The 56,086-nt window shown below is 65.2% G+C and carries 54 protein-coding genes (1 of these 54 cut by a window edge); 36 read left to right on the top strand and 18 right to left on the bottom strand.

All coding sequences use genetic code 11. From position 1 onward, the window contains the following. Together HY852_RS05285 and HY852_RS05280 are read left to right on the top strand one after the other, a co-directional pair. On the top strand, positions 1-711 hold the 3' portion of the coding sequence (locus tag HY852_RS05285) for a response regulator transcription factor (RefSeq protein WP_291603145.1). 18 nt of this gene lie to the left of the window's left edge; only the last 711 of its 729 coding nucleotides appear in the window; its start codon lies off the left edge, out of view; its stop codon occupies positions 709-711. A 21-nt stretch (positions 712-732) separates the two neighbouring features. Then, positions 733-2,121 (top strand): ATP-binding protein, encoded by a 1,389-nt coding sequence (locus HY852_RS05280; protein ID WP_291603144.1) that lies wholly within the window; start codon positions 733-735, stop codon positions 2,119-2,121. A 27-nt stretch (positions 2,122-2,148) separates the two neighbouring features. Here HY852_RS05280 and HY852_RS05275 read toward each other — a convergent pair whose 3' ends face one another. Together HY852_RS05275 and HY852_RS05270 are read right to left on the bottom strand one after the other, a co-directional pair. Next, on the bottom strand, positions 2,149-2,679 hold the full coding sequence (locus tag HY852_RS05275) for a DUF3617 family protein (protein WP_291603143.1): 531 nt from the start codon (positions 2,677-2,679) through the stop codon (positions 2,149-2,151). A gap of 40 nt (positions 2,680-2,719) precedes the next feature. Then, complete coding sequence (locus HY852_RS05270) at positions 2,720-3,022, bottom strand: hypothetical protein (RefSeq protein WP_291603142.1); 303 nt, start codon at positions 3,020-3,022, stop codon at positions 2,720-2,722. 175 nt (positions 3,023-3,197) lie between these two features. On the opposite strand from HY852_RS05270, the gene HY852_RS05265 reads away from it, so the two are divergent. From HY852_RS05265 to HY852_RS05250, 4 genes are all read left to right on the top strand, one after another. After that, positions 3,198-3,668 (top strand): hypothetical protein, encoded by a 471-nt coding sequence (locus HY852_RS05265; protein WP_291603140.1) that lies wholly within the window; start codon positions 3,198-3,200, stop codon positions 3,666-3,668. A gap of 103 nt (positions 3,669-3,771) precedes the next feature. Continuing rightward, a complete protein-coding gene (locus HY852_RS05260) occupies positions 3,772-4,470 on the top strand; it encodes a ribonuclease T2 (protein WP_291603139.1) in 699 nt (232 codons plus the stop codon). 163 nt (positions 4,471-4,633) lie between these two features. Next, the gene (locus tag HY852_RS05255; RefSeq protein WP_291603138.1) at positions 4,634-5,494 is read left to right on the top strand and encodes a 23S rRNA (adenine(2030)-N(6))-methyltransferase RlmJ; all 861 of its coding nucleotides are present in this window, start codon (positions 4,634-4,636) and stop codon (positions 5,492-5,494) included. Positions 5,495-5,740: 246 nt separating this feature from the next. Then, positions 5,741-5,956 (top strand): cold-shock protein, encoded by a 216-nt coding sequence (locus HY852_RS05250; RefSeq protein WP_291603136.1) that lies wholly within the window; start codon positions 5,741-5,743, stop codon positions 5,954-5,956. A 71-nt stretch (positions 5,957-6,027) separates the two neighbouring features. Here HY852_RS05250 and HY852_RS05245 read toward each other — a convergent pair whose 3' ends face one another. Then, complete coding sequence (locus HY852_RS05245) at positions 6,028-6,648, bottom strand: outer membrane protein (protein WP_291603133.1); 621 nt, start codon at positions 6,646-6,648, stop codon at positions 6,028-6,030. Positions 6,649-6,926: 278 nt separating this feature from the next. Here HY852_RS05245 and uvrC point away from each other — a divergent pair, with 278 nt between their 5' ends. The 9 genes from uvrC (at position 6,927) to HY852_RS05200 (ending at position 16,141) form a co-directional block, all read left to right on the top strand. Then, positions 6,927-9,029, top strand: a complete 2,103-nt coding sequence (gene uvrC, locus HY852_RS05240) for an excinuclease ABC subunit UvrC (RefSeq protein WP_291603130.1) — start codon at positions 6,927-6,929, stop codon at positions 9,027-9,029. 105 nt (positions 9,030-9,134) lie between these two features. Then, on the top strand, positions 9,135-9,752 hold the full coding sequence (gene pgsA / locus HY852_RS05235) for a CDP-diacylglycerol--glycerol-3-phosphate 3-phosphatidyltransferase (RefSeq protein ID WP_291603128.1): 618 nt from the start codon (positions 9,135-9,137) through the stop codon (positions 9,750-9,752). Continuing rightward, positions 9,749-10,000 carry a molybdopterin converting factor subunit 1 gene (moaD, locus tag HY852_RS05230; protein WP_291603125.1) on the top strand — a complete coding sequence of 84 codons (252 nt, stop codon included), beginning with the start codon at positions 9,749-9,751 and terminating at the stop codon, positions 9,998-10,000. Before pgsA ends, moaD begins: the two co-directional genes overlap by 4 nt. Positions 10,001-10,038: 38 nt before the next feature. After that, a complete protein-coding gene (locus HY852_RS05225) occupies positions 10,039-10,506 on the top strand; it encodes a molybdenum cofactor biosynthesis protein MoaE (RefSeq protein ID WP_291603122.1) in 468 nt (155 codons plus the stop codon). Next, on the top strand, positions 10,506-11,465 hold the full coding sequence (gene prmB, locus HY852_RS05220) for a 50S ribosomal protein L3 N(5)-glutamine methyltransferase (protein WP_291603119.1): 960 nt from the start codon (positions 10,506-10,508) through the stop codon (positions 11,463-11,465). The genes HY852_RS05225 and prmB overlap by 1 nt, the downstream gene beginning before the upstream one ends. Before the next feature lie 133 nt (positions 11,466-11,598). Continuing rightward, positions 11,599-12,945 (top strand): aspartate aminotransferase family protein, encoded by a 1,347-nt coding sequence (locus tag HY852_RS05215; RefSeq protein ID WP_291603116.1) that lies wholly within the window; start codon positions 11,599-11,601, stop codon positions 12,943-12,945. A gap of 106 nt (positions 12,946-13,051) precedes the next feature. After that, positions 13,052-13,654, top strand: coding sequence for a phage holin family protein (locus HY852_RS05210; protein ID WP_291603113.1), 603 nt, complete (start codon positions 13,052-13,054; stop codon positions 13,652-13,654). A gap of 138 nt (positions 13,655-13,792) precedes the next feature. Then, positions 13,793-15,271: an EAL domain-containing protein gene (locus HY852_RS05205; RefSeq protein WP_291603112.1), complete on the top strand. Its 1,479-nt coding sequence runs from the start codon at positions 13,793-13,795 to the stop codon at positions 15,269-15,271. Between the two features lie 15 nt (positions 15,272-15,286). After that, complete coding sequence (locus tag HY852_RS05200; protein WP_291603110.1) at positions 15,287-16,141, top strand: TIGR01459 family HAD-type hydrolase; 855 nt, start codon at positions 15,287-15,289, stop codon at positions 16,139-16,141. Positions 16,142-16,238: 97 nt separating this feature from the next. On the opposite strand, the gene HY852_RS05195 is transcribed toward HY852_RS05200, so the two are convergent. Further along, positions 16,239-16,637 carry a response regulator gene (locus tag HY852_RS05195; RefSeq protein WP_291603108.1) on the bottom strand — a complete coding sequence of 133 codons (399 nt, stop codon included), beginning with the start codon at positions 16,635-16,637 and terminating at the stop codon, positions 16,239-16,241. 233 nt (positions 16,638-16,870) lie between these two features. Here HY852_RS05195 and HY852_RS05190 point away from each other — a divergent pair, with 233 nt between their 5' ends. From HY852_RS05190 to mutL, 8 genes are all read left to right on the top strand, one after another. Then, positions 16,871-17,842 (top strand): bifunctional riboflavin kinase/FAD synthetase, encoded by a 972-nt coding sequence (locus tag HY852_RS05190; RefSeq protein WP_291603106.1) that lies wholly within the window; start codon positions 16,871-16,873, stop codon positions 17,840-17,842. Between the two features lie 189 nt (positions 17,843-18,031). Then, positions 18,032-21,031 carry an isoleucine--tRNA ligase gene (gene ileS, locus HY852_RS05185; RefSeq protein WP_291603104.1) on the top strand — a complete coding sequence of 1,000 codons (3,000 nt, stop codon included), beginning with the start codon at positions 18,032-18,034 and terminating at the stop codon, positions 21,029-21,031. A gap of 199 nt (positions 21,032-21,230) precedes the next feature. After that, positions 21,231-21,728, top strand: a complete 498-nt coding sequence (lspA, locus tag HY852_RS05180; protein ID WP_291603102.1) for a signal peptidase II — start codon at positions 21,231-21,233, stop codon at positions 21,726-21,728. Between the two features lie 99 nt (positions 21,729-21,827). Beyond that, positions 21,828-22,550, top strand: a complete 723-nt coding sequence (locus HY852_RS05175) for a hypothetical protein (RefSeq protein ID WP_291603100.1) — start codon at positions 21,828-21,830, stop codon at positions 22,548-22,550. 178 nt (positions 22,551-22,728) lie between these two features. Next, positions 22,729-24,120 (top strand): pitrilysin family protein, encoded by a 1,392-nt coding sequence (locus tag HY852_RS05170; protein WP_291603098.1) that lies wholly within the window; start codon positions 22,729-22,731, stop codon positions 24,118-24,120. Next, the gene (locus tag HY852_RS05165) at positions 24,039-25,490 is read left to right on the top strand and encodes a pitrilysin family protein (RefSeq protein ID WP_291603096.1); all 1,452 of its coding nucleotides are present in this window, start codon (positions 24,039-24,041) and stop codon (positions 25,488-25,490) included. Before HY852_RS05170 ends, HY852_RS05165 begins: the two co-directional genes overlap by 82 nt. A gap of 113 nt (positions 25,491-25,603) precedes the next feature. Then, positions 25,604-26,023 carry an alternative ribosome rescue aminoacyl-tRNA hydrolase ArfB gene (gene arfB, locus HY852_RS05160; RefSeq protein ID WP_291603095.1) on the top strand — a complete coding sequence of 140 codons (420 nt, stop codon included), beginning with the start codon at positions 25,604-25,606 and terminating at the stop codon, positions 26,021-26,023. 121 nt (positions 26,024-26,144) lie between these two features. Further along, positions 26,145-27,956, top strand: a complete 1,812-nt coding sequence (mutL, locus tag HY852_RS05155) for a DNA mismatch repair endonuclease MutL (RefSeq protein WP_291603093.1) — start codon at positions 26,145-26,147, stop codon at positions 27,954-27,956. A gap of 7 nt (positions 27,957-27,963) precedes the next feature. Here mutL and rsmD read toward each other — a convergent pair whose 3' ends face one another. Both rsmD and HY852_RS05145 read right to left on the bottom strand, forming a co-directional pair. Further along, positions 27,964-28,524, bottom strand: a complete 561-nt coding sequence (rsmD, locus tag HY852_RS05150) for a 16S rRNA (guanine(966)-N(2))-methyltransferase RsmD (protein ID WP_291603090.1) — start codon at positions 28,522-28,524, stop codon at positions 27,964-27,966. 9 nt (positions 28,525-28,533) lie between these two features. Then, entirely contained in the window at positions 28,534-30,654 is a 2,121-nt protein-coding gene (locus tag HY852_RS05145) for a pseudouridine synthase (RefSeq protein ID WP_291603088.1), read from the bottom strand. A 125-nt stretch (positions 30,655-30,779) separates the two neighbouring features. Here HY852_RS05145 and HY852_RS05140 point away from each other — a divergent pair, with 125 nt between their 5' ends. Then, positions 30,780-31,238, top strand: a complete 459-nt coding sequence (locus HY852_RS05140; RefSeq protein WP_291603086.1) for a nucleoside deaminase — start codon at positions 30,780-30,782, stop codon at positions 31,236-31,238. Positions 31,239-31,332: 94 nt separating this feature from the next. Here the strand turns inward: HY852_RS05140 and HY852_RS05135 are convergent, their stop codons facing one another. Both HY852_RS05135 and purD read right to left on the bottom strand, forming a co-directional pair. Continuing rightward, a complete protein-coding gene (locus HY852_RS05135) occupies positions 31,333-32,238 on the bottom strand; it encodes an alpha/beta hydrolase (protein ID WP_291603084.1) in 906 nt (301 codons plus the stop codon). 143 nt (positions 32,239-32,381) lie between these two features. Continuing rightward, positions 32,382-33,665 (bottom strand): phosphoribosylamine--glycine ligase, encoded by a 1,284-nt coding sequence (purD, locus tag HY852_RS05130; protein ID WP_291603082.1) that lies wholly within the window; start codon positions 33,663-33,665, stop codon positions 32,382-32,384. 156 nt (positions 33,666-33,821) lie between these two features. Between purD and xseA the strand changes: the two genes are divergently transcribed. After that, positions 33,822-35,486, top strand: coding sequence for an exodeoxyribonuclease VII large subunit (gene xseA, locus HY852_RS05125; RefSeq protein WP_291603080.1), 1,665 nt, complete (start codon positions 33,822-33,824; stop codon positions 35,484-35,486). Positions 35,487-36,470: 984 nt separating this feature from the next. After that, complete coding sequence (locus HY852_RS05120; protein WP_291603078.1) at positions 36,471-36,698, top strand: DUF2093 domain-containing protein; 228 nt, start codon at positions 36,471-36,473, stop codon at positions 36,696-36,698. A gap of 55 nt (positions 36,699-36,753) precedes the next feature. Here the strand turns inward: HY852_RS05120 and lpxK are convergent, their stop codons facing one another. The 6 genes from lpxK to HY852_RS05090 form a co-directional block, all read right to left on the bottom strand. Next, complete coding sequence (gene lpxK, locus HY852_RS05115) at positions 36,754-37,779, bottom strand: tetraacyldisaccharide 4'-kinase (RefSeq protein ID WP_291603076.1); 1,026 nt, start codon at positions 37,777-37,779, stop codon at positions 36,754-36,756. After that, on the bottom strand, positions 37,772-39,076 hold the full coding sequence (locus HY852_RS05110) for a 3-deoxy-D-manno-octulosonic acid transferase (protein WP_291603075.1): 1,305 nt from the start codon (positions 39,074-39,076) through the stop codon (positions 37,772-37,774). Before HY852_RS05110 ends, lpxK begins: the two co-directional genes overlap by 8 nt. Continuing rightward, entirely contained in the window at positions 39,069-39,806 is a 738-nt protein-coding gene (locus tag HY852_RS05105) for a lysophospholipid acyltransferase family protein (protein WP_291603074.1), read from the bottom strand. Before HY852_RS05105 ends, HY852_RS05110 begins: the two co-directional genes overlap by 8 nt. Then, the gene (locus HY852_RS05100) at positions 39,803-40,054 is read right to left on the bottom strand and encodes a DUF4170 domain-containing protein (protein WP_291603073.1); all 252 of its coding nucleotides are present in this window, start codon (positions 40,052-40,054) and stop codon (positions 39,803-39,805) included. The genes HY852_RS05105 and HY852_RS05100 overlap by 4 nt, the downstream gene beginning before the upstream one ends. Before the next feature lie 62 nt (positions 40,055-40,116). Continuing rightward, positions 40,117-40,935: a 3'(2'),5'-bisphosphate nucleotidase CysQ gene (locus tag HY852_RS05095; RefSeq protein WP_291603072.1), complete on the bottom strand. Its 819-nt coding sequence runs from the start codon at positions 40,933-40,935 to the stop codon at positions 40,117-40,119. Next, positions 40,922-42,322 (bottom strand): TldD/PmbA family protein, encoded by a 1,401-nt coding sequence (locus HY852_RS05090; RefSeq protein ID WP_291603071.1) that lies wholly within the window; start codon positions 42,320-42,322, stop codon positions 40,922-40,924. The genes HY852_RS05095 and HY852_RS05090 overlap by 14 nt, the downstream gene beginning before the upstream one ends. Positions 42,323-42,597: 275 nt before the next feature. On the opposite strand from HY852_RS05090, the gene HY852_RS05085 reads away from it, so the two are divergent. Beyond that, on the top strand, positions 42,598-43,122 hold the full coding sequence (locus HY852_RS05085) for a DUF6101 family protein (RefSeq protein ID WP_291603070.1): 525 nt from the start codon (positions 42,598-42,600) through the stop codon (positions 43,120-43,122). 12 nt (positions 43,123-43,134) lie between these two features. Here HY852_RS05085 and ubiA read toward each other — a convergent pair whose 3' ends face one another. Both ubiA and HY852_RS05075 read right to left on the bottom strand, forming a co-directional pair. Continuing rightward, on the bottom strand, positions 43,135-44,076 hold the full coding sequence (gene ubiA / locus HY852_RS05080; RefSeq protein ID WP_291603069.1) for a 4-hydroxybenzoate octaprenyltransferase: 942 nt from the start codon (positions 44,074-44,076) through the stop codon (positions 43,135-43,137). Beyond that, on the bottom strand, positions 44,073-44,732 hold the full coding sequence (locus tag HY852_RS05075; protein ID WP_291603170.1) for a hypothetical protein: 660 nt from the start codon (positions 44,730-44,732) through the stop codon (positions 44,073-44,075). Before HY852_RS05075 ends, ubiA begins: the two co-directional genes overlap by 4 nt. Before the next feature lie 203 nt (positions 44,733-44,935). Here HY852_RS05075 and HY852_RS05070 point away from each other — a divergent pair, with 203 nt between their 5' ends. From HY852_RS05070 to HY852_RS05045, 6 genes are all read left to right on the top strand, one after another. Then, entirely contained in the window at positions 44,936-45,703 is a 768-nt protein-coding gene (locus HY852_RS05070) for a 16S rRNA (uracil(1498)-N(3))-methyltransferase (RefSeq protein WP_291603068.1), read from the top strand. Between the two features lie 99 nt (positions 45,704-45,802). After that, positions 45,803-46,957: an ATP phosphoribosyltransferase regulatory subunit gene (locus HY852_RS05065; RefSeq protein ID WP_291603067.1), complete on the top strand. Its 1,155-nt coding sequence runs from the start codon at positions 45,803-45,805 to the stop codon at positions 46,955-46,957. Then, complete coding sequence (gene hisG, locus HY852_RS05060) at positions 46,954-47,931, top strand: ATP phosphoribosyltransferase (RefSeq protein ID WP_291603066.1); 978 nt, start codon at positions 46,954-46,956, stop codon at positions 47,929-47,931. Before HY852_RS05065 ends, hisG begins: the two co-directional genes overlap by 4 nt. 69 nt (positions 47,932-48,000) lie before the next feature. After that, positions 48,001-49,092, top strand: coding sequence for a glycosyltransferase family 2 protein (locus tag HY852_RS05055; protein WP_291603065.1), 1,092 nt, complete (start codon positions 48,001-48,003; stop codon positions 49,090-49,092). Next, positions 49,089-49,934 carry a ChbG/HpnK family deacetylase gene (locus tag HY852_RS05050; RefSeq protein WP_291603063.1) on the top strand — a complete coding sequence of 282 codons (846 nt, stop codon included), beginning with the start codon at positions 49,089-49,091 and terminating at the stop codon, positions 49,932-49,934. Before HY852_RS05055 ends, HY852_RS05050 begins: the two co-directional genes overlap by 4 nt. 144 nt (positions 49,935-50,078) lie before the next feature. After that, positions 50,079-50,876 (top strand): DUF2076 domain-containing protein, encoded by a 798-nt coding sequence (locus tag HY852_RS05045; protein ID WP_291603062.1) that lies wholly within the window; start codon positions 50,079-50,081, stop codon positions 50,874-50,876. 71 nt (positions 50,877-50,947) lie between these two features. On the opposite strand, the gene HY852_RS05040 is transcribed toward HY852_RS05045, so the two are convergent. Then, on the bottom strand, positions 50,948-51,796 hold the full coding sequence (locus tag HY852_RS05040; RefSeq protein WP_291603061.1) for a L,D-transpeptidase: 849 nt from the start codon (positions 51,794-51,796) through the stop codon (positions 50,948-50,950). A 314-nt stretch (positions 51,797-52,110) separates the two neighbouring features. Between HY852_RS05040 and HY852_RS05035 the strand changes: the two genes are divergently transcribed. Further along, positions 52,111-52,881 carry a protein phosphatase CheZ gene (locus tag HY852_RS05035; RefSeq protein ID WP_291603060.1) on the top strand — a complete coding sequence of 257 codons (771 nt, stop codon included), beginning with the start codon at positions 52,111-52,113 and terminating at the stop codon, positions 52,879-52,881. A 157-nt stretch (positions 52,882-53,038) separates the two neighbouring features. Here HY852_RS05035 and HY852_RS05030 read toward each other — a convergent pair whose 3' ends face one another. Continuing rightward, a complete protein-coding gene (locus tag HY852_RS05030) occupies positions 53,039-53,560 on the bottom strand; it encodes a hypothetical protein (RefSeq protein ID WP_291603059.1) in 522 nt (173 codons plus the stop codon). A gap of 328 nt (positions 53,561-53,888) precedes the next feature. Between HY852_RS05030 and groES the strand changes: the two genes are divergently transcribed. Beyond that, positions 53,889-54,185 carry a co-chaperone GroES gene (gene groES, locus HY852_RS05025; protein ID WP_291603058.1) on the top strand — a complete coding sequence of 99 codons (297 nt, stop codon included), beginning with the start codon at positions 53,889-53,891 and terminating at the stop codon, positions 54,183-54,185. A 120-nt stretch (positions 54,186-54,305) separates the two neighbouring features. Next, entirely contained in the window at positions 54,306-55,934 is a 1,629-nt protein-coding gene (gene groL / locus HY852_RS05020; RefSeq protein WP_291603057.1) for a chaperonin GroEL, read from the top strand. The last annotated feature ends 152 nt before the right edge of the window (positions 55,935-56,086 follow it).

The raw sequence follows: 56,086 nt of genomic DNA, 5'->3' as shown, positions 1-56,086 counted from the left end.
GCTACCCTCACGCGCACACCGACCCGCCCGGCTGACGACGCCCCGCACCTTCTGCTGGTCGACGACGATCGCCGCATCCGAGATCTGTTGTCGCGCTTTCTCTGCAGCGAAGGCTACCGCGTCACCACGGCGGCGAGCGCGAGCGACGCGCGCGCCAAGCTGCAAGGCCTGCACTTCGACCTGCTGATCCTCGACGTGATGATGCCGGGCGAGAGCGGCTTCGATCTCGCCCGCGCCATCCGCCAGTCTTCCACGGTGCCGATCGTAATGCTGACGGCCCGCCACGAGGCGGAGGCCAGAATCGAAGGCCTGCAGATAGGCGCCGACGACTATGTGGCCAAGCCGTTCGAGCCGCGCGAGCTTGCGCTGCGCATCGGCAACATCCTGAAACGCACTGCGCCGCAACAGGCGGAGGTGCTCGAGAAGGTCGCGTTCGGCCCCTATGTGTTCCACATCGACCGCGGTGAATTGCGCCAGGGTGAGGAGGTCGTTCATCTCACCGACCGCGAACGCGAGATGCTGCGCATTCTGGCGCTGGCGCCCGGCGAGACCGTGCCGCGCAGCGCGCTCACCGGCAACGGCAGCGTCAACGAGCGCGCAGTGGACGTGCAGATCAACCGGCTGCGGCGCAAGATCGAGCGCGATCCGGCCAATCCCCTTTTCCTGCAGGCGGTGCGGGGCATCGGCTACCGGCTGGTCGCCACACCTTAAGCCTGCGATGAAGCGTCCCTGATGAGCACCCTCGACACTGGTCTCACGCTGCTGCGAAGCGCCGCCGACCGCGTCTCCGCCGCCAACGGCTGGATGGGCAACGCGTTCAAGAGCTGGATGCCGACCGGGCTCTATGCCCGCGCACTCCTGATCATGATTGTGCCGATGGTGGTGCTGCAGTCGGTCGTCGCTTTCGTGTTCATGGAGCGGCACTGGAACACGGTGACGCGCCGCCTGTCGGCGGCCGTGGTCCAGGACGTCGCGGCGCTGATCGACGTCTACAAGGGCTATCCGCAGGACAAGGACCGCGACCAGATCAAGCGAATCGCCCAGCAGCGCCTCGGGCTGGTGGTGGATTTCCTGCCCGCCGGCGACATGCCCCCGCCCGGGCCGAAGCCGTTCTTCTCGCTGCTCGACCAGACGCTGTCGGTGCAGCTCGGCCGCCAGATCGGCAGGCCGTTCTGGATCGATACCGTCGGCCGCTCCAACCTGGTCGAGATCCGCATCCAGCTCGACGACACTATCATGCGCGTGTTCGCGCAGCGCAGCGCCGCCTATGCCTCGAACTCGGAGATCTTCCTGTTCTGGATGGTGGGCACCTCGTCGATCCTCCTGATCGTCGCGGTGCTGTTCCTGCGCAACCAGATCCGGCCGATCCTGCGGCTGGCCGATGCCGCCGAGAGCTTCGGCAAGGGGCGCGAGGCCCCGAACTTCCGCCCGCGCGGTGCCCGCGAAGTGCGGCGTGCCGCGATCGCCTTCCTGGAGATGAAGTCGCGCATCGAGCGCGCGATGGAGCAGCGCACCGCGATGCTCGCCGGCGTCTCGCACGATCTGCGTACCATTCTGACGCGATTCAAGCTCGAGCTCGCGCTGATCGGCGACAGTCCCGAGCTCGACGGCATGCGCAAGGACGTCGACGAGATGTCGATGATGCTCGAGGACTATCTCGCCTTCGCGCGCGGTGACACCGGCGAGCAGGCCCAGCCGACCGACATGGCGCAGGCGCTGGAGGAATTGCGCAGCGACGCCGAGCGCCACGGCCATGCTGCCACCGTCTCGTTCCACGGCCTGCCCGTGGTCACGGTCAAGCCGGCCTCGTTCAAGCGCTGCCTCGCCAACCTCGTCTCCAACGCGGCGAAACACGGCAAGACGATCGCGATAACAGGCAATCGCGATCACCGCTATCTGACCGTCACCGTCGACGACGACGGGCCGGGCATTCCGACGCACATGCGCGAGGAAGTGTTCAAGCCGTTCCTGCGGCTGGACAATGCCCGCAACCAGGACGAGGGCGGCACCGGACTTGGGCTCGCGATCGCCCGCGACATTGCCCGTTCGCATGGCGGCGACATCATGCTGGCCGACAGCCCGACGGGCGGCCTGCGCGCGATCGTGCGCATCCCCGTGTGAGCGAGCGCCGCGCCGGCTGCCGTTACTTCATTTCGGCAGCAGGCCTTTCAGCTTGTCGGCGTCCCGGACGTTCATCTTGAAGCCGCCGGGCATCACGATATCGCCGGGCTTCTGGTCGGCCTTGCAGGCGCCGAGCCACTTCGCCTCGATGGTCATGGCGCCATCATGCCCGGGGCCGGCGATGCCACCCGCGGCGTGCGAAGTGGTCTTGATGGTGTAGGCCGAATTGAAGTCGCCGGTAATCTCGGCATGGGAGGTCGTGGTCACGCCGGCGACGCTGCAGACCGAGTCGTTGACATAACCGGTCGCGGTCTTCTGGATGTCCTGCTTGGAGCAGACCTGCCTGGCGAGCGGCGAGACGCTGTCGTTCATGTCCCTGTCGACGTTCTCGTCGGTGCAGTGCTGCATAGTCATTTCCGGCATCGGCGAGCCGGCCCTGACCATCTTCATTTCCCACAGCCCCGCCTTGCGCACCGGCAGTTCGACCGCTTGCGCGCCCGACGACAGGACGAGCCCAAGAACGCTGCAGCATCCGAGCAAAGCAAGAGACTGTCGCATCACACGCCAAACACCCGGAAAGACGGCGTCGCCCTTACCCTCAGTACAGCGTGCGCAACGGCCGTTCGCTGGCACCATAGGGCACCCAGCGGCAGGCAAAGGAGAGATAGCCGCCATCATATGGCTGCACCGCCAGGAACTTCACCACCTTGCCGTAGGCAGCGCAGTGATCGACCGCGAGCTGCCGGGCATCGACCTGGCGCGCCAGTGAATAGGCGATGATCCCGCCGGTATCGTTGCCTTTGAAGGGCGGCACCCAGTCGGCGCGCGCCGGCAACGCGGCCAATAATCCCAAAGCGACAAGGGTAGAGGCGGCCAGGCCCGCGGCCCCACTGATTCGCATCGCATCACTCCATTTGGCTCGCGGCATCTTAAGGTGCATTGCAGCCCCTGAAAAGAACGCCGACCGGCAGGATGGGAGGTCCCGGCCAAGTGGTGCGCGAGTGTTGCCGCCCTGCACTTGACCTGTTGCTGCCTTCGCGGCACCGTCCGACGATCGACCACCCAGCGGTGCTGCCATGCGCAACCTTTCCACTCCTCTGAAAAGACTTCGCTTTGCGACCGTGCTCGGCGCCCTTCTTGGCGGGGCAATGGCCCTTGGCGAGGCAAAGGCCGCCAATCCGCTGGAGCTGAATTTCTGGCTGAGCGGCCCGCGCTATGACGGGCGCGTCGCGCCGTGCGAACACGCCCTGCCGACGATCGCGACGCAGTTCTGGGAGAAAGAAAGCACTTTCTGGAATTCGGCGCTGAAAATCGAGGGCTTTTCGGCCGTTCGTGAGACCGCATTCCGGCCCTGGCAGTCCGACAACATCCCGCGCCGCTATTGCAGCGGGCATGCCCTGATGAACGACGGCAAGGTGCGCACGGTGCATTTCTCGATCATCGAAGACGGCGGCTATGCCAGCTTCGGCCAGGGCGTCGAGTGGTGCGTCGTCGGCCTCGACCGCAACTGGGCCTACAACCCTGCCTGCAAGGCGGCCCGGCCCTGAGAAGCCGTGATTCGGGCTGGCTCAGGCACAACGCCAGATTTTGTTCTTGAAATGTTCTCGCTCACTGCTAGGCTGGCTGCACAGCCTAGTTGAGGACGTTGCCATGCTTGCTTCCCGATTGTCTTCCCTGCCCCGTTTCCTGGCCCATCTCGCGCTGGCGGCCCTCGCCGGCGCACTCGGCCTTCCCGACATCGCCGTCGCACAGGACAAGCGACAGAACGCGCCCGGCGAATTCGACTTTTACGTGCTGTCGCTGTCGTGGTCGCCCTCGTTCTGCGAGGAGGCGGCGGAGCGCGGCGGCCGCTCCCAAATCCAGTGCGGCGGCCGACCCTACTCCTTCGTGGTGCATGGGCTGTGGCCGCAATACGAGAGCGGCTTTCCAGAGTATTGCCAGCGGCCGGCCCCGCGGCTCAACCGCAACATCGTTTCCTCGATGCTCGACCTGATGCCGGCGCCGGGATTGATCTTCAACGAATGGGACAAGCACGGCACCTGCTCCGGCATGTCGGAACGCACCTACTTCGAGACCATTCGCAAGGCGCGCGCCGCCGTGAAGATTCCGGCCGAGTATCTCGAGATGTCGCAGGCCAGGACCCTCGCCCCTTCCGAGGTCGAAGAGTCCTTCATCAAGGCTAATCCGGGCTTGAGCGATTCGGCGATCTCGGTGTCCTGCAGCCGGACGCGGCTCAGCGAGGTGCGCATCTGCATGAACAAGGACCTGCAGTTCCGCGCCTGCGAGGACATGGATCGCCGCGCCTGCCGCCGCGACCAGGTAACGATGCCGCCGATCAGGGGCGGCTAGACATTTGTCCTGCGTATCGGGCTCGTCACTCCGACTGGTGCGCAAGCACAGGCCCGGAATCTCGCGATTCCCCGCAGCGCAGTTTGCCCGCCGTGGTTCGACGCTTTCGCGTCGGCCTGCAATGACCCGTTACTTTGATGGCGTGATGTCGTAACTGTCACCCATGAACTACCGTCACGCCTTTCACGCCGGCGGATTTGCCGATGTGATCAAGCACATCGTGCTGGTCCGCATCCTGCTCTATCTGCAGGAGAAGCCGGCCGCGTTTCGCGTCATCGACACCCATGCCGGGGCCGGTCTCTATGACCTCGAAAGCGAGGAGGCGCGCCGCGGCGGCGAGTGGCTGACCGGCATCGCGCGCATCCTGCAGGCGCGGTTTTCGGAAACGGCGGCATCGCTGATCAAGCCCTATCTCGACCTCGTCAGGGCCTTCAATTCCGGCCCCGGGCTCAAAACCTATCCGGGATCGCCGCTGATCGCGCGCGGCCTGCTGCGGCCGCAGGATCGCCTGGTTGCCTGTGAAGTGGAGCCGAGTGCGCGCAAGGCGCTGATCGACACGCTCCGTCGCGACGCCCAGGCGCGCGTGGTCGATCTCGACGGCTGGGTCGCACTGCCGGCGTTCGTTCCGCCGAAAGAGCGGCGCGGCCTCGTGCTGATCGACCCGCCCTTCGAATCCAAGGACGAATTCGACCGGCTGCGCGACTGTTTCTCAAGCGCATTCGCGAAATGGCCGACCGGCATTTACCTGTTGTGGTATCCGGCCAAGAGCCGTCGCGCCACCGATGCGCTCGCACGGGCGGTGGCGGCGACCGCTCAAGCGGCAACGCCGCCCGGAAAATGCCTGCGCCTGGAGTTCAGCGTTGCCCCCCAGGAGGCCGGAGGCCAGCTGGCCTCGACCGGCCTGTTGATCGTCAACCCGCCATGGCCGCTGCACGGTGAGCTCAAGACCATTCTGCCGGAGCTCGAAAAGCCGCTCGGCCAAGGTGGCGCCGGCCGATTCCGGCTCGAGGCTCCCACGGCCTGAGTAACCCGGCCAGCTTGGAAAAATGTGCAAGAATGGTGGTCAATTTGCAGGGAACCGTATTATGCTGAGCGCGTGACTGGCTTTACGTTCCGCTTCCGCGAATGGTTGCGGCGGAGTGAAGGCCTAAGAAAGATCCAGGCGGGTCGGGTGCCCGCCCAAGGTGGCCAAGCTCCCGGACAGTAAACGTCCGGTCCTGTGCCGGACGCGATGGGCGTCACGGCGGAGCAATGCGGGGGAGGAGTCCCGATGGCCATGACGGGGACGGTCAAGTTCTTCAACGGCGAGCGCGGCTACGGCTTCATCAAGCCGGACGATGGCGGTCGCGATGTTTTCGTGCACATCACCGCGGTCGAGCGGGCCGGTTTGAAGGACCTGAGCGAAGGACAGCGTATCACTTTCGAAGTCGAGCCGGACAAGAAGGGAAAAGGACCGAAGGCAGTCAATCTCGTGATCATTACCTGAAGAGCGCCCCGCAAAAAAATCCCGGCCGCCAGAAGCGGCCGGGGAGAGGCTATGGGTCCGGTATTTTCTTATCAGAAGCGATAGTTCACGCCGGCTCGCACGACGTTCGCGCTGTAGCCATTCGACACGCCCGTGATGGCGAACGGACTCGTTGACAGGTCGAAGTAGAGATACTCGACCTTGGCGCTCCAGTTCGGAGTGAAGCCAAGTTCCACGCCGGCGCCGGCGGTCCAGCCCGCGGTGGTGTGAGATTCGGAGAACCCAAAGGTTGCGCCGCGCAACTCGCCGAAGGCCAGCCCCGCGGTGCCGTAGAACAGGATGTTGTTGAAGGCATAACCGGCCCGGCCGCGGATCGTGCCGAACCAGGGATTGGAGAACTTCCACGGCGCGAACGTATCGTCCGCGCCGGTGGCCTGGATGTCGCCTTCGGCTCCGAACACCCACGGACCATTCTGGAAGTTGTAGCCCGCCTGCACGCCCCCGAGAAAGCCGGACGGCTTGGTCAGGTTGTTGTCGACCGATCCCCATTCATAACCGATATTGGCGCCGAGATAGGGGCCGGCCCAGCTGTAGGCGTTGAGTGGCTGGTTGACGGTGTAGGGCGCGCGCGGTGCATAGTTGAGATCGGCGGCATAAGCCGATGCCGTCCAGCCCGCAGCGATCGCCACTGCGCTCAAAACGAACGTTCTCATCGCACTCTCCACGCAACTGCCGCGACCAGTGGTTCGCAGAGCGCATGGCGCGTGCGAGCCGCATGGTTACGGAACTCACTCTTTTTCGCGTAGGATTTATCGCGAGTTTTAAGTTAAAGGCTTGTTAAGGTCCGTTTACCGACCGCTCAGCATTCCTAACAAAGCGTTACGCGCCCGCGCGGCCGTTAACCGGCGTGCAACGCGGCGGCGGTTGGGGCTGAATGGCGGGCGACGACAGGAACTTCAAATCGCCGATCCCAGCGCCTAGATTTCTGCCCATGGACCACGATTCCACCGACAATCCGAAGACCCCTCGCGCACCCAAGGCGCGGCGCGGTTCCGCGGCCGAGGCAGACCCTCAGGAGCTGAGTCCGCAGGAAATGGCGCCGCCGGACATCGACCCTGCCAGCGCAGGCGGCGAGGAAGAGGACGAGGCAAGAGAAGACCAGACAAGCCTGCCCGAGGTCCTGGAAGAGAGTGGAGCGGTCGCCGAAGGTCCGCTGGCGACAGGTCATGCCGCGATCGATCGCGCGGTGCGGCTCGCCCCCACTTCGCCCGGCGTGTACCGCATGCTCAACGCCAGCAACGATGTGCTCTACGTCGGCAAGGCCAAAAACGTCCGCAAACGTCTGTCCTCCTATGCCAGGGTGGGCGCGCCGCAGCCGGCGCGCATCCTGCGCATGATCGCCGCCACCGTTGCCCTCGAGATCGTCTCCACCTCGACGGAAACCGAGGCGCTGCTGCTGGAGGCCAACCTCATCAAGCAGCTGCGCCCGCGCTTCAACGTGCAGCTCCGCGACGACAAGTCGTTCCCCTATATCCTGATCACCGGCGACCACTGGGCGCCGCAGATCCTCAAGCATCGCGGCGCGCAGACGCGGCCGGGCCGGTACTTCGGCCCCTTCGCCTCGGCGGGCGCGGTCAACCGCACCATCACGGCGCTGCAGCGCGCGTTTCTGGTCCGCTCCTGCACCGATTCCTTCTTCGAGAGCCGCACCCGCCCGTGCCTGCTCTATCAGATCCGCCGCTGCGCAGGTCCCTGCACCCGCGAAATCGATTTCCAGGGCTATTCGACGCTTGTTCGCGAAGCGACCGATTTCCTGTCCGGCCGCAGCCATCTGGTGAAACAGGAGCTGGCGCGCGAGATGGAAAAGGCCTCGAGCGAGCTCGAATTCGAGACTGCGGCGCTGTACCGCGACCGGCTTGCCGCGTTGTCGGCGATCCAGTCGCAGCAGGGCATCAATCCGCGCACGGTCGAGGAGGCCGACGTCTTCGCCATTCATCAGGAAGGCGGCTTCTCCTGCGTCGAGGTGTTCTTCTTCCGCACCGGGCAGAACTGGGGCAACCGCGCCTACTTCCCGCGAGCCGAAAAGACCTTCACGCCGGAGGAAGTGCTGTCCTCGTTCCTCGCGCAGTTCTACGACGACAAGCCGCCGCCGAAGCTCGTCCTGCTCTCGCACGAGATCGAGGAAGGCGAGCTCCTGGCCAATGCGCTGTCGATCAAGGCCGGCCACAAGGTCGAGGTCTCGGTGCCCAAGCGCGGCGAGAAGAAGGAACTGGTCGCGCACGCGCTGACGAATGCGCGCGAGGCGCTGGGCCGCAAGCTTGCCGACACCGCGACACAGGGCCGCCTGCTCGGGGCGCTGGCCGCCACGCTTGCCCTGCCGCATCCGCCGAGGCGGATCGAGGTGTACGACAACAGCCACATCCAGGGGAGCAACGCGGTCGGGGCAATGATCGTCGCGGGCCCGGACGGCTTCGTGAAGAACCAGTACCGCAAGTTCAACATCAAGTCCGAGGGGCTCACGCCCGGCGACGACTACGCCATGATGCGCGAAGTGTTGCAGCGCCGCTTCAAGCGACTGCTGGCCGCGCCAGATGGCGAAGCCAGGGCCAGGGAAAACGAGAAGCACGACGAATTCCCGCAACGGCCCGACCTCGTCATCATCGACGGCGGCCGCGGCCAGCTCAATGCGGCCAGAGAGATCGCCGAGAAGCTCGACCTGAAGGACGTCTTGCTGCTCGCGGTGGCCAAGGGGCCGGACCGCGACGCCGGCCGCGAGACGCTGTTCATGCCCGACCGCGAGGCGATCAAGCTGGAGCCGCGCGACCCCGTGCTCTATTTCATCCAGCGGCTGCGGGACGAGGCGCACCGGTTTGTCATCGGCTCACATCGCAAGCTGCGCAAGAAGGATCTCCGCGAAGCGGGGCTGCAGGAGATCCCGGGTATCGGCCCGTCACGCAAACGTGCCTTGCTGCTTCACTTCGGAACATTGAAGGAGATCGAACGGGCCTCCGTCGCCGATCTCGGCAAGGTTCCGGGGGTCAGTGCCGAAAGCGCCCGCAAGATTTTCGAGTATTTCCACACCCAAACGGGGTGACCCGGGGCTGGAAAGATAAGTTATCCGGTCATATGGACGTCGTTTCCGGCCAGTCATCTAGGCCTGACGGTTGACCTTCACGGCGCAGCGGTATTGGTAGGACTGATGAACATCGCAACCACACGAGGGACCGCCAAGGGCTCGATGTCCCTTCCGAACATCCTGACCTACGCCAGGATCGCCGCGATCCCGGTCGTGGTCGGCTGCATCTATGCGCAGTCCATCCTGAACGGCCCGCTGTGGCTGCGCTGGGTGGCGGTCGCCGTTTTCATCGCCGCGGGCGTCACCGACTACCTCGACGGCTATTATGCGCGCGCCTGGAACCAGCAATCGGCGTTTGGCCGGATGCTCGATCCGATCGCCGACAAGCTCCTGGTCGCCTCCTGTCTGCTGATGCTGGCGGCCGACGGTATCATCCACGGCTGGTCACTCTGGGCCGCCATCGTTATCCTGTGCCGGGAAATCCTGGTTTCAGGACTACGTGAGTACCTTGCTGCGCTGCGCGTCAGCGTGCCCGTGACCAAGCTCGCCAAATGGAAGACCACCATGCAGCTGGTCGCGATCGGCTTTTTGATCGCCGGCGAGGCCGGAGACATGGTGGTGCCGGTGGTGACCCAGATCGGCCTTCTGCTGCTGTGGGCGTCGGCCCTGTTCACGATCTACACCGGCTACGACTATTTTCGTGCCGGAATTCATCACCTCATCAAGGAGGATGAGGGATGAAGGTGAAATATTTCGCCTGGGTGCGCGAGCGCGTCGGCAAGGCAGAGGAGACGATCGAGCCGCCGGCCGGCGTGGGGACCGTCGACGAGCTGATCGCCTGGCTGTCCAAGCAGGGCGAGGGCTACGCCTATGCCTTCGAGAGGCCGCGCGTGATCCGCGCCGCCATCGACCACGCCCATGTCAAACCGGATGCGGCGATCGCGGGCGCGAAGGAAATCGCCTTCTTCCCACCAATGACCGGCGGCTAGACCGCCGCATCCCACAGACGAGGGCCACGATCAGGGCCATGACCAACGCCGTCACCATCCGTATTCAAAAGGCCGATTTCGATACGGCGCGGGAGATCGCCGCGCTTACCGCAGGCCGCACCGATATCGGCGCCGTCGTCAGCTTCTCCGGTATCTGCCGCGGTGACGAAGGCGGCGAGAAGATCGCGGCGCTGGCGCTCGAGCATTATCCGGGCATGGCGGAAGAGGAGATCGGACGGCACGTCGACGAGGCGATGTCGCGCTGGCCGTTGAGCGCTGTCACCGTCATCCACCGCGTCGGCACGATCACGCCGGGCGAGAACATCGTGCTGGTCGTAACGACATCGCAGCACCGGCAGGCGGCCTTCCAGGCGGCGGAGTTTCTGATGGACTATCTCAAGACCAGCGCCCCCTTCTGGAAGAAGGAGGAGAGCGCCAGCGGCGCGAGCTGGGTCGAGGCTCACGCCCGCGATGATGCGGCCGCCGCGCGCTGGACCAAATCCTGATGACCAAGCGCGCCAAAAAGGCAGCGCGCGGCCGCGCCGCGCCAAAGCCTGCGAAAGTCTCGGCGGGCGAGCTTGTCACGCTGCTCGATTTCGTCCGCTATGCCGTAAGCCGCTTCGTTGGAGCCAGGCTCGCCTTCGCGCACGGCACCAGTGATCCCGTGGCCGAAGCAGCATTCCTCGTCTGCGAGGCGCTACATCTGCACCCCGACCAGTTCGAGGCCTTCGCCACCGCGCGCGTCACCTTCGCCGAAGCCAGGACGATCCTCGCGCTGATCGAGCGGCGCATCGCCACGCGCAAACCGGCTGCCTATCTGGTCAACAAGATCTACATGCGCGGCCTGCCCTTCTACGTGGACGAACGCGTCATCGTGCCGCGCTCATTTGTCGGCGAACTCCTGGATTCCCATTTCAGCGGGGACGACGACACCGGCTCGCTGATCGACGATCCCGCCGAGATCGAGAGCGTGCTCGACCTCTGCACCGGTTCCGGCTGTCTTGCCATTCTTGCGGCGCGGCACTTCCCAAACGCGCAAATCGACGCGGTCGACGTTTGCATGGACGCGCTCGAAGTCGCCGCGCGCAACGTCTCCGACTACGGGCTTGAGGATCGGATCAGCCTCCACCGCGGTGACCTGTTCGAGCCGCTGGAGGACGCGCGTTATGACCTGATCGTCTCCAACCCGCCCTATGTCGACGCCGAGGGCATGGCTGCTCTGCCGCCGGAGTGCCGCGCCGAACCGAAACTCGCCTTCGACGGCGGTGGCGACGGCCTGGATGTCGTGCGTCGCATCCTCGCTGAGGCCCCACGGCACCTCAACCCCGGCGGCGGGCTTCTGTGCGAGATCGGACGCGGCCGCGAGCGGCTGGAAGAGGCCTTTCCGCAACTGCCTCTGCTGTGGCTCGACACCGAAGACTCCGAAGGCGAGGTCTTCTGGATCGGGGCATCGGATCTCGACTGATTTTTGTGCAGTGCCGCTCGAAATCTGCATGACAGGTGCGGCAATTATGAGTGCGGGAACGTTCCCGTAGCCCGTCGAAGCTGGTAGTTTGCCGACAGCCATCGATCCCCGACTTGCATTCAAAGAGGTCCTCATGCTGGACAAGAGCTCCCGCCCCTCAAGCGTCAACGTGCCAAATGATCTTGCGGCGCATTGGATGCCCTTCACCGCCAACCGGGCTTTCAAGAAGGCACCGCGGCTGCTCGCCGGCGCCAAGGACATGCATTACATCACCGTCGACGGCCGCAAGATCATCGACTCCGCCTCGGGCATGTGGTGCACCAACGCCGGGCACGGCCGCACCCAGATTTCGTCGGCGATCGCCAAGCAGGCCGAGGCGCTGGACTATGCGCCCCCGTTCCAGTTCGGCATCCCGCAGGCGTTCGAGCTTGCGAGCCGCATTGCGGAGCTCGCGCCGAAGGGCCTCGATCACGTCTTCTTCTGCAACTCCGGGTCGGAGGCTGCCGACACCGCGCTGAAGATCGCGCTCGCCTACCACCAGATCAATGGCCAGGGCAGCCGCACCCGCCTGATCGGCCGCGTGCGCGGCTATCACGGCGTCGGCTTCGGCGGCACCTCGGTCGGCGGCATCGTCAACAACCGCAAGCTGTTCGGTACGCTGCTCACCGGCGTCGACCACCTGCCTGCGACCTATGACCGCGAGAAGCAGGCCTTCAGCAAGGGCGAGCCGGAATACGGTGCGCATTTTGCCGACGAACTCGAGAATCTTGTCAACCTGCATGGCGCCAACACCATCGCCGCGGTCATCGTCGAGCCGATGGCCGGTTCGACCGGCGTGCTGCCGGCGCCGAAGGGCTATCTGAAGCGGCTGCGCGAGATCACCCAGAAGCATGGCATCCTGTTGATCTTCGACGAGGTGATCACGGGTTTCGGCCGTCTCGGCCATGCGTTTGCCGCCGAACGCTATGGCGTGCTGCCGGACCTTCTGACCTTCGCCAAGGGCGTCACCAACGGCGCCGCCCCGATGGGCGGCGTGATCGCGCGCGACACGATCCACGACGCGTTCATGAGCGGTCCGGAGCACATGGTCGAGTTCACCCATGGCTACACCTATTCGGCGCACCCGATCGCCTGTGCCGCAGGACTGGCCACCCTCGACGTCTACCGGGACGAAAAGCTGTTCGAGCGCGCCAACAAGCTCGAGCCGAAATTCGCCGACGCCGTGATGTCGCTGAAGGGCATGCCCAATGTCGTCGATATCCGCACCATCGGACTCACGGCGGGCATCGACCTTGCGCCGCGTCCGGACGCCGCCGGCAAGCGCGGCTACGACGCCATGTGCAGCGCCTTCCATGACCACGACCTGATGTTGCGCATCGCCGGCGACACGCTGGCACTGACCCCACCCCTGATCATCAGCGAAGACCAGATCGGCGAGATCATCGAAAAGGTCGGCAAAGTCATCCGCGCGGTGGTCTGACGCTCCCCTTCCCGCTTGGAACGGGAAGAGCTGCTCGGGAACAAGTCAAACTCCTCCACGTTCATCCACGACCGGGGCCCGCGCCTCGGTCCGGGGAGGATTTTGCATGCTCGCACCATCGGGTGATTTGCTGCGCGCCGGCCTCGGATTGAAGCTCAACCAGGTCAGGCGCGCCGCGCGGTCCTATCTGCGCGACCGCGCCGGTCAGGCGACCGGCACGGCGACGGCCTATGCGGTGGCTGCCGGCCTGTTTGCCGCGGCCGGCATCTTCGTGTTGGCGGCGTGCCTTGTCGGTCTGGCGGCGCTGTTCCGCTGGGTCGAGTTGAACTTCGGGACGTTCTGGGCGTTCGGCGCGGTCGGGGCGTTGCTGCTGATCGTTGCCGCAATATGCGCGGCTATCGGCCTGGCCAGGCTGCATCGCCCGGCAAAGGAAATTCCGTCACTCGCCAACCGCCTGCGCGTTGCGATCGCCTCGTACCCAATTCCACGAGGAACAGTGAAGGAGGCGGTAAAGGAAGTTGCGACCAGCATCCCGCTGGCACCCCTTGCTCCCGGGGAGAGAGGTCCTGGACGCGCCGGAATGGCCCCATCGCTGCGGGACTCCCGGATGCAGCTCGGCCTCATGCTGTTCGCGGGAACGCTGCTGGGCTGGGCTGTGACGCGCCGAAGGCGCCGCCCCGTACAACCCGGACGGCGAATGGATGCGTGACGTCGGTACGGTGCGACGGTACGCTTGGGCGTGCCGGCCGACACGATCGGCGCTTCCGTTGCAACTTCAAAGAACACTGGCCCAGCGAATCAACATTGATGGTAAGGTGATGTCGCTTGGGGGAGCAGCGTCCGCATCATGATCCGTATTTCCACGATCTTCATCGCCATCTGCATGGTGCTCGTCGCCGCCTCGCTCGGCCTGGTCCTCTATTCGATGGCGGGCATCAGTGGAACGGACTCGGCGATCGTCGCGCTCGCTGCCCTGACATTCCTGATCCTCTACAACGCGGTTTCGATGCGGCTGCGTGATCGCAGCGATGTCGGCACCCAGATCGCGGACCTGTCGCGCGGCACGGCCGATCTTGCCCGCCAGATGGCCGAATTCGGCCGCCGCCTTGCCGCCGTCGAGGCACGCATCGCCTCCTCCAACTCGACCCATGCCGAACACATCCAGTCGGTTGTCGGCGAGATCAACGAGCTCGGCAGCCTGGTCAAGCAGCTCGCGACAACGGTCGCCGCGCATGACGACCTGCTGGCGGCCGAGCCCGCCACCCTGGCGCCGGCGGCGATGCCGGAAAAGGATCCACCGAGCGAGCCGCCGGTGCCCGCCCCAGGAATGGGTGGCGCGGCACCGTCCTCCCCGCCGCCGACCTCCGCGGCGCCCCCCTCCGTCCCGCCGCCGATCGCGGAATCCGCAGCCCTGCGCAAACAGCAGATCGTTTCGACTCTTCGCAGCGCCATCGAGGAGAACAGGGTCGACATCTTCCTGCAACCGATCGTGACCCTGCCGCAGCGCAGGGTGCGCTTCTACGAGGCGGTCACACGGGTGCATGACGAGAAAAACCAGATCCTGTCGGCCGAGGAGTTCATCGATGCGGCGGAAACCTCCGGCCTGATCGGACGCATCGACCACATGGTCATGTTTCGCTGCGTGCAGGTGCTGCGGCGCCTGATGGTGCGCAACAAGGACGTCGGCGTATTCTGTAACGTCGCCGCCTCGACGCTCGGCAATTCGACGACGTTCTCGCAATGCCTCGACTTCCTCGAGGCCAACCGTGCGCTCGCGCCCGCCCTCGTGCTCGAATTCAAGCAGTCGACGTTCCGTCACCTTGGCCAGGCCGAGGCGGAAAACCTCGCCGCGCTTGCGCAGCGCGGCTACCGCTTCTCCATCGATCACGTCACCGATTTGCGCATCGAGCCGCGCGAACTCGCGGACCGCGGCGTGCGCTTCATCAAGGCACCCGCGGGGCTGCTCCTCGACCCGAAACTCGCCTCCACCTCCGACATTCACCCCTCCGACCTGTCGGACCTGCTCGGTCGCTTCGGCATCGACCTGATCGCTGAGCGCATCGAGGGAGAGCGCGCCGTGGTCGACCTGCTGGACTACGACGTGCGGTTCGGCCAGGGCTTCCTGTTCGCGCCGCCGCGCCCATTGCGGCCAGAGGGCGCATCTGCTACCGGCGGGTCTTCGCCGAGCAAGGCGCAAGAATCCGAAGGGTCCAACGGTTCATCCAATGGCTCGCGTAAATCCACCCCGGACGAGACCCTGGCGGCCTCGCCTCCGCGCGCAACCGGAAAGGCCGCGCTGGCGCGGCGCGCTGCCGGTCCGACCTGATCGATACTTCGCATCATGACGACGCTTCACTTTGTCGAGCGCCTGCGCGAGCTCGTTGATGGCGTCGATATCGTTCTCAGCGATATCTGGGGCGTGGTCCATAACGGGCTTGAATCCTTTCCCGAGGCCTGCGAGGCGCTGCACACCTTTCGGTCCCGCGGCGGAGTGGTCATCCTGATCACCAATGCGCCGCGCCCGGCGGATTCGGTACAGCGGCAGTTGCGCAAGCTCGGGGTCGCCGACGAAACCTACGACGCGATCGTCAGCTCGGGCGACCTGACGCGGCTATACGTTGCCGACCATCCGGGCCGAAAGGTGTTCTGGCTCGGACCGGAACGCGACAGCTCGATCTATCGCGGCCTGGACGCGGTGCTCTCCCCGCTCGAGGAAGCCGACTACATCGTCTGCACCGGGCTGCTGGACGACGAAACCGAGACGCCCGAAGACTATCGCGCCATGCTGCTGAAGGCGCGCGAGCGCAAGCTGACGCTGGTCTGCGCCAATCCCGATATCGTGGTCGAGCGCGGCGACCGGCTGATTTACTGCGCCGGCGCCATCGCCGAGCTCTATCGGGAGCTCGGGGGCGAGGTGATCTTTTACGGCAAGCCCTATCCGCCGATCTACGAGCGGGCGATGACGCTCGCCGCCGAGCGGCTGGCGCATCCGGTCGAACGGAGCCAGGTGCTGGCCATCGGCGACTCCGTGCGGACCGACCTTGCCGGCGCACACGGTTTCGGAATCGATCTCTTGTTCGTCACCCGCGGCATTCATTCCGAGGAGTTCGAGGGGGTCGATCAGCTCGACCCTGCTTCGGTCAAGGAATTGTTCGGGCACCCGCCGAAGGCGCTGATGCGCGAGCTGAGGTGGTAGGGCCGTTCCATCCAAAGGGCACCGGCTGAGACGAAAACGCCCGGGAGATCCCGGGCGGTTTGAATTCCTCAATGGGACGATCCAGGCGAAAGCCGCCTCAAGACGCGTTCGCCATATCCGGGAAGACCGCCTCGATCTTGGTCTTCAGCGTCGCCGCGTTGAACGGCTTGACGATGTAATTGTTCACGCCCGCCTTCTTGGCGGCGATCACGTTCTCGGTCTTGGATTCCGCCGTGACCATGATGAACGGCGTGGTCGCCAGGTTGGGATCGGCACGCACCTCGCGCAGCAGATCGTAGCCCGTCATCGGCTCCATGTTCCAGTCGGAAATGACCAGACCATACTTCTTGCTGCGCATCTTGTTGAGCGCAGCCGAACCATCATTGGCATCATCGATATTTGTAAAGCCAAGCTGCTTCAGCAGATTCCTGATGATACGGATCATGGTGCTGTAATCGTCCACCACCAGGACCGGCATCGATAAATCAACCGCCATCTCGACTCCCCCACGCGACCCAAAAACGCCGCAAAATCAACGAACGAACCGGCTGGGCCTCGCCCTCACGGTCCACCCCCAACGACTAACACCAGCCCTTAAACAGCGCGTTAACTGATAGCTATACCGACACCCGGAAATGCTCGGGCCCGCGCCGAAGGCACGGCGGCTTGACTTCCGCAGGCCCGCCAAGCCACGGTCCGGCCCCACCCCCCAGGTTCGAGAACCCCGAAATGGCGCCCAATTTTACCGTTATCCGCGACTCCACGCCGGCGTCGGAGATCCCGAAGGGGGTCGTGGTGGCGATGGGCAATTTCGACGGGGTTCATCTCGGCCACCGGGCGGTCATTGGGGCTGCCATGGACATGGGCCGCCTGCACGGCCATCCGGCTTTCGCCCTGACCTTCGAACCTCATCCGCGTCGGTTCTTCAGCCCCCATACCCCGCAGTTCAGGCTGACCGACGAAACGGCGAAACTGCGGCTGCTGGCCGGCACCGGGCTTGCCGGTGCGGTCGTCATGACCTTCGACAAGGTCCGCGCCGGGACCTCGGCGCAGGATTTCATTCACCATGACCTGATCGGGCGGCTCGGGGTCAGCGGCATTGCCGTCGGCTACGATTTTCATTTCGGCAAGGGCCGGGTCGGCTCGCCCAGCCTGCTGGTCAGGGAAGGACCCCGGCTCGGGATCGAGGTCGACGTGCAGGCCCATGTCGACATCGAGGAGCGGCCGGTTTCCTCGAGTGCCATCCGGATGGCGCTGGCGGAGGGTCAAATTGCCGAAGCGACCACCATGCTGGGCGGCCCCTGGTTCGTCACCGGCGAGGTCATTCACGGCGAAAAGCGCGGCCGCGACCTCGGCTATCCGACCGCCAATATCCGGCTCGACCCGGATTGCGGGCTCAGGCACGGCGTCTATGCGGTGCGGATCGGGCGCGGCGAGGGGCGGCTTGAGGGGGTGGCGAGCTTCGGCCGCCGTCCGACGTTCGACAACGGCGCCCCGCTCCTTGAAATCTTCCTGTTCGATTTCAACGGGAACCTCTACGGCGAGGTCCTGGATTGCGCTTTCATCGGCTTCATCCGCGAGGAATTGAAGTTCGACAGCATTCAGGCCCTGGTGCGACAGATGGATGAGGACTCGGCCAAAGCCCGCGCCCAGCTCGCCGCGGCTCCAAACGCATTCCCCAGGCTCGGCAGGATCGACTGACCGTCCGTCCCCGCCCGGGGCCCTTTGCGATTTCCCGGCGCGGCTGCTATGGAAGCAACATGTTTGCGCGGCGCACCATCGGCATTAGCAGCCCGGCTTTCGCCTGAGCTTAGGCTCGGCGCAAGACCGGGGTTTTTCCTAGTTCGCCCTTCCGCCGTTCCGCGCCCTTCCTGAGCCATTCCAGAGCCTATGTCCGAAAAGCCGCAAAAGCCCGACGCCAACGACTATTCGAAAACCCTGTTCCTGCCGCGGACCGACTTTCCGATGCGCGCGGGCCTGCCGCAGCGCGAGCCGGAAATCCTGGCGCGCTGGAACCAGATCGACCTCTACGCCAAGCTGCGCGAGACGGCGAAAGGCCGCCCCAAATTCGTGCTGCATGACGGGCCGCCCTACGCCAACGGCAACATCCATATCGGCCACGCGCTGAACAAGATCCTCAAGGACGTGGTGACGAAGAGCCAGCAGATGCTCGGTTTCGATTCCAACTACGTGCCGGGCTGGGATTGTCACGGCCTGCCCATCGAATGGAAGATCGAGGAAGAGAACTACCGTTCCAAGGGAAAGCAGAAGCCGGACTTTCGCGATTCCGCGGCCATGGTCGCGTTCCGCCGTGAGTGCCGCGCCTATGCGACGCATTGGCTCAACGTCCAGCGCGAGGAGTTCAAGCGGCTGGGTGTCATCGGCGACTGGGATCATCCCTACGCCACCATGGACTATTTTGCCGAAGCCCAGATCGCGCGCGAATTGATGAAGTTCGCCGCCAACGGTACGCTCTATCGCGGCTCCAAGCCCGTGATGTGGAGCGTGGTCGAGAAGACCGCGCTGGCGGAGGCCGAGGTCGAATACGAGGACCACACCTCCGATACGGTGTGGGTGAAGTTTCCGGTTTCCTCGCCTGCGCATGGCGCGCTGGCGCAGGCGAGCGTCTTGATCTGGACCACCACGCCGTGGACGCTGCCTGGCAATCGCGCCATCAGCTTCTCGCCCAAGATCGCCTATGGCCTCTACGAGGTCACCGATGCACCCGCCGACAATTGGGCCAAGACCGGCGACCTCCTGGTGTTGGCCGATGCGCTGGCCGACAGCATCTTCAAGCAGGCGCGCGTAACCGCTTACGAGAAGGTACGCGACGTCCCGGCCGATACGCTGGATGCCGTGGAATGCACCCATCCGCTGAAGGGCGTTGGCGGCGGCTACCAATTCGTCGTGCCGCTCCTGCCGGGCGACCATGTCACCGAGGATACCGGCACCGGCTTTGTGCACACCGCGCCCGGCCACGGCCGCGAGGATTTTGACGTCTGGACGGCGAATTCGCGCGAACTGGCAAGCCGCGGCATCAGCACCGCAATTCCCTATACCGTCGACGAGAACGGCGCCTTCACCGACCATGCGCCTGGCTTCACCGGCAAACGCGTTCTTAACGACAAGGGCGAGAAGGGCGACGCCAACGAGGCGGTGATCAAGGCGCTGATCGAGCGAGAAATGCTGCTCGCGCGCGGGCGGCTCAAGCACCAGTATCCGCATTCCTGGCGCTCGAAGAAGCCGGTGATCTTCCGCAACACGCCGCAATGGTTCATCGCGATGGACAAGGATATCGCGGACGGCGGCAGGGCGAAGGCCGGCGATACGCTGCGCGCACGGGCACTGCACGCCATCTCGGTGACGCACTGGGTGCCGCCGGCGGGCCAGAACCGCATCAACGGCATGATCGAGAGCCGGCCCGACTGGGTGATCTCGCGCCAGCGCGCCTGGGGCGTGCCGATCGCGGTATTCGTGCGCGAGAAGGGCGACGGCTCGGCCGAAACCCTGATCGACGACGCCGTCAACAATCGCATCGCGGAAGCCTTCGAGAAGGAAGGCGCCGACGCCTGGTACATGGACGGCGCACGGGAGCGCTTCCTCGGCTCGCGCGCCAGCGAAGACTGGCAGAAGGTCGACGACATCCTCGACGTCTGGTTCGACTCCGGCTCGACCCACGCCGTCGTGCTGGAAGACCCGGTTCATTTCCCGGGACTTGCCGGCATCAGGCGCAAGGTCGACGGCGGCCAGGACTGCGTTATGTATCTCGAAGTAAGCGACCAGCACCGCGGCTGGTTCCACTCCTCGCTGCTGGAGAGCTGCGGCACCCGCGGCCGGGCGCCTTACGACTACGTGCTAACCCACGGCTTCACGCTCGACGAGAACGGCCGCAAGATGTCGAAGTCGCTCGGCAATACCGTGGAGCCGCAGAAGGTGATGGCGCAATCCGGCGCCGATATCCTCAGGCTCTGGGTCTGCGCCACCGACTACGCCGACGACCAGCGCATCGGCCCGGAAATCCTGAAGAACACCATCGAAACCTATCGCAAGCTGCGCAACTCGATCCGCTGGATGCTGGGCACGCTGCATCATTTCAAGCCGAGCGAGAGAATCGCCCATGGCGACATGCCCGATCTCGAGCGCTACATGCTGCACGAGCTCAGCGTGCGCGGCGCCATCATCCGCAAGGCCTATGCGGAGTTCGACTACAAGACCGTGGTGGCGACGCTCGCCGCGTTCATGAACACCGAACTCTCGGCACTCTATTTCGACATCCGCAAGGACGCGCTCTATTGCGATCCGCCGTCCTCGACGACGCGCAAGGCCGCGCTGACCGCGATCGACATCATCTGCGATGCGGTTCTGCGCTGGCTGGCTCCGGTCCTGAGCTTTACCTGCGAGGAGGCCTGGCAGCTCTACAAGCCGGCGGACGAGCCGTCGGTGCACCTGACGCTGTTCCCTGATGACCTCGAGCAATACCGCGGGGACGCGCTCGCCGAGAAATGGGAGACGATCCGCGACGTCCGCCGCGTCGTCACCGGCGCGCTCGAGCTCGAGCGCGCGGCCAAGAACATCGGCTCGTCGCTGGAAGCTTCGCCGCTCGTCTATGTCTCGGACGCGGCCATCTTCAGAACGTTGTTCGACGTCGATCTTGCCGAGGTCTGCATCACCTCGAACGCCATGGTGACGAACGAGGATGCGCCCGCCGCCGCGTTCCGCCTCAACGACGTGCCGGGCGTGGCCGTGGTGGTCGAAAAGGCACAGGGCAAAAAATGCGCGCGTTCCTGGAAGATCCTGCCGACCGTCGGCGAGGATCCGGAATATCCCGACGTCACGCCGCGCGACGCGCGCGCCTTGCGCGAATGGAAGGCCCTGGGGGTGAATGTCTGATCTGCCCTGTCGTCTCCGCCCAGTGAGCATCGGGCAGCGCGCACCGCTGTCCCGTAGCGAACGCAAGCCGGCTCCCTGCCCACCGCCGTCAAAGTAAGCAAGAGTCGATGACCGCAAGTCCTTCAAACAACGACCGCCTGGGGTTACACGTCCCGGCTTTCGCCGGGGCGCCTCGGCTCTTGGAGAAAGTCACCTCACCATGACCTCTCCCCTCCGGGCCGGCATCCTTTCCGCCGTGGTCACCATCGTGCTCGACCAGGCATCGAAGCTCTGGCTCCTGTTCGTGTTCGACATCGGCCACCGCGGGGCGGTAAGAGTGACGCCGTTTTTCGACCTGGTGCTGGCCTGGAATATCGGCATCAGCTTCGGCTGGCTGCAGAACGACGGCCAACTGGCGCAGATTGCTCTCATGATCGTCAAGGCGGTGGCGGTCGTTGCCCTGGCGATCTGGATGGCGCACTCGCGCACTTTTCTTGCGACGGTAGGACTCGGCCTCATCATCGGCGGCGCCATTGGTAACGCCATCGACCGCCTGGCCTATGGCGCGGTGGTCGATTTTGCGCTGTTTCACGTCCAGATCGGCGGAAATACCTACAATTGGTACGTGTTTAACCTTGCAGATGTGGCCATTGTTGCTGGGGTAGCGGCCCTATTGTATGACTCCTTCCGAGGGGTACCCGCCGCAAAAGCGCCCTGATCCCGGCCGATACGGACCGTGAACGTGGAACCCTGCTTGCGTGGGTGGGACCGAGACCGGTGCGACCATGCGCCCGGGTAAAAGTAAACGGGTAAGGCAATGCGCTACACCGAAGCAAGCGGCTCCAAAGTGCAGAATTCGGCAGATGTGCTGCTGCGCGCCTTGAGGCTCGGCGCCATCGCACTCGGCATCGGACTGGTCATGACGGCCGGCGCGGCCCGCGCGCAGGACGATGACGACAGCGACATGACGTTCGAGGAAAAGATCATCGACAACTTGATGTCCGGCATCGGCGCCAGGAGCATGGAGAAGCCCGGCATCGACTATCGCGAGCGCTCGCCGCTGGTCGTGCCGCCGAAGCTTGACCTGCCGCCGCCGGCTTCCGCCCCCACGCAAGCGAACGCGCCGAACTGGCCAAAGGATCCGGACGAGGCACGTCGCAAGGCCGCGATCGCAGCCAGGAAGAAGAGCGGCGGCAAGCCGACCCCGTGGGAGGCGGCCCGTCCGCTTACGCCGGCCGAATTGAATGCCGGCCGGACCGCAGCCGCCCCGACCGACAGCAAGGATCCTATCCAACCGGGCGTCAGCACCAATCCGATGTTGAGCGCGGCCGAACTCGGATACACGGGCGGCTTTATGGGATTGTTCAAGGGCAACAGCGGCGAATCGAAGGAATTCAAAGGCGAGCCGCCGCGCTCCTCGCTGGTCGAGCCGCCGCCCGGATACCAGACGCCGTCGCCGAGTTACGCTTACGGCACCGGTCCGGACAAGTCCGGGAGGACGTATTACGACATCATGACCGGCAAGGAAAAACAGCAATAGCGCTGCCTCGCCTCAACATCCCGACGTTCGCGGACGAGGTATCCGCGCCCCGGATGTGTATTCGCTTTTCATTCGAGTCAATGGTGCTTCCCTGCTTCGTGACGCCAGGCCCCGGCTGCATGGTGTAGCATGGCGTGGTTTCGCCCCGGATCTGGTTCGGGCTTTCACAAGGATCATGATGTCTTCACACCGATCGGCAGCTTCCCTGCTCGTTGCGCTCTGCTCGACCCTTGCTCTTTCGACCGGCGGCGCCATTGCCCAGACCACCGTAACCTCACCGCCGCCCGCCACCTTCACGCTCAACAATGGCCTTCAGGTCGTGGTGATCCCGGATCACCGCACGCCCGTGGTCACGCAGATGATCTGGTACAAGGTCGGCTCGGCCGACGAGACGCCCGGCAAGTCCGGTCTTGCCCATTTCCTCGAACACCTGATGTTCAAGGGCACGGCCAAGCATCCGGCAGGCGAATTCTCCCAGACCGTACTGCGCATCGGGGGCAACGAGAACGCGTTCACCTCAGTCGACTACACCGGCTACTTCCAGCGGGTGCCGCGCGATCAATGGCCGAAGATGATGGAATTCGAGGCCGACCGCATGACCGGTCTCATCCTGAAGGATGAGAACGTTCTCCCCGAGCGCGACGTCGTGCTGGAGGAATACAACATGCGGGTCGCCAACAATCCGGAGGCGCGCCTGAACGAACAGATCATGGCCGCGCTCTACCTGAACCATCCCTACGGCAGGCCGGTCATCGGCTGGCGCCAGGAGATCGAGAAGCTCGACCGTGAAGATGCACTGGCGTTCTACCGCCGCTTTTATGCGCCGAACAACGCGATCCTGGTGATCGCGGGCGACGTTGAGGCCGCCGATGTCCGTCCGCTCGCCGAGCGAACGTTCGGCGAAGTCCCGCCGCAGCCCGCGATCCCGGCGCGCCGCATTCGTCCGCAGGAGCCGCAGCCGGCGGCGCCGCGTAGCGTGACGCTGGCCGATCCGCGCGTCGAGCAGCCCAATGTCAGGCGCTATTACCTGGTGCCGTCGGCGGCGACCGCGGCCGCCGGAGAGAGCCCGACTCTCGACGTGCTCGCGCAACTCATGGGCAGCGGCAGCAATTCCTATCTCTACCGTGCGCTGGTGGTCGACCGGCCGCTCGCCGTGAGCGCCAGCGCGAGCTACCAGGGCACTTCGCTCGATCCCACGCAATTCTCGATCTCGGTTTCGCCCAGGCCCGGCGTCGAGTTTGCCCAGGTCGAGCAGGTCATCGACAGCGTGATTGCCGACATTCTGCAAAAACCGATCCGCGCCGAGGACCTCGAAAGGGTCAAGACGCAGCTTATTGCGGAGGCGATCTACGCCCAGGACAACCAGGCGATGCTCGCCCGCTGGTACGGCGGCGCCTTGACCACGGGCCTCAGCATCGAGGACATCAGAGGCTGGCCGGATCGCATTCGCGCGGTTACCGCCGAGCAGGTCCGCGCCGCCGCCGAAAAATGGCTCGACAAGAAGGGCTCGGTGACCGGCTACCTGATCAAGGACACGGTTGCGGCCAAGCGCGAGGAGAAGCGTTCGTGAACTACTATTTCCTTCGCGCCCGACATATTGCCTGCGGCCTGACTGCCGCCCTCGCGCTGACGCTCGCTGCAGCCTCGCCCTCGCATGCCGCAGCCAAGATCCAGCATCTGATCTCGCCGGGGGGTATCGAAGCATGGTTCGTGCAGGACGCGACTGTTCCCCTGATCGCGATGGAATATGCCTTCACGGGGGGCGCTGCCCAGGATCCCGGCGGCAAGCCAGGCATCGCAAATCTCGTCGCCAATCTCCTTGACGAGGGCTCGGGCGAACTCGATTCCAAAGCCTACCACGAGCGGCTGGACCGCCGCGCCATCGAGCTCTCGTTCAGCGCGAACCGCGACGCGTTTCGAGGCAGCGTGCGCATGCTTCGCGACAACAAGGACGAGGCCTTCGACCTCTTGCGCATGGCGCTCACATCGCCGCGCTTTGATCAGGCCGACGTCGAACGCATCCGCTCGCAGGTCATCTCCGGCCTGCGTCGCGATACCACCAATCCAACCGCGCTCGCCGGCCGCAAATTCCTGGAGGTTGCCTTCGGCGATCACCCTTATGGCCGTCAGACCAACGGCACGCTGGAGAGCGTGCCCACCATCACCGTTCCGGACATGAAGGAATACGTCCGGCGGGTACTGGCCAGGGACACGCTCAAGATCGCCGTCGTCGGCGATGTCGATCCGGCAACGCTCGGCAAACTGCTCGATCAGACGTTCGGCGCGCTGCCCGCCAAGGCAAGCTTGACGCCGGTTCCCGCCGTCGAGGCGGCGAGGCCGCCGCAACGCGCTTTCGTTCCGCTCGATGTGCCGCAGACCGTGATCACGTTCGGTGGCCCGGGCGTCAAGCGCAGCGATCCGAAGTTCATGGCGGCCTATGTCGTCAACCACATTCTCGGCGGAGGCGGACTGACCTCGCGGCTCTATCGCGAGGTCCGCGAGAAGCGAGGCCTTGCCTATTCGATCTATGAATCGCTGATGTGGATGGAACACTCCGCGGTTTTCGTCGGTAATACGGGGACACGCGCCGATCGCGCCGGGGACACCATCGAGGCGGTCGAGAAGGAGGTCCGGCGCATCGCCGAGGAGGGTCCGACGCAGAAGGAACTGGACGAAGCCAAGTCCTACCTGAAGGGTTCGCAGATGCTGGCACTCGACACTTCCTCCAAGCTCGCGCAGGCGCTGCTGCAATACCAGCTCGACAAGCTGCCGATCGATTACATCGAGAAGCGCAACGCGATCATCGATGCGGTGACCCTGGACGACGCCAGGGCAGCCGCCAGGCGGCTGTGGAGCCAGGGCCTCCTCACCGTCATCGTTGGCCGCACCCCGCAGGCCGCGGCGCAGCCGGCGCAAGGGGCGCCGCAGAAGACCAACTGATCGCCTGCGGTTACCTCCCGACCGCCCCCGGAACGGGGGCGGAACAATGAGCAACGCACGCCGATTTCAAGACCGCTATGTTGCTGGTCATCGAATCCATGTCCCGGTGACCCATGCTGCGGATAACCCGCGACCTCGCCATCGACGAGGACGACATCCGAATCGAATTCGTGCGCGCCTCCGGGCCCGGCGGCCAGAACGTCAACAAGGTCGCAACCTCGGCGCAGTTGCGCTTCGATGCGCGCAAGCTCGCCCTGCCTGAGGATGCCGCGGCGCGGCTGTCCCGCCTCGCCGGCCAGCGCATGACCAAGGACGGCGTGATCGTGATCCAGGCGCAGCGCTTCCGCACCCAGGAGCGCAACCGCCAGGACGCGATCGATCGCCTGGTCGAACTGCTGCGCGAGGCCATGGTCCGGCCCAAGCCGCGCCGCGCGACCAGGCCGACATTCGCGTCCAAGCAACGGCGCCTTGAGGGCAAGAAGCGGCGCGGCGACATCAAGGCGAGACGCGGCGGAAGGGGCGTTGAGGACTAGGCGCCCCCGCCACCCTTTGTAAGGCTCTCAATCCCCGTCTTGAAGTGTGGGCAGGTCGGACTTGCCCCATGCATTTGCCCGTCCCCACGACTACATTGGGACCGGTCCCCGCGAGTCCCCCATGCCCGTCCGCCAGCTTCCCGAACGCCTCGTCAACCGCATCGCCGCCGGCGAGGTGGTGGAACGTCCTGCCAGCGTCGTGAAAGAGTTGGTGGAGAATGCGATCGACGCCGGCGCGAGCCGAATCGACGTTTTCACGGAGGGCGGCGGACGGCGCCGGGTCGGGATCACGGACGACGGCAGCGGCATGACCGCCGCCGATCTTGAGCTTGCCGTCGAACGCCACGCCACTTCCAAGCTCGACGACGAGGATCTGCTGCAGATCCGCACCCTGGGCTTTCGCGGCGAGGCATTGCCCTCGATCGGGGCAGTGGCGAAGCTCGCGATCACCACCCGCCATGCCAGCGAGCCGCACGCCTGGGCGCTCTCGGTCGAGGGCGGGGCCAAGTCGGACATCATGCCGGCAGCGCTCGCCCATGGCACCCGGGTCGAGGTCAACGAGCTGTTCTTCGCGACGCCGGCGCGGCTGAAATTCCTCAAGAGCGATCGCACCGAGGCCGAAGCTATCCGCGAAGTCGTCCGCCGGCTCGCCATGGCCCGGCCCGATATCGCCTTCACGTTGGCCGGCGAGGAGCGCGCCCCGGTCACCTGGGCGGCCGCGTTGCCCGGCGCGGCGGGCCGGCTGACGCGGCTCGGCGACATCCTGGGGACTGAGTTCCGCGCACACGCCATCGAAGTTCGCGCCGAACGCGACGGCGTGGTCGTCGCAGGGTTTGCCGCCGCGCCGGCCGTGACCCGCGCCAATGCGCTCGGGCAATATCTGTTCGTCAACGGCCGGCCGGTACGCGACAAGCTGATCCTGGGCGCGGTACGCGCTGCCTATGCCGACTATCTGCCGCGCGACCGCCATCCGGTGGTGGCGCTGTTCGTCACGCTGGACCCGCGCGAGGTCGATGCCAACGTGCACCCGGCCAAGACCGAAGTCCGCTTCCGCAATGCCGGCCTGGTACGTGCGCTGATCGTGCATGCCCTGAAAGAGGGCCTGGCGCGCGAGGGCAGGCGCACGGCCGCCAACAGCGGCGGCGAGGCGCTCGCCTCTCTGCGGCCGGCTTTCGCTCCGCGCCCGGGCGACTGGGATTGGCGCCGTTCGCCGGCGCTTCCCGCTGCGCCCCTCACCGCGTTCGAAGACGCGACGATTTCCGCCTTCGCCGAGAGACAACAGGCCGCCTTCGACGTCGGCGGCCCCACCGCCGACGTGCGGATGGAGGTACAGCCGGCCGCCGACCTGATCGACCGCCCGCTCGGCGCCGCGCGCACGCAGATCCACGAGACCTATATCGTCTCGCAGACCCGCGACGGTCTGATCATCATCGACCAGCACGCGGCCCATGAACGTATCGTCTACGAGAGACTCAAGGCGGCGCTGGCCCGCGACGGCGTGCAGCGGCAGATCCTCTTGATCCCCGAGATCGTCGAGATCGACGAAGCGACGGTAGAACGGCTGCTGGCGCGCGCCGAGGAACTCGCCTCGTTCGGGCTCGTGATCGAATCCTTTGGTCCTGGCGCGGTCGCGGTGCGCGAGACTCCCTCGCTGCTTGGCAAGACCGATGCATCCGGCCTGCTGCGTGATCTCGCCGAGCGCATGGCGGAATGGGACGAGGAGCTGCCGCTGGAGCGCCGCCTGATGCACGTCGCCGCCACGATGGCCTGTCACGGCTCGGTGCGCGCCGGGAGAAGGCTCAAGCCCGAAGAGATGAACGCGCTTCTGCGCGAGATGGAAGAGACGCCCAATTCCGGTCAATGCAATCACGGCCGACCGACCTATGTCGAATTGAAGCTCTCGGATATCGAGAAGCTGTTCGGGCGCAGGTAGCAACAAGTTACGAGCTGCTGCTCCTCAAGAACACGAACTCGGTATCGTCATAGGCGCGCCGCTCCACCTCCTTGAAGCCTTCGGGCGCCTTGAACTGCGCGGCTTTCGCTTCCTCGACCACAACGAGCGCGCCCGGCGTCAGCCAGCCGCCGTCGCGCAGAGAGGCGAGCGCCTTCTCGGCAAGGCCCATCGAATAAGGCGGATCGAGGAACACCAGCGAGAACGGCTCGACAGGATGCGCCGGGCCGAGGTTGCTCGCGTCGCGGCGGAACACCTTCGTCACTCCGCCGAGGCCGAGCGATTCGATGTTGTTGCGGAGCAGCGCCCGCGCCTCGGTGCCATTGTCGACAAACAGCGCAAAAGCCGCCCCGCGCGAGATCGCCTCGATGCCCAGCGCGCCGGTGCCGGCGAACAGGTCGACCACGCGCGCGCCTTGAATCGGATCGTCGTAGGCATGCATCAGGATGTTGAACACGGACTCGCGCAGCCGATCCGCCGTCGGACGGATGTCGCGCGAGGAGGGCGAAGCCAGAGTACGGCCCTTCAATCGTCCGCCGACGATGCGCATCAGCCGCCCCTACTCCTCCCGCGGCTTCAGATCGCGCTTGCCGTGATAGCCACGTTTCGGGCGGCGCGGCGGGCCCCAGCCGGCGGCCTCCGCGTCGTTGCGGCCACGTGCCTCTTCGCTGCCGGTGCGCTGCACCAGTACGCGGCGGCCCTTGCGGTCTTCGATGAGTCCGCTCTTGCCGCGCGGCTTGAACGGCTTCTGATCCCGCGATGGTTCGCCCTCCTCGCGAGGCGAGTCCTGCGGCAACCTGCCGAACTCCGCACCCGCCTGCGCGATCAACTTTTCGCCGAGTTGCTCACGGAGCACGCGGGTCTTCACCTCGTCGACTTCGCCTTCGGCGATCTCGCCCAGTTGGAACGGGCCGTAGGAAACCCGGATCAGCCGGTTCACATCCAGCCCGAGATGGGCCAACACATTGCGCACCTCGCGGTTCTTGCCCTCGCGGATCGCAACCACCAGCCACACATTCGCGCCCTGGTCCCGCTCCAGCGTCGCGTCGATCGGCCCGTATTTGACGCCCTCGACCTCGATGCCATTCTTTAACTGATCGAGCTGCGCTTGCGTGATCTCGCCATGGGCGCGGACGCGGTAGCGCCGCAGCCAGCCGGTCTCCGGCAATTCGAGCACGCGCGCAAGCCCGCCGTCATTGGTGAGCAGGAGCAGGCCTTCGGTGTTGAAATCGAGCCGTCCGATGCTGATCAACCGCGGCAGACCCTCGGGCAGATTGTCGAACACGGTCGGCCGCCCTTCGGGATCGTCATGCGTCGTCATCAGCCCGCGTGGCTTGTGATAGAGGAACAGGCGCGTGCGCTCGCGCGGCGGCAACGGCTTGCCATCGACCGCAACGACATCGTTTGGCGTGACGTCGAGCGCCGGTGAATTGATCAGGCGGCCGTTGACGGTCACGCGGCCCTGCACGACCCACTCCTCGGCATCGCGCCGCGAGGCGAGCCCGGCACGGGCCAGCACCTTGGCGATGCGCTCGCCGGTCTTCTTGGGCTTCGGCTCCTCGCGAGGTGCACGCTTGTCGAAATCGGGCTTGCGTTCGCGATAGGCGCCGCGGCCGCCGAAGGCCGGACGCTTGGCGAAGACCTTGCTGTCGTCCTCGTTGTCGCGGCGAGGACGGTCGGCAAAGCGATCCCGGGACCGCGGCTCGCTGCGCGGATGTTCCTGCCAATCGCCACGGCTTTCGGGCTGCTGGCGCGGACGATCGAATTTCGAGTGGTCGGCGCCGTGTTCACCCCGCTCGCCATCGCGATCACGCCGAGGGCGATCGAACTTGGGACGATCCTCGCGCGGCCGATCAAACTTCGGACGCTCGTTGCCACGCTCGCCTGAGCTTCCCTCCCGATCGCGACGGGGCCGATCAAACTTCGGTCGATCCTCGCGGGGGCGATCGAATTTCGGACGATCGCGAAATGGACGATCGCCCGGGGCGCGGTCATCGCGCGAGCGTGAGAACCGCGGACGCTCGCTGCTCTCGCGGCCCTCGCGCGGTCCCGCGTCACGCTTCTGCCACGGCTTCAGGTCTCCCCGCTCGCGGCCCCCGAAATCATTGCTACGGTCCCGACCGCGGCTGCCGAAATCCTTGCGCGGCGCGCGATCGCCTCGGGCGCTGTTGCGATCCTCCCTGGGACGATCCGCTCCGCGCGAAAATTTCCGGTCGTCGCCAAATTTTCTCTCGGGCCGTTCGCCGCGCGGCGCATACGGCCGCTTGTCGCCGAATTTCTTCTCGGAGAATCGCCCCGCCGGGCGCGACTCGCCCCGATCCCGGCCGCGTGGCGCACGGTCATCGCGATCGAAGTTCGGGCGGTCTCCGCGCGGTTTGAATGAGCGCTTCTCGCCGTCGCGCGAGGAACGATCGGCATAGGGCCGATCGCCGCGCGGACGATCGTCGCGCTTGAATCTCGGCCGGTCGCCAGCATCCCGGCGCGGGGCCTCTTCGTCGCGGCTGCGGAACGGGCGGCCCTCGCGCTTGCCGGCGAACGGCTTGTCGCCATCACCCTTGCCGGCAAAGCCGCGCTTGGCGAACTTCTTCTCCGGGCCGCGCGGAACGCCCGAACGGCCCTTGCGCGGGGCCCGGTCACGCCGGCCGCGGGAATCGTTGTCTTTATCGTTGTCGCGGGGCATGAAGGGTTTCTCGCTGTATTGTAAGCTCAAGAGGCGTTCATGCGTGCTCGGTTATCGAGCCGCATTCTCACGCAAAACCGGTATCCACTTTTGCTGAAGGCGCAGCTACTAGCAGGTTTCTTCCGATGATACGAGGCGTGAGTGCCCCATCTTTCATGGATTTGGCCCTGAAAACGGCGGAAAATGCCGGAAAAGCGGGCGAAGTTCCGATCGGATGCGTAATCGTGCGCAATTACAAGGTGATCGCCACGGCAGGTAACCGCACCCTCACCGACTGCGACCCCACCGCCCACGCCGAGATATTGGCGATCCGGCAAGCCGCCGAGGCCATCGGCACCGAACGGCTGGTGGACTGCGATCTCTACGTCACGCTGGAGCCCTGCACCATGTGTGTCGGCGCCATCTCCTTTGCAAGGATCCGACGGCTCTATTACGGCGCCGCCGACCCCAAGGGCGGCGCGGTGGAATCCGGCGTGCGATTCTTTGCCTCCCCGACCTGCCACCATGTCCCTGAAATCTACTCCGCCGTCGGCGAAAGCGAGGCTGCGGCGTTGCTCAAGGACTTCTTCAAGGAACGGCGGTAGGGGACCCTCGTCCTGGGGAAGCAAGCGTCTCGAAGGATGAGGCCACCCCTCGAGACGCATCGCTGCGCGATGCTCCTGGGATGAGGGTTTTCTCTTATTGCGCAAGGAAGAACTCGCGCAACGCCTTGGCGGTGACATCGGGGTTCTCTTCCGTGAGGAAATGCCCGGAATCGACCGGCATGCCCGACACGTTCGTCGCCCACTGCTTCCAGGTTTCGAGCGGCGTCGCCGCGGCGCTCGCAATGCCGGCATCACCCCACAGCGCCAGCATCGGGATCGTGATCTTCTTGCCGGCCTCAAAATCCGCCTTGTCGATCTCGTAATCGGCATAGGCGCCGGCGCGATAGTCTTCGCACATCGCATGCAGTCGCGACGGATCGCGGAACGGCGCGAGATAATGCTCCAGCGCGCGCCTGTCGATGGCGTCGAGATTCGTCGATTTCGTCTGGCTCGCCATCTTGAAGCGCAGGAAGAATTCGCCGTTGCTCGAGATCAGCGTCTCCGGCAGCGGATGCGGCTGCGCCAGGAAGGTCCAGTGATAGATCTTCAGCGCATATTGGCGGTTCATCCGTTCCCAGTAGTTATAGGTCGGCAGAATGTCGAGGACGGCAAGGCGCGACAGCCGGCCGGGATGATCGAGCGCCAGCCGATAGGCGACACGCCCGCCGCGGTCGTGGCCGGCAAGGCCGAAATGCACGTGGCCCAGCCGCTCCATCACGTCCACCATGGCGCGCGCCCTCGCGCGCTTGGTGTCGGGGGTATGATCCGCATCGCTCACCGGCATGTCGGACCAGCCGTAACCGGGCAGGTCGGCGATGATCAGCGTGAAATGATCGGCCAGTTGAGGCGCCACGCGATGCCACATCACATGCGTCTCGGAGAAGCCATGCAGGAGCAGCAGCGGGGGTCCCTCGCCGCCGACGCGGGCGAAGATGCGACCCTGCTCCGTGTTGATCCATTCGGAGGCAAAACCGGGAAACAGATCGGCAAGATCGGACATATATCCTCGCTCTCCCTTGTTCTGTTCGTCATTCCGGGGCGGTGCGGAGCACCGAACCCGGAATCTCGAACTTGGGGAGCCGCCACAGCAAAACAACGTCGAGATTCCGGATCGGCGCTACGCGCCGTCCGGAATGACGGCTCTCAATCCTTTGCCTTCTCCGCTTCCACCGCCTGCCAGCCGATGTCGCGGCGACAGAAGCCGTCCGGCCAGCGGATGCGGTCGATCGCCTGGTAGGCGCGCGCCTGGGCCTCGGTGACGGTCTTGCCCAGGGCGCAGACGTTCAGCACCCGCCCGCCATTGGCGAGGATCGCGCCGTCCGTGGCAGCCGTGCCGGCATGAAAGATCTCGACACCCTCGACCTCCGCGGCATCATCGAGCCCGTCGATGCGGGTCCCTTTCTTGTAGTCGCCGGGATAACCCTTGGCAGCCATCACCACGGTCAACGCGGACTGCGGATACCAGCGCAGATCGAAATTCTTCAGTTGGCCGTCGCAGGCAGCGAGGAATGCCGGCACGATGTCCGACATCATCCGCAGCATCAGAACCTGGCACTCCGGATCGCCGAAGCGGACGTTGAACTCGAACAGTTTTGGGCCCTGCTCCGTCAGCATGATCCCGGCATAGAGCACGCCGCGATACGGCGTGCCGCGGGCCTTCATGCCGGCCACCGTCGGCAGGATGATCTTCGCCATGATCGCGTCGTGAACCTGTGGCGTCACCAGCGGCGTCGGCGAATAGGCGCCCATGCCGCCGGTGTTCGGCCCGACATCGTTGTCGAACACGCGCTTGTGGTCCTGGGCGGACGCCAGCGGAATCGCGGTCTCGCCGTCGCACAGGGCAAAGAAGCTGACCTCGCGGCCGGGCAGGAATTCCTCGATCACGACCTCGGCGCCGGCCGCGCCGAAGGCGCCCTCGAACATCATGGCGATGGCGTCCTCGGCCTCTCGCGCTGTCTGCGCCACCACGACACCCTTGCCCGCGGCAAGCCCGTCGGCCTTGACCACAATCGGCGCGCCTTGGGTGCGGACATAGCCAAGGGCGGCGTCGGCATTGTCAAAGCGCTGATAGGCGCCGGTCGGAATGCCGAACTCGGTGCACAGCGCCTTGGTGAAACCCTTCGAACTCTCGAGCTGCGCAGCTAGCCTGCTCGGCCCGAACGCCTTGATGCCGGCGCTGGCGAGGTCATCGACAATGCCGGCGGCGAGCGGCGTCTCGGGTCCGACCACGACCAATTCAACTGCGTTCTTCTCGCAGAACTCGATCACGGCGGCGTGGTTCGCGACATCGAGCGAGATGCATTCGGCTTCGCGCGCGATACCGGCATTGCCGGGCGCGCACCAGAGCTTCGTCACCAGGGGGGAAGCCGCGATCTTCCACGCCAGGGCGTGTTCGCGGCCGCCGGAACCAAGTAGGAGAATGCGCATGAGATCAGCCAGACCGAAAGTTGCCGCGGTAAGGTAACGGGTTTAGCATGGTGTTGGTTCGCCGCAACAAACGCCGCCGCTGGCGGTGTGGATATGTGGTTGCCCGTGACATTGGCTACCGGTAACCCTGCAAACAGCCCGAATCGATCCATCAAGATGCCGCCAGCGGAAACCCTGCTCAACGCTCCCGAATTCACCGTTTCGGAACTGTCCGTCGCGCTGAAGCGCACGGTGGAAGACGCCTATGGGCATGTGCGCGTGCGCGGGGAGATTTCCGGTTTCCGCGGCGCCCATTCCTCCGGCCACTGCTACTTCGCGCTCAAGGACGAGAACGCCAAGATCGAGGCGGTGATCTGGAAAAGCGCCCTGTACCGGATGCGCTTCAAGCCCCAGGAAGGGCTGGAGGTCATCGCCACCGGCAAGCTCACCACCTATCCGGGCTCCTCCAAGTACCAGATCGTGATCGAGGCGCTGGAGCCCGCCGGTATCGGCGCCTTGATGGCGCTGATGGAAGAGCGCAAGAAGAAGCTCGCCGCCGAAGGCCTGTTCGATGAGGCCCGCAAACAGCTCCTGCCGTGGCTGCCGGAGGTGATCGGCGTCGTCACATCGCCGACGGGCGCCGTGATCCGCGACATCCTGCACCGCCTCGAGGACCGCTTTCCCCGACGCGTCCTGGTCTGGCCGGTCCGGGTGCAGGGCGAAGGCTCGGCCGAGCAGATCGCCGCGGCCATCCGCGGCTTCAACGCGCTGCCGGAAGGGGGGAGGATTCCCCGGCCGGACGTACTGATCGTCGCGCGCGGCGGCGGCTCGCTGGAAGATTTGTGGTCGTTCAACGAGGAGGTCGTGGTGCGCGCCGCGGCCGACAGCATGATCCCGCTGATCTCGGCGGTCGGACACGAGACCGATATCACGCTGATCGATTTCGCTGCCGACAAGCGCGCGCCGACGCCGACCGCGGCGGCCGAGATGGCCGTTCCGGTGCGCAGCGAATTGTTCGCCGAGGTCGCCGACCTCGCGCGCCGCAACCGCGCCTGCTGGCAGCGCGGCCAGGAAAGCCGCCGCAACGAGTTGCGGGCGGCGGCCCGGGCGCTGCCTGCGGCGAGCGAACTGTTGGCTATCCCGCGCCAGCGCCTCGATGGGGCAAGTTCTGCCCTGCCCCGCGGTCTCAAGGCCAACACCCACGCGCATTTCCGCCGCTTCGCGGCGGCCAGCGCCCGCCTGACCTTGCGGGTGCTGCACGGCCAGATCGCGCAATCCGGCCATCGCCTCACCGTCTCCGGTGAACGGCTGCATCTTGCGGCGCGCGGGCTGTTGCGGCAACGGCGCGATCGCTATGGCAGCCTCGCGCTTCGGCTGAAGGCTTCGAGGCTTGCCAACGCGCAGGCGCAGCGCCATGCGATTGCGCGTGAGCGCGAGCGCACCCAGCGCCTTGCCGAGCGCGCCCGACGCGCGCTTGGGACCATGCTGCAACGGCTCGATGCGCGCGTCGACCACAGCAGCAAATTGCTCTCGGCGCTGTCCTATCGCAGCGTGCTGGCGCGCGGCTTTGCGCTGGTGCGCGACGAGGTTGGCCATCCCGTGCACGCGGCAGACAGCGTCACGCCCGGCACGCATCTGTCGATCGAATTCGCCGACGGCCGCGTAGGCGCAACCGCCGACGCCGAAAGCGCGGGACCGGCACCGCGCGATCCAGGCCAGCCCAAGCCAAGCCACTCCAAGCCAAGCCAGTCCAAGCCAAGCCAGTCCGAGCCTTCCTCCCGCGAAGCCAAGCCGGCGCCCAAACGCGTAGCCAAGCCGGTCGATCAGGGCAGCCTGTTCTGACGACGGCATTGAACCACATCTGATGCTTGAATCGTCGTGCCCGGGCGTGTCCAGGCTTGCCCGGCCATCCACGCGTTGCCGCTCGCGAGGAAAGACGTGGATGCCCGGGAAGTCTGGCGCGCAGACGCGCTTCGCGCTTTTGCCCGGCATGAGGATGAAGCGTGTGGCGCATTCTTCCTCAACATCGTCATTGCGAGCGAAGCGAAGCAATCCAGAGTTGTGCCGCGGAGAGAGTCCGGATTGCTTCGTCGCTCACGCTCCTCGCAATGACGCATGAGGCACGAGTCCGCATTCTCGCGGCGCGGTGCGCCCGAGGTTTGCTGTCCTCTTCACCCTCTTGAGAAACAGAGGGCGCAGGGAAGACCGGGTGCCCGCTGCACCCGCGGTCTCGTGTGCGTATTGCGCAAAGAAGCTGCACACGAGCATACAGGTACAGCCGACGACACCCGGCAGTGGCTTTACGGCTTATGCCGCGCTCTCCCCGGCGACGAATTCTTGTTTGTCACCGTCGCTCCGCAGATTGGCGGCGAAAGCCGAACCCGGTCGGGCAGCTTCGCCTCCGCGAAGCTTGACTGCAGCAACGGCAGCCAGGACCACACGGTTTTGCCGTACGCGAGCAACATCGTTCGTCCTGCGCGCCGGTCGATCACTCACGAGAAGACTCGCCCTGCGATTCCGTTTTCGCGCCGACGCCGTCGCGTCCACCGCATCCCAGCCCGCGTTTCGTGACGATCGCGATACGCCCCTCGTGTCGGGTGAGACGAGTCGCGTATACGCCAATTCCGAATTCGGTAAACGAGAAATATTTATGTCGCGGACGCTTGACAGGTTTTGAGGCGATTTGCCCGACAGCAAGTAACACGCGAGATCGCCGCGAAAACATCACAAATCGGTGGGATTTGACGGGCGGACATCAGCACTTATCTATGCTAGATCGAATCCACAAACGCATCCCCTTCGGGGACCGATCGGAGAGTTTCGACCTTGCTGAACAAGTTCGGCCCCTCGGGCCATGGCGAAGCGCAGGTGCAATATCTTGATGGCGATTTCCGCGTGATCTCGCCGGGAACCTATGTGCGCTGCGCGGTCACCGACGTCCGGATCCCGCTCGACGAGCTCAAATATTGGAGCGTCGACCTGCAGGAGGCCTACTCGCTTCCGAGCTCCGTGCTGCAACGGCATTTTCCCCGCGCGGTGAAGTCCGAGGGTTGAACCGAGAGGAAGATGCATGGTGGGCACGCTGCGCTTTGCCCACCCTACCTTGCAGTTACCTTCCCGCGAGCCTGCGCTCGCGCGCCTTGAACAGGCGCTCGGTGACGAACTTCCGCATCTTCGCCGGGTCGTCGAACTCAAGCACGACCGCAAAGGGCACGACGGAGTCGGCCCCATCGGGCAGCCCTTCACTGCCGCGCAGCCGCGCCAGATCCTTCTCGGTCGTGACGAGAGTCAACCCCTCGCGTCCGGCCTCGGCCAGCAGTTCCTCGAGCTCGCCCTTCGAAAAGAAATGGTGATCGGCAAAGGGGCGCGCCTTGACCACGTCGATCCTGCTGGCGCGCAGCGTCCGGAAGAAGCGCTGTGGATCGCCGATGCCGGCGAAGGCCAGGACGCGCCGGCCAAACAGTTCGGCTACCGATCCGGCATCCGGCTTCAACCGCGCTCCTAGAACCGGCTTGTCCTGCGCGGCGATCTCGGCGGCGAGCCCATCGGCGGCGTGGCCGTCACCGATCACGACCAGCGCATCGGTGCGCGCCATTTGCGCACCCAGCGGCGCGCGCAACGGTCCCGCCGGAAACACCTTGCCGTTGCCGAGCCCCCGTTCGCTGTCGATCACGATCAGCGAGGCATCCTTGTGGATGGCCGGATTCTGGAAGCCGTCGTCCATCAGGACCACTGTCGCGCCTTGCGACTTGGCAAGCGCCAGGCCCCCGATACGGTCGCGCGACACGGCAACCTGAATGCCGCGCGCCATCATCAGCGGCTCGTCCCCGACATCGGCGGCGCTGTGCCGGTTGCGGTCGACCATGACCGGCCCACGCAGCCGTCCGCCATAGCCGCGGCTGAGGACCACCGGTTTCTCGCCGAGCTCGCGCAGGAGCTTCGCCAGGGCCAGAACGGTGGGCGTCTTGCCGGCGCCACCGACGTGATAATTGCCGACGCAAAGGACCGGGATGCCGGCCTCCAGGCCCTTGCGCTCGAGCCGGCGCGCGGCGATGGCGCCGTAGAGCGCGCCAAGGGGCCGTAGCAAATGCGACTTGAAGGATCGTGGCCGGTACCAGAAGGCCGGCTCACGCATTGGCGGCTCCCATTTCAAGCCGCAGCTGCAACAGATACGGCTCGAGCGCGTTCAGCGTGCGCTCCAGGGCGCCGCCGAGCTCCTCGACAACACCCTCCCCGGCGCGACGCACGGTCTCCCGCGCGGCGGTGTCGGCAAGCCATTGTCCGAGCTGCTTCACCAGCGCCTCCTGGGTGTCGACGCGGCGTGCGCCTCCGGCAACATCGAGCGCCTCGTAGACGTCGGTGAAATTGAACACGTGAGGGCCGTGGACGACGGCGGCCCCTAACTTGACCGCCTCGACCGGATTCTGCCCGCCGTGTTCGATCAGCGACCCGCCCATGAACACGATCGGCGCCAGCCGGTAGAACAGCCCGAGTTCGCCCATCGTATCGGCGACATAGATCTCGGTCGCGCCTGTCGGCAATTCCTCGCGCGAGCGCAGCGCGGCGTTGAGGCCGGCAGCCGCCACCGTGCGCGCGATCGACGCGCCGCGGTCGGGATGGCGGGGCACGTTCACCGTCAGCAGCGACGGGAAGAATCCCGCCAGCGTACGATGGGTCTCGATCAGGATTTCCTCTTCGCCCGGATGGGTCGATGCCGCCACGATGATGGGGCGCCCGCGCGTCAGCGACATCAGCCGTTCCAGCTTGGCCGGATCGGCAGGCGGCGCGGGCACATCGAGCTTCAGGTTGCCCGTGGTGACGACATTGGGGCTGCCGAGCGCCGCAAAGCGCTCGGCGTCCGTGTGCGATTGCGCAAGGCAGATATCGAACTTGCCGAGCAGGGTCGCGATGGTGCCGGAGAATTGCCGCCAGCGCGGGAAGGAGCGCGGCGACATCCGCCCGTTGATCAGGACCATCGGCAGCCGCCGCGCCGCACCGGCGAGGATCAGGTTGGGCCACAGGTCCGATTCGATGAACAGCGCGAGGGAAGGCCGCCAGTGGTCCAGGAAACGCGCCACAAAGCGCGGGGAATCGTACGGAACGTATTGGTGGATGATGTCGGGGGGAAAGCGTTTGGCGACGACCGCGGCCGACGTCACCGTCCCCGAGGTGAGGAGTATCCGGATATTCGCCTCGCGCAGCTTCTGGATCAGGGCCGCAGCCGCCAGCACCTCGCCGACGCTGGCACCATGGATCCAGACCAGCGGTCCCTGCGGCCGGGTATCCTGGCTCAGGCCCCTGCGCTCGGCGACCCGGGCCGGATCCTCCTTGCCCAGCTTGAGGCGGCGCTTGATCAGCGCCGGCGCAAGCGGCACCATCGCCGTCGACAAGTGCCGGTACATTCGCAGCGTCATCGGCAGCGAATCAGGCATTGCCGTTTTCCCGGCCCTTTTCCGGCCCCCCCTCGGGGCGACCCACAAGCTCATAGGCGCGGCGCGTGGCTTCGTTCAAGGTGGCTTCGAGTTCCTGGCGCAGGTTCTCCATGGTCTCGGAGTCTGCATCAGGCGGCACGTTGATTTCCTTGATCCCGACCAATGCGCCTCGCCCAAATGGCAAATTGATGGTGGTACGATCCCAATTGTCGAGGCGGACGTACCGGCTGGTCGCCATCGCGAAAGGCATGATCGGCCGTCCCGATTCCCTTGCCAGCATGATAATGCCAAGTCCTGCGACCCGGGCGCGCTTCGGCACGTCCGCGGTCAGGGCAACATTATAGTTGTCATCGAGCGCGCGCACCATTTCCTTGAACGCGCCGACGCCGCCCTTGCGGTGGAATGCCGAACCATGATCGCCGGAGCCGCGAATCGATCCGATGCCCAGGCGCTCGGCGACGATGGCATTGTATTCGCCGTCGCGATGCCGCGAAATCAAGACCTTGGCGCGGTAGCTCTCCTTGTTCTTGATGAACGGAGTCATGAAATGCTGGCCGTGCCAAAAGGCGAAGATTGCGGGCATCTGCGGCTCGACCCGCTGATAGATGTCGGGCGGATCGATGATGACCTTGTTGGTCCGCCACACCAGCCGGAGATACTCGGCCGCCAGAACCCCGACGGCACACTGAAACCAGCTGCTTCGCAGCGTATCGCGAAGCAGTCGTTTCAAACTGACGGCTTTGTGTCGTGGCCCGGGTCGAGTAACCGGTGAAGGTGGACGATAAAGTAGCGCATATGCGCGTTGTCGACCGTCTGCTGGGCCTTGGCCTTCCACGCCGCATAGGCGCCGGTGTAGTCCGGAAACACGCCGACAATATCGACCTTGTCGAGATCCTTGAACGTGTTGCGCTCGAGATCGATCAGCTCGCCACCAATGACGAGATGGAGCAGTTGCTGCTGCGGGGCATTATCCGACATGACAGTTCTTTCCTAAAGCGCGGCCCGGCAAGCAAGGCTCTCGATAAGCACAACGGGAGCGGTCAGCGCAAGGGGCGGGTTCGAAAGTGCGAGACGATGCTCGCATGACGATCGCGACCCGCTGCCACCAGCACTCCATGCGCCACGTCCCGGCGATTGTAGAGGATGGGATCTCCGGTGAGAGCGGTCATATTACCATCGGCCTCCTGCACGATCAAATCGGCTGCGGCAAGGTCCCAATCGCGACTCTGTCCGCCGGCGAAGGCAGCATCGAGGCTGCCTTCCGCAACCCGGCACAGCCGAAGCGCGAGCGAACCGATTCGCGGATGCAGCCTGATTTCCCCCGGGCCTTGCTTGAGCCGCTCGACCAGCGGCTTCGGACCGGCCATGCGGGAGAATTCGAGCGCGGTGCCCGTAGTTGCACGGACGGGCCTGTCGTTGAGGGCGGTGCCCTGCCCGCGCGCGGCGAAGAAGAACTGATCCAGCGCCGGCGCGAATACCGCCGCCAGCACCGGAGATGCGCCCGCGATCAACGCGACGCTGACGCACCAATCGTCGTGACCGGCGATATAGCCCCGCGTGCCGTCGATCGGATCGACGATCCACACGAAATCCTTGCAGAGTCGCGTCTCGTCGTCCGCGCTCTCCTCCGACAACCAGCCGTAATCAGGCGTGGCCGAGCGCAACTTCTCCTCAAGGAGGTCGTTGACCGCGATGTCGGCCTCGGACACCGGCGAGGACGCACCCTTGGTCCACTTCTTCAGCTCGGTCCGGAACATTGACAGCGCGAGCGCACCCGCCTCGCGCACCGTGTGCTTCAGCAGCGTTGCGTCGCGCCTCAAAATCCTGCCGCGCGTTTCTTGCGTCTCAACGTCCCCCAAGCGTCAGCCCCTCGATGCGCACCGTCGGCGCATTGATGCCGTAGCGGAATTTAAGGTCATTGGCCGGCGCCAGCGACTTGAAGATTTCGATGAGGTGACCGGCGATCGTCACCTCGCTCACCGGATAGGTGATCTTGCCGTTCTCGATCCAGAACCCGGAGGCGCCGCGGCTGTAGTCGCCGGTGACGCCGTTGACGCCCGAGCCGATCAGGTCGGTGACATAGAAGCCTTGGCCGATGTCGGCCATCAGTTCGGCCGGGGTCGGCTCGCCAGCCTCCAGATGCAGGTTGAACGGTCCGGGCGAGGGCGAGGATGAAACGCCGCGATGGGCATGTCCGGTCGTCGCAAGGCCGAGTTCGCGCCCGGTTGCCGAATCGAGCAGCCACGTGGTCAGGACGCCGCCGTCGATGATCGCAAGCTTCTTCACCGCAACGCCTTCGGCGTCGAATGGCTGCGACCGCAAGCCGCGCCGCCGCAACGGATCGTCAATGATGCGGATGTCCTTGCCGAAGAGTTGCTGGCCTAGCCGATCCTTCAGGAAGCTGGTCTTGCGCGCGATCGCCGCGCCGTTGACCGCGCCGACCAGATGGCCGACCAGGGATCCCGCCACGCGCGGATCGAACACGACCGGCACCTTGCAGGTCTCGACCTTGCGTGGGTTGGCGCGCGCCACCGTACGCTCGCCGGCGGAACGACCGACCTCGTCCGGCGCAAGCAGATCCTCGGCGTGAGGCGCCGACGTGAAGTCGTAGTCGCGCTCCATGCCGGTGCCCTCGCCCGAGATCGCCGTCGCCGAGACGCCTTGGCTCGAACGCAGATAGGCACCGTGGAAACCGCTGCTCGTGACCAGCACCATGCCGCCGACGCCGGCCGAAGCCGACGCGCCGCCCGACTTGGTGACGCCCTTCACGGCAAGCGCCGCGCTTTCCGCCTGCTTGGCCCGTCGTTCGAGTTCCGCGGTCGACGGGATTTCGCCGTCGAGCAGATCGAGGTCGGGAAAATCGCGCGCCAGCAGCGCCGGATCGGCGAGCCCGACAAACTTGTCCTCGGGCGCCACGCGCGCCATCGCGACCGCCCGTTCGGCGAGTTGGGCCACGCTGTCGCCGCCGACGTCGTTGGTCGAGACCACCGCCTGGCGCTGGCCGACCAGGACACGTAGGCCGACGTCGTCACCCTCGGAGCGCTCCGACTCCTCGACGCGCCCGTCCCGCACCTCGACGCTCTGCGAGACGCCGCGCACCGCAATCGCGTCCGCCGCATCGGCGCCGGCGCGCCGCGCCGCTTCCACGAGGCGCTGCGCCAGGTCGCTGAGGGCGGACTGATTGAACAGATCCGAGTGGATAACTTTGGCGGGCTGCGTGGACGCAGCTGATGGTGAAGAGATCACGAACAAAATCCTGAAGGATTGAAGGACGGCCGCGAGGCAAACCGGCTAACTCTCCAAATGTGCCCGATCGGCGCTGACTTCAAGCATTTTCGCCCTGTTCGAAGATGCAATTCTCGGTTTCCGCGCAACGAGTCGTCAATCATGCGCGCCAAGCTCTTGTCAATCATGCGAGGCGGTGACGGCGGATTAACCAGCCTTTTTAAGGCAATACGGACAAGGTCGGATTAGGCTTTGCGCATCGACCGGGAACATAATCCCGGCGGGGAGACCAAGCCGTGAGGCGTCAAACAGCAAAAAGCGGGATCAATCCCGCCGGGTCGGGCCGCGCATTGCGGCTCGACCCTCTTTCTCTTCCGGTCAGCTTCAACGCGCACGATGCCCGCGCCGACGGTTCCGTGCGTCACATCGAGCTTCATCGCGAACGCGTCGTGATGCGCCGCGCCGTTCGCGGCATGCGGATGGCCGTCAGCGTTCGCGTGTGCGATTTTCACGGCATCGCACTGCGCGACATCGACGACGCGCAGATGCTCGTTCTTGTTCATCGCGACCCGTCCCTGAGCATTCCGCTCTGCGTCAGCACAGACCCGGAGGAAATCGAAGCCGCCTGGCCTGCCTGGAGCAGGATCTTCGCGCTTCCGCAAATCGAGGACGAGGCGACGCGCGAGCCCGCCCCGAGGCGGCGGCGCCACAACGTGATCCGTGCGCGGCGGCCGAAATTCCTGGTGCGGCGGCGCCGGGGCAACCCGCTCGAGCCCACGAAGATTCATCGCGACGAGCGCGAGATCATCGCGCGGAACTGAACCGCGCCGAGTTCAGGCGGCCCGCACGACAGCGTCCACCACCAGACCCGCGAACAGCAACAGCCCCGCGTCGCGGTTCGACTTGAACAGCCGAAGGCACAGCGCGCTATCGTCGATCTTCAGTCGGCGGATCTGCCACGCAAGATGCGCGGCAAAGGCAGCAAGGCCAAGCCAGGCCGGCCAGCCGGCATGCGCCAGGACCAGCGCCGCACCGATCAGCATTGCCGCCACCGCATAGAAGAGAACCAGCGCCTGGTGGGTGCGCTCGGCGAACAGTCGCGCCGTCGACTTGATGCCGATCAGCGCGTCGTCCTCGGCATCCTGATGCGCATAGATGGTGTCGTAGCCAATCACCCACGATATCGATCCTGCATACAGCGCGAGCGCCGTGAGATCGATTTGCGCGAACGTGGCCGCAAAGCCCATCAATGCACCCCATGAGAACGCAAGTCCCAGCACCACCTGCGGCCACCAGGTGATCCGTTTCATGAACGGATAGATGGCGACGATGAGCAGCGAGGCGATGCCGGTCAGAACCGCGAAGCCGTTGAACTGCACCAGCACGAGCAATCCGATCAGTGCCTGCGCGACGAGAAAGGCCGAGGCCTGCCTGACGCTCACCTGTCCAGCGGGAATGGGCCGCGAGCGCGTCCGTTCGACCCTGGCGTCGAGATCGCGGTCGGTAATGTCATTCCAGGTGCAGCCGGCGCCGCGCATGACGAAGGCGCCGATAAAGAACAGCACGATCTGAAGCGGCAACTGGCGGACGTCGTTGGCCATTCCGGCGGCAAGGGCCGCCGACCACCAGCACGGCAGCAGCAGCAGCCATGAGCCGATCGGCCGGTCGAAACGCGAAAGTCGCAAGTAAGGCCGTGACCACTGCGGGGCGCGCGTGTCGACCCAGTTGCCGGTGGAATCGGCAACGCGGGCGGCCCCGTCGGCGGGGTGGATCATCGCGTGAGGACGTTGCCGTTCAGCGTATCGAAGGTGCTGCCGCCCTTCTTGGCGGCGTTCGCCTCAGGCAGCGAGGAGGAACCCAGGACCTCGCTCAGCGACGGACCGGATGGTCTTTGCTGCTGCATCTGCTCCGCCACCGTACAGACCTTCTTCTGCAGCGCTTCCGTATTCTTGCGACCGGCCTTCAACTGCTCGGCGATCTGCTGCGGAATTCCACATTTGGCGGCATGGGACTCCACATACTTGAGCATCTTGAGTTCGGCCTGGCCGTAGGCCCCGATCAGCTTGCAGGCTTCGTCCGGCCCCGCATGGCGGTCGCTCGCGGCCTTGATCATCTTGCCGCGCTTCTCGGCTTCCTCGCGCAGCGGCATGAACTGCTTCATGCAGTCGTCGGAGGGACCGGACTGGGTCGGCGGAGCCGCTGAAAATCCGCCGCCACCGATCGGCGGTGCGCCGGCGGAGGGAAACGCAGACTGGGGGGATGTCCCGATGGACGCTGCCGGCGCGCTACCGTTGACCGGCGGAAAGGCGGAATCGTGCTGCCTCGCCGTCTGGCCGGGCAGCGGCGCAGGAAACGCGCCCTGCGCAAAGGCCTGCCCAGCGCCGAGCGCGACCATGGCGGCAGCAAGCGGAACCATGAGGCTACGGATGATCAAGGCTATTTCTCCGGCAGGGTCGAAGGTCCGACATCTTCCTTTGAAGCGCGACGTCCGAATGGCGTTTTACGATTCCCGCAGCATCTAAACAACCGTGGAATTTGGCAACAGCGCGGCGCGGAGCCGCATTCAAAGGCGAAAATTGCCCCGAATGGTACCGCTTTCGGCTAAGAACGAGGAGGAATCGGACCTTAAGCCTCATGCCTGCCTTCGACTTCAACGCCCCTCGCCTTTATGTCGACGCCCCCCTCGCCACTGGCAGTCTGGTGGCGCTCGAGCGCGACCAGATTAACTATCTCGGCAATGTCCTGCGCCTCGGCGCCGGGAACCCAATTCTGGTCTTCAACGGGCGCGACGGCGAATGGCGGGCCGAGATCTCGGGCAGGAAACGGCCGGAAAGCCTCACCATCCTTGCCCAGACGCGGCCGCAGGATCGCCTGCCGGACCTCGTTTACGTCTTTGCGCCGCTTAAGCATGCACGGCTCGACTACATGGTTCAGAAGGCGGTCGAGATGGGCGCGTCCAGGCTTCAACCGGTCCTGACGCGCTTCACCCAGGTGGCGCGGGTCAATGGCGAGCGGATGCGCGCCAACGCCATCGAGGCGGCCGAACAATGCGGCATCCTGAGCCTGGCCGTGGTGGCCGAGCCCCTTCCGCTCGATTGCTTCCTCGATCGGCGTGACAGCGGGCGCCTCCTGGTGTTCTGCGATGAGGCCGCCGACACGCAAAGCCCGATACCGACGCTTCAAGGAACACCGGACGGCTTCGGGGGGATCGACGTGCTGATCGGTCCCGAGGGCGGGTTCGCCAAGGAGGAGCGCGCGCTTCTACTGCGGCAGCCACTCGTCCTGCGGCTGTCGCTGGGCCCCCGGATCCTGCGGGCCGATACCGCCGCGGTGGCCGCCCTGGCGCTGGTGCAGTCGGTGCTGGGCGACTGGCGCGCCGGGGCAGAATTGGCCAGCCGTTAAGCCATCGGTCGTATGCCTGTCGAAACCGCCCCCCAGCCATGCTAAGGGGCTGCGCCAAGCGGAACCGCAAACCCTTTTTTCGCAGGTCCAGATCGAACGATGACCGCAACTGCCACCCCATCTGCTGCTGGCTCCGCCTGGGCGGACGCGCTGCTGTTGTCGTTCGCGCAGGCCGGTTATGTCCGGGCCGAGCCCGCGATCCTGCAGCCCGCCGAGCCCTTCCTGGACCTCTCTGGCGAAGACATCCGCAAGAGCCTGTACCTGACCACGGATGCCACCGGCGAGGAGCTGTGCCTGCGCCCCGACCTCACCATCCCCGTGGCCCGGGACTACCTCGCCTCGAATCGGGCCGGCCAGCCGGCGGGCTTCAGCTATCTCGGACCTGTATTTAGATACCGCGGCGGGCGACCAAGCGAGTTCCTGCAGGCCGGCATCGAATCCTTCGGACGGCACGACCGCGCCGCGGCCGACGCTGAGATGCTGGCATTGGCGCTCGGAGCCACCGGTGCGTTTGGCCTGCACGACGTCGAAATCCGCACCGGCGACGTCGCCCTGTTCAACGCACTCCTCGACGCGCTCGATCTTTATCCGGTGTGGCGGCGCCGGCTGATCAAGGACTTCAACCGAAAGATCAGCCTGGAACAGGATCTCGAACGGCTGACGCTGGCGACCGGCGGCAGCCGCAACGAATACGAAGGCGTGCTGGCTGCGCTTGCCGGCTCCGACCGCAAGGCTGCGCTCGCGCTCGTCACCGACCTGATGTCGATCGCGGGCGCCACCAATGTCGGCGGCCGCACGACCGCCGAGATCGCCGACCGCTTTCTCGAGCAATCCACGCTCAAGGGCGGCGCCCTGCCGCGCGAAGCAGTAGGCGTGATCCGGCGTTTCCTCGCGATATCGGGCAGTCCCGACGACTCGATCGCACAGCTGCGCGCGCTCGCCTCCGACGCGAAGGTCGATATCGCAGGCTCGGTCGATCAATTCGAGAGCCGGGTGGGCTTCATGGCGGCCCGCGGTATCGATGTCTCCAGGTTGCGTTTCTCGACCTCGTTCGGGCGCGGACTCGACTACTACACCGGCTTCGAATTCGAGCTTCACAACAAAGGCAATGGCTCCGAGCCGCTGGTGGCGGGCGGCCGCTATGACAGGCTGCTGACCCAGATCGGCTCGGGCGAGCCGATCCCCGCCGTTGGTTTTGCGATCTGGGTCGACGCAGTCAGAAAGATCGGCCGCAACGCAGGGAGTGCGTCATGAGCACGCCTTTCGTTCTCGCCGTTCCATCCAAGGGCCGGCTGCAGGAGAACGCGGAAGCCTTTTTCGCGCGGGCCGGGCTTACGCTCGCCAAACCGCGCGGCGCCCGCGAATATCGCGGCACCATCACGGGCCTCGATAATGTCGAGATCGCCTATCTGTCGGCGAGCGAAATCGCCTCGCAACTGGCGCGCGGCGCCGTGCACCTCGGCGTGACCGGCGAGGACCTCGTGCGCGAGAGCATTCCCAATGTCGACAGTCGGGTCTTGCTGGTCGATACGCTCGGCTTCGGCAACGCCAATGTTGTTGTCGCGGTGCCGGAGGCCTGGATCGACGTCCGCACCATGGCCGACCTCGACGACGTCACCACCGGCTTCCGCGAGCAGCACCACCGGCGGATGCGGGTCGCGACGAAATACATCAACCTCGCCCGCGCCTTCTTTGCCAGTCATGGCATCGTCGACTACCGGATCGTCGAGAGCGCCGGCGCGACCGAGGGAGCACCCGCGGTCGGCACCGCCGAATTGATCGTGGATATCACCACGACCGGCGCAACGCTGGCCGCCAACGGGCTCAAGGTGCTCGACGATGGCGTCATCCTGCGCAGCCAGGCCAACCTGGTGGCCGCAAAGGATGCCGACTGGTCGGCCGAAGCGCGTGAAACCGCTCGCGTCATCCTGGATCACATCGCGGCACGGGCGCGCGCCAGCAAATACCGCGAGGTACGCACCCGCTTTAAGGGCTGCAACGAGGCGCTGCTCACCGAGGCACATAGCCGCTTCGGCGTGGTTGCCCCGTTTGGCGGCCCGACCTCGTCGGGCATGCTGACGCTGCATTGCCCACCGGCCAAGCTGTACGCGCTCGGCAGCTTCCTGCGCGACCACGGTGCCGACACGGTGTCGGTCGCCTCGCTCGACTACGTGTTCGACCGCGAGAACCCGCTCTTCGCGCGGCTCGAGGCGTTCCTGCGGCAATGACACTAATTGCTGGCAAGACGGCCGGCCAATTACCATATGTTGTTGGTGGGGTAATTGGGATCCTGATCGATGATACTCGGTAGCGATGTTTCGAACCTGTCGACGACCACGGCGACTGCCGCGGCGCAGGGACTGTCGATCGTCGTCCCTGCCTACAACGAAGCGGCCGGGCTCGCCGCCCTGCACGGGCGGGTTTGCGAACTCGCCAAGACCCTGCGGCAGCGGTACGGGCTTTCCTGCGAGGTCGTCTATGTCGATGACGGCAGCAGGGACTCCACCCTGGCGATAGCGCGCGGGTTGCCCGCCGATTCACTCGACGTGCAGGTGGTTTCGCTGTCGCGCAATTTCGGCAAGGAGGCCGCACTGATGGCCGGCCTCGACCACGCCCGGCGCGGCGCGGTGATGTTCATGGATGGCGACGGCCAGCATCCGCCGGCGCTGGTCGAACAGCTCGTCAAGCATTGGATCGATGACGGCTACGACGTCGTCTACACCGCCAAGGCGCATCGCGACAACGAACCCTTCCTGCGCCGCCTTGCCGTGCGAGGTTTCTACTCGCTGGTCAATTGGGGCGCTCGCCAGAAGATTCCGGAAGATGCCGGCGACTTCCGCCTGCTCTCACCACGCGCCGTGGCCGCCCTGCGCCAGCTGCCCGAGCGCAACCGCTTCTTCAAAGGGCTGGCGAGCTGGATCGGCTTCCGCCAGATCCGGGTAGACTATGAACCGGCGCCGCGCGCCCATGGCGTCACCACCTTCAATGCCGCGCGCCTGCTCGGCCTTTCGATCGAGGGCCTGACCTCGTTCTCGGTGGCGCCGTTGCGCTTCGCCAGCCTGTTAGGGGTTCTGCTCGCAGCCGGCGCCTTCCTGTTCGGCCTGTCGATCCTGTGGGAGGTCCTCACCACTGGCAAGCAGGTCCCGGGCTATCCTTCGCTGGTGATCGGCCTGATGACCATTGGCGGCGTTCAGCTCATCATGATCGGCATCGTCGGCGAGTACATCGGCAAGATCCTGTCGGAGCTGAAGGCGCGGCCGATCTACTTCGTCGCCGAGCACGTCGAAAAGCAGTCGGAGACGGAGAAGGCCAAGTCCCTGAATGACAAGTCCCTGAATGACAAATCCCTGAACGAGAAGTCCCCCGGGGAAAGGACCGCCGCCGAATGAACGCCGCCGCGCTGCCGCGGCGTATCTGGCTCTGCGCCGACGACTACGGGATCAGTCCAGGCGTCAACCGCGGTATTCGCGACCTGATCGAACGCGGCCGGCTCAACGCAACTTCGGTCATGGTGGTTGGCCCCGCGATCGATCGCAGCGAAGTCCTGGCGCTGGAGTCGGCTGCGGCGTGCAGTCCGCGATGCGCCATCGGCCTCCACGTGACGTTGACGGCGCCGTTCCGTCCGCTGACCATGCATTTTCGCCCCGCCGACGGCGACATGTTCCTGCCCTTTGGCAAGCTGTTGCGCGCGGGTCTGTCGCGGCGGCTCGACCCCGACATCATCCGCGCCGAGATGCTGGTGCAGCTCGCCGAGTTCGGGGACAAGTTCGGCCGCGCGCCCGATTTCGTCGACGGCCACCAGCATGTGCAGCTTTATCCGCAGGTGCGCGACGCCTTCGTCGAGGCGGTCAGGGAAGCCGCGCCGAATGCCTGGGTCCGCCAGGGCGGACGCCGACAACCGCTGAGCCGCCGGATCAACTCACCCAAGGCGCTGTTCCTGGACCTGTTGAGCGCGCAGTTCAGGCGCCGCGCGCAGAACGCCGATCTTGCCTTCAATCCCGGCTTTGCCGGCGCATACGATTTTACCCGGAACGCCGATTTCGGCGCCCTGATGGGGCAGTTCCTCGACGGCCTGCCGGAAGGCGGCCTCGTGATGTGCCATCCCGGCTTTGTCGACGACGTCCTGATCGGCCTCGACCCGCTCACGCAGGCCCGTGAACTCGAGCACGCGTATCTTGCCAGCGAGCGCTTCCCAGAACTGCTCGCAGCAACCAACGTCACATTGCGCTGACGCGGCCCTTCGGTCCGGATCATGCTCCACGCAAGATGCTGGGCATCTTGTCGCATACAGAAATTTAATCCGGGTCCCACTGTTGGGGACGTAAAGGCCGCATACATGTTCCCGCGCCCCTTTCGCAGGAGCGAGGAGAGATAGATGACGCCGCAGGAACGCCAACTCGTTGATGAGCTTTTCGACCGGCTCTCCAGGCTGGAAAACGCACCGCGCGACCCGGACGCGGCTGCCGCCATTTCCGACGGATTGCGCAAGGCGCCTGGCGCGGTCTACGCGCTGGTGCAGACCGTGCTGCTTCAGGATGAGGCGCTGAGGCGTGCGAACAGCCGGATCGAGCAACTCGAGGCGGCAACTCAGGCGCCCGAGCAAGGCCAGTCCGGCGGCTTCCTCGATTCGATGCGCGAGACGCTGTTCGGATCGAACCAGCCGCGCGGCTCCGTGCCGAATGTCCGGCCGCCCGAGAATCGCCCGGTGTGGAACAGCGGCCAGGCCATGCAGCAGGCGCAATCGCCGGGCTACGGCCAGGGATATGGTCAAGGTCAGGCCGGCCAGGGCGCGCCGCCGTTCGGTGGCGGCGGTGGTTCGTTCCTAGGCACGGCCGCGGCGGCCGCAGCCGGCGTGGTAGGCGGATCGTTGCTGCTCGGCAGCATCCGCTCGATGATGGGCGGCCAGCAGCACGGCTTTGGCGATGCGAGCGCGATGGGCGACCGTGGCGCAAGCCCGTGGGCCGGCGATCAGTCGAAGGGCACGCTCGCGCATGACGCCGGAGTCGACGATATCGGTTCGAACCGGGACCAGGGCGGCGATACGCGCCAGGGCCTATTCGATCTCGCGTCCAACAAGGACGACCCGTCGTCCTCTGGTGATGACGACAGCGACCAGATGGACATGGATTCCGACGACGGCTTCGACAACGACGGTGGCAGCGACTACGCCTGAGGGATATCGAAGCATCCAACACAGAGCGGCCGCCTTGAGGGGCGGCCGTTTTCGTTTTGATTCTCTGCTGGTCAGATGACGACGACCTTGGTGCCGACGCCGACGCGGCCGTAGAGATCGATCACGTCTTCGTTGCGCATCCGGATGCAGCCGGAAGACACGTTGGTGCCGATGGTCCACGGCTCATTGGAGCCGTGAATGCGGTAAAGCGAGGACCCCAGATACATTGCGCGGGCTCCCAGCGGATTTTCCGGACCGCCGACCATGTGTCGCGGCAGATCGGGACGACGCGCCAGCATTTCCGGAGGCGGCGTCCAGTCCGGCCACTCCTTCTTCGCCGAGATGGTCTTCACGCCGGCCCAGGTGAATCCGGGACGACCGACGCCGACGCCGTAGCGCACCGCCCTGCCGTTCTCCTGCACCAGATAGAGAAACTTGTTCGGCGTATCGATCACGATCGTGCCGGGGCTTTCCTTGCCGTGGTATTCGACAAGCTGCTTCTGGAACTTCGGATCGAGCGGACGCTGCCGTGGATCGAGCGCCTCGTCCTGCTGTTCCTGCGGCTGTCCGAACGACGGCAGCAGCGTGCGGCGCTGATCGTAATAGGCGGGCTGCTGTTGATAGATCGACTCCTGCTGATAACCCTGCTCCTGCTGGTAAGCCGGGTCGCGCTGGTAGGCCGGCTGCTGCTGGTACGCGCCATCCTGTACCGGCCCGCCACCGAAGAGAAATTCGATGAAGCCGCCGCCGAGATTTGAGCGGCCTGAGTAGGCGGTGCGCATCGGCGCCGGCTGTGGCTGCCTTGCATAGATCACGCCGGGTTGGGGACGCTCCGCCGGATCAATGGCTGCAGCCTGGTCCACTCCTGCGGCGAAGAAGCTGGCGCCGGCGAGCAGCGCAAAACACATTCTCTTCAACATCGACGTACTCTGTACTGTTTCGTCCTGGTGCCGTTCGTCGTGGAGAGCGCGCTTGCTGCGCCCTTGCACGTCGCCACTTAAGATCAAAAACCCGATCGGTTTGGTAAACGGAAGCCGCGTTTCGATTCACCACGACGCGAAGTGCCGCGGAATTCGTCGGCTAGCGTTTATTTTGAGTGAATGGCTGCTGCGCATGGTTAACTCGCGGTGTACGCGCCGCGTGTTTTATCCGCACAACTCAAGTTCCGCGTGAACCGGGCGTTAAATCGCTTCTGCTTAAAAAGGAGCTCCAAACGGCGTTGGGGGAGTATCACATGGCTGTTCATCGCAAGCGTTTTCGCGTCGAGGAAGCAATCCTCGGCCAGGTGCCGATTCCCGAGCCAGTCGACAGCGAGACGGCTGCGATCCATCGCGAGATCATGACCGAGTTGCACGCGATCCGCGCGCAGATGGCCAGGGAAGGCAGCAGCCAGACGCTGGCGGCGATCGACGCATCAGCGGCCCAGCAAGTGGCCGAGGCCCGCGCCATGCTCGAGAGCTACCGCGCCCAGATCGAGCAATGCGAGAAGCTGAAGGTCGAACTCGACCTGATCCACGACGCGATCAACCGTACCAAGCGCGAAATCGCGGTGCTGCACTCCAAGAGCTTCACCGGCGACGAAATCCTGCGCCTCAATGGCGAGCTCGGCGCCGTGGTCGGCGGCACCGAGGAGGCGACCCAGCAGATCCTGGAGGCGGCCGAGGCGATCGACCAGGCCGCGACCGCCCTCGACAGGGTGGGCTCGCCGGAACAGCACAAGCAGCTCACCGATGACATCCAGGAGCGCGTGGTCTCGATTTTCGAGGCCTGCAATTTCCAGGATCTCACCGGCCAGCGCATCAGCAAGGTCATGAACACGATGAAGTTCATCGAGAACCACATCAACCTTATGATGGACATTTGGGGCGGCGTCGACGCTATCAAGGCGCATGTACCGGCGCACGTGGATACGCGGGAGGGCGATGATCGCCTCCTGAACGGGCCCAAGCTCGATGGCGACGCAGGCCACGCGTCCCAGGACGACATCGACGCGCTGTTCGATTGAACCGACGGCAGGAATTCGAAAAGCAAACGCCGGCGAGAAGCCGGCGTTTTTGTTTTGGCGTCATTGCGAGCGAGGCGAAGCAATCCAGAATGTTTCCGCGGAGACAGTCTGGATTGCTTCGTCGCTTACGCTCCTGGGAATGACGGGAACGTTTCGCTCACGCCCGCGGCGCGCAGCGCACGTAGACCATGTTGCCGTACCGGGTCGCGGTGTCCTTCTCGATGAACCGCGTGACCAGGACGCGTCCGTCGAACGAGACGATTTCGCGATCCTGCTCGCTGCCGGCAGCTCCGGGCGGACCGATATAGTTCTTGCCGCTCTGACTGCCCTTGAGCCGCAGCTCTTGCGGTGTCGCCTGGTCGGCGAGGTGCATGACCACGCCGCCATTCGCGCCGGCCCCGATGACGTAGGGATTCTTGCACTGGGCCCGCGCCGCGGCCTCGGTGCGGGCGCGATCGGCCGGGTTCTGGTAGGAGGCAAGGCCCCAGCGACCCACGATCTCGTCGGCGCGGATCGTGGCCGGCATCTCGGGCCCGAGGCCGGGTTCGGCCTGAGGTGCCGGCGATGAGGATGAAAACGAGGGCAGGCTCATACCGCCGCCGCATGCGCCCAGCGACAGCGCCAAGACCGAAGCGGCCATCAGATTGGCAACCGTCCGCGCGTGAGCTGAGCTGATCATGGCATCCCCCGAAACAAGATCGTGGCCGCACCCGTCCTGCAGCCAAGCGCAAAACCGTTTTCGGAGCAACGGCCTGGTATTTAACCCGCCGCCCCAATCAAGTTTCTCCAACACCATCCTACATCAGCCTCACCAAGGACTTAACCCGTTTGCTTGACAGGATCAAAGCCAAGCCATATTTCCGGGCGCACCATTAGCACTCGTAGATCCCGATTGCTAAGATCCCGATTGCTAAAAGCGCGCCGCCCGGCCATCGAGGCCGGACAGGGGCACTGCCACCCACTTCCGCTGCTTCCCGACCGGAAGCGAGCCTCCAAAGGGAACCGTCATGGCTAAATCCAAATTTCGTCCGCTGCATGACCGTGTCGTGGTCAAACGTATCGATGCCGAGGAAAAGACCAAGGGCGGCATCATCATCCCGGATACGGTCAAGGAAAAGCCGTCGCAGGGCGAAGTGATCGCCGTCGGCCCCGGGGGCCGCGACGAAACCGGCAAGCTGATCCCGATCGACCTCAAGGTCGGCGACCGCGTGCTGTTCGGCAAATGGTCAGGTACCGAGGTCAAGATCGAGAACGAGGAACTCCTGATCATGAAGGAGTCCGACATCATGGGCGTGCTGGCCTAAGCGACCCACCCCCGCGAGGCGGCGAAGCGGCCGCCTCCACCCCCTCTTACACCAGTTCATCCTTCAAGAACGGCACAGGCCCGCTCGGCAGGATGAGGCATATTTTCCAGGAGCATTGTAATGGCTGCCAAGGAAGTCAAGTTTTCCGGAGACGCCCGCGAACGAATGCTGCGCGGCGTCGATATTCTCGCCAATGCGGTCAAGGTGACCCTCGGCCCCAAGGGTCGCAACGTCGTCATCGAGAAGAGCTTTGGCGCCCCGCGCATCACCAAGGACGGCGTTACCGTCGCCAAGGAAATCGAGCTCGAGGACAAGTTCGAGAACATGGGCGCGCAGATGGTGCGCGAGGTCGCTTCCAAGACCAACGACCTTGCCGGCGACGGCACCACGACTGCGACCGTCCTGGCTCAGGCGATCGTCAAGGAAGGCGCCAAGGCGGTGGCCGCCGGCATGAACCCGATGGACCTCAAGCGCGGCATCGACCTCGCCGTCCACGCCGTGGTCAGGGACCTCGAAAAGCGTGCCAAGCCCGTCGCCTCCTCCTCGGAGGTGGCCCAGGTTGGCACCATCTCGGCCAACGGCGACGCCGCGATCGGCAAGATGATCGCCCAGGCGATGCAGAAGGTCGGCAACGAAGGCGTCATCACCGTCGAGGAGAACAAGTCGCTCGAGACGGAAGTCGACATCGTCGAAGGCATGAAGTTCGACCGCGGCTATCTGTCGCCCTATTTCGTCACCAATGCCGAAAAGATGACGGCGGAGTTCGACGACGCCTACGTGCTCCTGCACGAGAAGAAGCTGTCCGGCCTGCAGGCCATGCTGCCGGTGCTGGAAGCGGTGGTGCAGTCGGGCAAGCCGCTCGTGATCGTCGCCGAGGACGTCGAGGGCGAGGCGCTGGCGACGCTGGTCGTCAATCGCCTGCGCGGCGGCCTCAAGGTCGCGGCGGTCAAGGCGCCGGGCTTCGGCGACCGCCGCAAGGCCATGCTGGAGGACATCGCGATCCTCACCGGCGGCACGGCGATCTCCGAGGATCTCGGCATCAAGCTGGAGAACGTCACGCTCAACATGCTCGGCCGGGCGAAGAAGGTCCGCATCGAGAAGGAGGCCACGACCATCGTCGACGGCGCCGGCTCGAAGAAGGACATCGAGGCCCGCGTGGCGCAGATCAAGGCGCAGATCGAGGAGACCACCTCGGACTACGACCGCGAGAAGCTGCAGGAGCGTCTGGCCAAACTCGCCGGCGGCGTGGCGGTCATCCGCGTCGGCGGCGCCACCGAGGTCGAGGTGAAGGAGAAGAAGGACCGCGTCGACGACGCCCTCAACGCGACCCGCGCGGCGGTGCTGGAAGGCATCCTGCCCGGCGGTGGCGTCGCCCTGCTGCGCGCCGCCAAGGCGCTCGAGGGCCTCAAGGGCGCCAATGACGACCAGCGCACCGGCGTGGACATCGTTCGCAAGGCGCTGGAGGCTCCGATCCGCCAGATCGCCGAGAACGCAGGCGTCGAAGGCTCCATCGTCGTCGGCAAGGTCACCGACAAGGGCGACTACGCCTATGGCTACGACGCCCAGGGCGATACCTATGGCGACATGTTCAGGCTCGGCATCATCGACCCGACCAAGGTCGTACGCACGGCGATCCAGGACGCGGCTTCCGTCGCTGGCCTCCTGATCACCACCGAGGCCATGGTCGCCGAGAAGCCGAAGAAGGAAGCGGCGGCCCCGGCCATGCCGGGCGGTGGCATGGACTTCTGACGAAGGCCATCGTCGCGACATTTGAGACAGTCGCACCGGAAACAAGGGGGCGTCGCGGGAGACCGCGGCGCCCTTTCGGTATTACCACTCGACTTCGGCGCCGATGCCAGCCGCGGCGCGGCCATCCGCGCCGATCTCGGTCTGGATGCGGT

Source organism: Bradyrhizobium sp., from assembly GCF_016213215.1.
In the GTDB taxonomy this organism is placed as follows: domain Bacteria; phylum Pseudomonadota; class Alphaproteobacteria; order Rhizobiales; family Xanthobacteraceae; genus Bradyrhizobium.
Note: the sequence above shows the minus strand (reverse complement) of the source record. Positions and strands in the feature narration are given on the sequence as shown.

Excerpts from the sequence above, each read along its gene's own strand:
- HY852_RS05280 (WP_291603144.1), top strand. The coding sequence starts at position 733 with ATGAGCACCCTCGACACTGGTCTCACGCTGCTGCGAAGCGCCGCCGAC.
- HY852_RS05275 (WP_291603143.1), bottom strand. The coding sequence starts at position 2,679 with ATGCGACAGTCTCTTGCTTTGCTCGGATGCTGCAGCGTTCTTGGGCTC.
- HY852_RS05270 (WP_291603142.1), bottom strand. The coding sequence starts at position 3,022 with ATGCGAATCAGTGGGGCCGCGGGCCTGGCCGCCTCTACCCTTGTCGCT.
- HY852_RS05265 (WP_291603140.1), top strand. The coding sequence starts at position 3,198 with ATGCGCAACCTTTCCACTCCTCTGAAAAGACTTCGCTTTGCGACCGTG.
- HY852_RS05260 (WP_291603139.1), top strand. The coding sequence starts at position 3,772 with ATGCTTGCTTCCCGATTGTCTTCCCTGCCCCGTTTCCTGGCCCATCTC.
- HY852_RS05255 (WP_291603138.1), top strand. The coding sequence starts at position 4,634 with ATGAACTACCGTCACGCCTTTCACGCCGGCGGATTTGCCGATGTGATC.
- HY852_RS05250 (WP_291603136.1), top strand. The coding sequence starts at position 5,741 with ATGGCCATGACGGGGACGGTCAAGTTCTTCAACGGCGAGCGCGGCTAC.
- HY852_RS05245 (WP_291603133.1), bottom strand. The coding sequence starts at position 6,648 with ATGAGAACGTTCGTTTTGAGCGCAGTGGCGATCGCTGCGGGCTGGACG.
- uvrC (WP_291603130.1), top strand. The coding sequence starts at position 6,927 with ATGGACCACGATTCCACCGACAATCCGAAGACCCCTCGCGCACCCAAG.
- pgsA (WP_291603128.1), top strand. The coding sequence starts at position 9,135 with ATGAACATCGCAACCACACGAGGGACCGCCAAGGGCTCGATGTCCCTT.
- moaD (WP_291603125.1), top strand. The coding sequence starts at position 9,749 with ATGAAGGTGAAATATTTCGCCTGGGTGCGCGAGCGCGTCGGCAAGGCA.
- HY852_RS05225 (WP_291603122.1), top strand. The coding sequence starts at position 10,039 with ATGACCAACGCCGTCACCATCCGTATTCAAAAGGCCGATTTCGATACG.
- prmB (WP_291603119.1), top strand. The coding sequence starts at position 10,506 with ATGACCAAGCGCGCCAAAAAGGCAGCGCGCGGCCGCGCCGCGCCAAAG.
- HY852_RS05215 (WP_291603116.1), top strand. The coding sequence starts at position 11,599 with ATGCTGGACAAGAGCTCCCGCCCCTCAAGCGTCAACGTGCCAAATGAT.
- HY852_RS05210 (WP_291603113.1), top strand. The coding sequence starts at position 13,052 with ATGCTCGCACCATCGGGTGATTTGCTGCGCGCCGGCCTCGGATTGAAG.
- HY852_RS05205 (WP_291603112.1), top strand. The coding sequence starts at position 13,793 with ATGATCCGTATTTCCACGATCTTCATCGCCATCTGCATGGTGCTCGTC.
- HY852_RS05200 (WP_291603110.1), top strand. The coding sequence starts at position 15,287 with ATGACGACGCTTCACTTTGTCGAGCGCCTGCGCGAGCTCGTTGATGGC.
- HY852_RS05195 (WP_291603108.1), bottom strand. The coding sequence starts at position 16,637 with ATGGCGGTTGATTTATCGATGCCGGTCCTGGTGGTGGACGATTACAGC.
- HY852_RS05190 (WP_291603106.1), top strand. The coding sequence starts at position 16,871 with ATGGCGCCCAATTTTACCGTTATCCGCGACTCCACGCCGGCGTCGGAG.
- ileS (WP_291603104.1), top strand. The coding sequence starts at position 18,032 with ATGTCCGAAAAGCCGCAAAAGCCCGACGCCAACGACTATTCGAAAACC.
- lspA (WP_291603102.1), top strand. The coding sequence starts at position 21,231 with ATGACCTCTCCCCTCCGGGCCGGCATCCTTTCCGCCGTGGTCACCATC.
- HY852_RS05175 (WP_291603100.1), top strand. The coding sequence starts at position 21,828 with ATGCGCTACACCGAAGCAAGCGGCTCCAAAGTGCAGAATTCGGCAGAT.
- HY852_RS05170 (WP_291603098.1), top strand. The coding sequence starts at position 22,729 with ATGTCTTCACACCGATCGGCAGCTTCCCTGCTCGTTGCGCTCTGCTCG.
- HY852_RS05165 (WP_291603096.1), top strand. The coding sequence starts at position 24,039 with ATGGCTCGACAAGAAGGGCTCGGTGACCGGCTACCTGATCAAGGACAC.
- arfB (WP_291603095.1), top strand. The coding sequence starts at position 25,604 with ATGCTGCGGATAACCCGCGACCTCGCCATCGACGAGGACGACATCCGA.
- mutL (WP_291603093.1), top strand. The coding sequence starts at position 26,145 with ATGCCCGTCCGCCAGCTTCCCGAACGCCTCGTCAACCGCATCGCCGCC.
- rsmD (WP_291603090.1), bottom strand. The coding sequence starts at position 28,524 with ATGCGCATCGTCGGCGGACGATTGAAGGGCCGTACTCTGGCTTCGCCC.
- HY852_RS05145 (WP_291603088.1), bottom strand. The coding sequence starts at position 30,654 with ATGCCCCGCGACAACGATAAAGACAACGATTCCCGCGGCCGGCGTGAC.
- HY852_RS05140 (WP_291603086.1), top strand. The coding sequence starts at position 30,780 with ATGATACGAGGCGTGAGTGCCCCATCTTTCATGGATTTGGCCCTGAAA.
- HY852_RS05135 (WP_291603084.1), bottom strand. The coding sequence starts at position 32,238 with ATGTCCGATCTTGCCGATCTGTTTCCCGGTTTTGCCTCCGAATGGATC.
- purD (WP_291603082.1), bottom strand. The coding sequence starts at position 33,665 with ATGCGCATTCTCCTACTTGGTTCCGGCGGCCGCGAACACGCCCTGGCG.
- xseA (WP_291603080.1), top strand. The coding sequence starts at position 33,822 with ATGCCGCCAGCGGAAACCCTGCTCAACGCTCCCGAATTCACCGTTTCG.
- lpxK (WP_291603076.1), bottom strand. The coding sequence starts at position 37,779 with ATGCGTGAGCCGGCCTTCTGGTACCGGCCACGATCCTTCAAGTCGCAT.
- HY852_RS05110 (WP_291603075.1), bottom strand. The coding sequence starts at position 39,076 with ATGCCTGATTCGCTGCCGATGACGCTGCGAATGTACCGGCACTTGTCG.
- HY852_RS05100 (WP_291603073.1), bottom strand. The coding sequence starts at position 40,054 with ATGTCGGATAATGCCCCGCAGCAGCAACTGCTCCATCTCGTCATTGGT.
- ubiA (WP_291603069.1), bottom strand. The coding sequence starts at position 44,076 with ATGATCCACCCCGCCGACGGGGCCGCCCGCGTTGCCGATTCCACCGGC.
- HY852_RS05070 (WP_291603068.1), top strand. The coding sequence starts at position 44,936 with ATGCCTGCCTTCGACTTCAACGCCCCTCGCCTTTATGTCGACGCCCCC.
- HY852_RS05065 (WP_291603067.1), top strand. The coding sequence starts at position 45,803 with ATGACCGCAACTGCCACCCCATCTGCTGCTGGCTCCGCCTGGGCGGAC.
- hisG (WP_291603066.1), top strand. The coding sequence starts at position 46,954 with ATGAGCACGCCTTTCGTTCTCGCCGTTCCATCCAAGGGCCGGCTGCAG.
- HY852_RS05055 (WP_291603065.1), top strand. The coding sequence starts at position 48,001 with ATGATACTCGGTAGCGATGTTTCGAACCTGTCGACGACCACGGCGACT.
- HY852_RS05050 (WP_291603063.1), top strand. The coding sequence starts at position 49,089 with ATGAACGCCGCCGCGCTGCCGCGGCGTATCTGGCTCTGCGCCGACGAC.
- HY852_RS05045 (WP_291603062.1), top strand. The coding sequence starts at position 50,079 with ATGACGCCGCAGGAACGCCAACTCGTTGATGAGCTTTTCGACCGGCTC.
- HY852_RS05040 (WP_291603061.1), bottom strand. The coding sequence starts at position 51,796 with ATGTTGAAGAGAATGTGTTTTGCGCTGCTCGCCGGCGCCAGCTTCTTC.
- HY852_RS05035 (WP_291603060.1), top strand. The coding sequence starts at position 52,111 with ATGGCTGTTCATCGCAAGCGTTTTCGCGTCGAGGAAGCAATCCTCGGC.
- HY852_RS05030 (WP_291603059.1), bottom strand. The coding sequence starts at position 53,560 with ATGATCAGCTCAGCTCACGCGCGGACGGTTGCCAATCTGATGGCCGCT.
- groES (WP_291603058.1), top strand. The coding sequence starts at position 53,889 with ATGGCTAAATCCAAATTTCGTCCGCTGCATGACCGTGTCGTGGTCAAA.
- groL (WP_291603057.1), top strand. The coding sequence starts at position 54,306 with ATGGCTGCCAAGGAAGTCAAGTTTTCCGGAGACGCCCGCGAACGAATG.